Origin of the sequence: Streptomyces capillispiralis (genome assembly GCF_007829875.1) — a bacterium.
GTDB classification, from domain to species: domain Bacteria; phylum Actinomycetota; class Actinomycetes; order Streptomycetales; family Streptomycetaceae; genus Streptomyces; species Streptomyces capillispiralis.
In genome coordinates, this window is the sequence record NZ_VIWV01000001.1 from 5562385 (window position 1) to 5618796 (window position 56412).

A 56412-nucleotide genomic window follows, 5' to 3' on the forward strand; every position below is an offset into this window, starting at 1 on the left:
GGACAATCGCCCACGATCCGGAGACGGGAGGCATCCTGCCGCACATCCACGTCTCCGCCGGGCTGAAGGCACAGTCGGCCGACGGCCGTACCAGTCACCTCCTGAGCGCCAAGGTCCAGTTCCTCAGCGAACTCTTCATCGTCGAAGTGGTCTCACCGGCCATGACCCGGCCTCGAAACCCTGACATGTACGACGTGCCACTGCTCACCTTCGGCGCTCCGGAGTGATGCCCTCGTGGATCGATGAACATCCGGCTGATCCTGCCGGTCAGGAGGAGAGGAGTTCCGCGATCGCGGTCTCCAGTCCTTCCATGTCTTCCAGAGACCGGAGAACGACGTCCGCGCCGGCGCGTTCGAGTTCCGCTGCCGACGTCGTACCGGAGGTGATGCCGATGACGGGGACGCCGCCTCCGTCCCTGCCGGTACGTACGTCCTCCAACGAGTCCCCGATGATCACCGTGTTGGAGCGGTCGAAGAGGACGCCGTACTTGGCCTGGGCTCGCTTCTGCGCGATGCCGACGAGTACCGGGCGGTTTTGGTCATCGGACGCGTAGCCGCCGATCTCGGTGTCCAGGAACGATTCGAGGCCGAAGGCCGCGAGCTTCAACATGGCGTTCGCTTTGAGGTTGCCAGTGACGACGGTCGGTATGAGATCCGCCCGACCCTGAACCGCCCTCAGTGCCGCCACAGCCCCTGGCATCAGCTTTCCGTGCTGTCGGAGGTCTTCTGTGTGGCGGCCAGCCGTTTCGGCAGCAGCTCGACCATGAGGGGCAGCAGCTCCGAGACCCGGTCATCGGGAACACCGTTATCCAGGAGCATCGCGCGGATGGCCAAAGGCATCGTGACTCCGGTGCCTCGGGCCGGCAGGCGTTCGACCGGGTACCCGACGATCTCCGCGAAGGTCTCGCGATAGACCTGCCGATCGATCTGGCCGACGTACAACAGGGTGCGGTCGATGTCCCACAGCACGAGGGACGGTTCGGCTTCTGTCACTCCCGACTCCTTGCCATCCACCAGGGCGGCACCCCCCTGTGGTCGCGAGCGTACGGGGGTTGGGACCGACTCGGCATGCCCGCGTAAGCGCCTGGCTACTGTCCGCTGCCGGATGGTGAAGGCGGCTTTGCGGTACGCGCAGGATTCGCGCGGACAATCTGTCCGTAGGTAGTTCGGAGCCTACCCCTTGACTGGAGGGCCTCGACCCCACTCACCTTGCGCCCTATTGGTGACGAATTGCGCCGCTTCGACTGTGTAGTCGGAGGCCGAGGAGTGAACAGCGAGGTACGTCACGCCCGTTCGGTGGCTCCACGCCGTGGGCGCGCGGCCATCGGCTCTGTTAACAGTTGGCGACCAAGGGCGCAGGCTTGGACATTATCCGTACTCTGATCGAAGTGCTTCATCGCGAAGGGACAGCTCGACCGATGAGTGAAAACCTGACACTGGGAGACCGTCTCCGCGTCGCTCGCAGGACACGGAAGCTGTCCGCCGCCCAACTGGCACAGAAGATCGCCGTCTCCCCGAGCTACGTGCAGAAGCTGGAGTCGGGTGCGCGTAAGGCCTCGCCCTCGCTGGTGCTGGCGCTCGCCAAGGCGCTGCGTTTCGGGCCCGAGGTCCTGACCGGCCAGCCGTACTACGGTGAGCCGGAGGCGGAGGACGGCGTCCACGCCGTCATACCCGAGCTCCGCCGCCTGCTGCTCTGCTACGACAGCCCCGACGACCTGGAGATCGCCCCGCGGGCGCTTCCGGTGCTCGCCTCGGAGGTCGACCAGGTGGCGGCCCTGCGCCGTGATGCCCGGTACGCCCCGATGGGCCCCCTGCTGCCGCCGATCATCACCGAACTGACCCACGTCGCCCTCGGCGGCGACAATGGCGACCGGGCCAAGGCCTTCTGGCACCTCGCGCGCGCGTACCGCGCCGTCAACTCCCTCGCCCACAAGATGGGTCACCACGACCTGTCGAACACGGCGTTGGAGCGCGTCCGTTGGGCGGCGGACCGCTCCGGTGATCCGCTGCTGCAGTTCACGGCCGGCTACCTCGTCGCCGGAGCGATGCTGCGCCAGGGCGCGTACACGCCGGCACGCCGCAAGCTCCTCGGGCTGCGGACCGAACTTGAGCGGCTCCAGCCCGAGCGCTCCTTCTCGGAGGACGCGCTCGCCGTCGACGGCGCGCTGCTGCTGAAGCTGGCCGTTCTCGAAGCCCGGGAGAACAACGCCGATCGCGCCGACGACTACCTGCGGGAGGCGGAGCAGGTCGCCGCCATGGCAGGCAACCGCGACTCCCTGGCGTACGAGATGTCGTTCGGCCCGACGAACATCCGCATCCACGAGGTGCACGCGATGATCGACACGGGCGACACCGAGCAGGCTCTCGCCCGTCTCACCGAATGGTCCTCGGTTCCCGGCGGCGAGTGGGCGCCGCCTAGTACTCCAGTCTGACTTCGCGAGCTTGCAGCGGGTCCGGCTGGGAATGGGTACGGCCACCGCGTGATCATCGGTTGGTGTGTGGACAAACGAAGATCGTGCGGTGGCCGCGGGCCATAGCGTAGACCCTGCCCGCTGGCGGATGATGTTCGACCAGGTCATGGCCCGGATCGCGGGCCGGTTCGGCCGGGTCGAGCCGCGGGCGAGTGCCCGCGCCTATCTGCTCGGGCTGCTGTCGAAGGCGGAGCGGAAGAACTGCTGGCAGCTGGCCGAACAGGCCGGCCTGGCCCGGCCGGGGCCGATGCAGCGGCTGCTGCGTTACGCCCGCTGGGACGCCGATGCCGTCCGTGACGACCTGCGTGCCTATGCCGTCGACCATCTCGGCGCCGACGGCGCGGTGCTGATCGTGGACGAGACGGGCTTTGTGAAGAAGGGACGCTCCTCGGCGGGCGTGCAGCGGCAGTACACCGGCACCGCGGGACGCATCGAGAACTCCCAGGTCGGCGTGTTCCTCGCCCTGGCCACCAGCCGGGGCCGGGCCCTGATCGACCGCCGGCTCTATCTCCCCGAGCACTCCTGGTCCGATGACCCCGAACGCCGCCGTGCGGCCGGGATACCCGAGACGGTGCAATTCGCCACCAAGCCCCGCCTGGCCTCGGAGATGATCGCCGCCGCGCTGGACGCCGGGGTGCAGGCACCGTGGGTGACCGGCGACGAAGCCTACGGCCAGGACCCCCGGCTCCGCGCCGCCCTGGAGGCCCGCGGCACCGGCTATGTGATGGCCGTCGCCTGCTCGACGACAGTGACGATCAACCAGGGCCGCACCCCCGTCCGCGCAGACACCGTCGCCGGCCGCCTGCCCGCCACGGCCTGGCAGCGGCACAGCGCGGGCAACGGCGCGAAGGGCCCGCGCCACTACGACTGGTCCTGGATCCACATCGGCACCGGCGAACACCGGCACCTGCTGATCCGCCGCAACCGCACCACCGGGGAACTCGCCTTCTACCTGTGCTGGTCACCCACCACGGTCGCCCTGGCGGAGCTGGTCCGTGTCGCCGGCGTCCGCTGGAGCGTCGAGGAGTGCTTCCAGGCCGCCAAGGGCCAGGTCGGCCTCGACCACTACCAGGTCAGGCACTGGACCTCGTGGCACCGGCACATCACCCTCGCCATGCTCGCCCTGGCCTTCCTGGCCGCCCTCGCCGCCGACGCGGCACCGAAGCGGCCCACCGATCCCCACCGCCCAGCCCGCAGCAGTGAACAGATCTCTTTGACCGTCCCGGAGATCCGCCACCTGCTCACCGCCGTCTTCGGCCCACCGGCCATGACCGCTGCCAGGCTGCTGCAGTGGTCAACCTGGCGCAGGCGCCACCAGGCAACAGCCCGACACAGCCACTACCGACGTCGATCCGTCGGCAAACGTGCTGGATAGATCACGAAACCGCACTGGAGTACTAGCATGACCGTCGGCGAGCGTTCGAGCCACCACTTCATCGACGTCGCCTCTGCGAAGCTCGCGGAGAACGACCGGGAGGGTGCCTTCGCGGACCTCAAACGCGCACGGAAGGTCGCGCCCAACCACACGCGGTTCCACCCGTCCGTTCGCGAGACGACCGCCGCGCTGCTCAGGATGGACGCCCATCCCTCCAACGAGCTTTCCGCATTCGGTAGTTGGACGGGCATTGGCACAACCTGAGTCTCTGTCAAGGACTTTGGCGAACGGACCCCACGGACAGACTGTCCGCGCAGGGCACCTTGCTGAATGGAATGGTCTCTTCACACGCAGTGGTGAGGAGGCCTTTTCCATGTCCGACGACAATCCCGCAGCCCGCGCGAACCCGCCGCGCTGGATGCCTATCGGCGAGGAGCCCGAGCTGTGCTCGGCGGGCGAGTGGTGGGATGCCGTACGTGCCGTGGAGGACGTCGGCCGCCGCGCGATCGAGATCCTCGGCGAGGGTGACGAACCGGTCGGCCCGGTGATCCTGGACCACGGAGGCCCGGAGCCCCGGATGTACTTCCTGGTTCCCGTGGGCACTGCGGCCCGCTGGGAGGAGCCGGGCACCGTCGCGCTGGGGCAGAAGTGCCACGTCGTCGTACCGTCCGCCGAGAGCACGACGCCTCCGGGGATGCACTGGCACGTCTTCCCGCAAGGCCCGCGATCGCTGACCTCTCCGGAAGCTCTGTGCCGCGCGCTGTGCCAGGCCCGTCGGGAGCGGCGAGGGCCCGCGGAGGAAGCGGCCTCCTGATGGCTTTGAGTATCTCCTTCGTGCTGGTGCTCGGCATCGTCGTGGTCGTGCTGGTCCGCAGCAAGGCCGTGAAGCCCGGGCCCGCGATCGTCTGCGCGCTCTTCGGGTTCTTCCTGGCGAGCACTTCCATGGCCCCGAGCATCAACCGGTTCATGACCAGCATCGCGGACATGATCGGCCAGATTCGCTTCTAGGCAGCCCGACCCGGTGCCCGACTCGGGCACCGTTTCGCCTCCCAGCGGCGGTGCACCCACCAACTTCGTGGCCCCCCAACTCGCCTGAGGCCCCCGATGACATTGACGTTCAACCCAGAGCGCACGACGCCACCTCGCACAGTTCGAACACGCCGGACGAGCGGCCTCGAACTCGCGTTCCGCCACCGTTCCGTTCACGGCGGAGGACTCTGATGCGCCTCGTGTATCACCCCGCCGGCCACGACGACGACCTGGGCGTGGCCCTGGTTGAGTTGCAGGCCGGCCGCTGGAGGACGGCACGGCAACTGCTGCTGGCCACGGCCACGCATTGGGCACTGCGAACGTCACGCACCCAGCTGCTGGCGGTGGCAGCCGCCCGGTCGGATGTTGTGGGCGTGTGGCTCGACGAAGAGCCCGGCAGCTACGACGCGCAGTTGATGGGTGCCCGCGTGGCCGTCGAGCGGGCGCTGCGCGCGCACAGGCAACAGCATCCACAGACGCCGGAGTTCGAGTTTCGGGCTCGGCGTGATGCGCTGCTGGCGGCTCGTCGCGCGCCGCATGATCCCGTGCCCTGGGTGTGCCTCCTGGCTCTGGCGCAGATCGACACCCGGCAGCTGCGCCAGGAACACCGCGTGAACCCCGGCGAGCCGATGCTGCCCAGCGGTCCGTGGGGGCTGTTGTACGAGGTCAACCGGCGTGACCCGTACAACCGGGAGGCCTACCACAGGGTGCTGCAGTTCATGCTCTCCCTGGATGGCCCGCCGGGTGCCTCCCTGGCCGCGGTCGTCGACTTCGGTCGGTCCGTTGCCTCGCAGCGGCCTGTCGGATCGTCTCTGCTGCTTCTGCCCGCGTACGCGCAGATCGAGCAGCGACGGCGATCGCGCGTCGATCCGCTGTGGCGGCGGCAGTGGGCGCAGGAGTCGACGCTCGACTACACGCTGACCGCCTTCCACGACTGGTTCCGCAAAACGCACGGCGAGCAGCGCTCAGTGGCTGACCTGAGCCTTCTTGCCTACGCGTTGTGGGCCGGCCACCAGTATCTGGAAGCCGCCGAGGTGTTCGAGGCGATGGGCCCGTACGCGGCCCGCGAGCCGTGGGCGTCGGTGCATGAAGGGGCCGTAGGGCCAGACCCGGGTGAGGCGCTGCTCCTTCGAGCGCGCGCCGAGTCCCTCTCCTACGCCCGTACCCGTGGGCCGCGCGCCGGGCCGCACCCGTAACCGGAGTCCGCTGCCCACCCGCATTGGCATGAACCTGTCCATCTGTTTCTCTCTGAGCTTGGAGACTGACCTGTGTCTCGCTTGAGTCCGTACCACCGTGCGTCGTCCCGAAAGTCCGATGACGCATACCTGCGGGAGCTCGGCTACGAGCCTGTGCTGACCCGGCGCATGGGGCCGTTCGGAAACTTCGCGATCTCCTTCAGCGTCATCAGCGTCCTGTCCGGCTGTATGACCCTGTACGGCTTCGGCCTGAACACCGGCGGCCCGTCGGTGATGCTGTGGGGATGGCTCGTCGTCGGTGCCATGGTGATGTTCATCGGTGCCGCCCTCGCCGAGGTGACCTCCGCCTATCCGACTTCCGGGGCCCTGTACTACCAGGCGGAGCAGCTCGGCGGCCGGAAGTGGGGCTGGTACACGGGCTGGCTGAACCTGCTGGGCCTGCTCGGGGCGATCGCCGGCATCGACTACGGGGCCGCGCTGTTCACGGGTGCCCTGTTCAACCTGCAGTGGGGATTCGAGCCGACGCCGGGCAAGATCATGGTGATCTTCCTGTGCATCCTTGCCCTGCACCTCGCCCTGAACCCCTTCGGGGTCCGGCTGGTCAGTATCCTCAACAGCATCAGCGTCTGGTGGCACCTCGGCGGCGTCACGGTGATCGTCGGCGCTCTGGCGATCGTCCCCTCCCACCATCAGTCCTCGGACTTCGTGTTCGGTGAGTTCGTCAACAACACCGGCTGGAGCCCCCTCTACGCGGCGGTGCTCGGTCTGCTGCTGGCCCAGTACACGTTCTGCGGATACGACGCCTCCGCGCACCTGTCGGAGGAGACGACCGACGCGCAGGTGTCCGCGTCCCGCGGGATCATCCACGCGATCGGCTGGTCGTGGCTGGCCGGGTTCGTCCTGCTCGCCGGGCTCACGTTCGCGATCCAGGACTACGCGGGCACCGTGGGCACGGCAACGGGGGTGCCGCCGGCGCAGATCTTCCTGGATGCCCTGGGTGTGGCGGGGGCGAAGGCACTGCTCCTGGTGGTGATCATCGCGCAGTTGTGCTGTGGCAATGCCGAGACTGCCGCGGCCAGCCGGATGGTGTTCGCGTTCTCGCGTGACGGGGCGCTGCCGGGCTCGCATCTGTGGCGGCAGGTCGACCGCCGTACCGGCACTCCGCGCATGGCCGTGCTGCTGGCGATCGTGTGCGCCGCACTCCTGGCCCTGCCGAGCCTGTACAGCCCGGTGGCGTACGCGGCGATCACCAGCATCAACGTGGTCGGCATCACCCCGGCGTACGCGATCCCGATCTACCTGCGCATCAAGAACCGGGACCGCTTCCGGCCCGGCCCCTGGAACCTCGGCAGCTGGGGCGTGGCCGTCGGCACGATCGCCGTTGTCTGGGTGGTGTTCGTGACGGTGCTGTTCTGTCTGCCGCAGACGCGCCCCGCCAGCGGCGGCCTGGTGTCCGTGGAGACCTTCAACTACGCGCCGATCGCTCTGCTCGTCGTCCTCACGCTGGCCTGGGCGTGGTGGCGGAAGCAGGGCAGCTCGTACGAAGTGCCGGCCCAGAACTTCGACCGCTCGGCGGCCACGTACGCAGACGAGGTCGTCTGATGACGAGAACCGCGAGCGGCAACGGCACCGTCGCACGCCTGGCTGCCGCATCCGTCCCCGAGCCCGGCGGGCGCTCCGAGAAGGCTTTCTCCCTGTCCGACCTGCGGAACCTCGTCAAGGCGGGTGCCATCGACACGGTGCTGCTCGCCGTCCCCGATCTGCAGGGGAGGCTGAAGGGGAAGCGTTACGACGCAAACCACTTCCTCAAACGCGTCGCGCATCACGGCGCCGAGGTGTGCGCCTACGTCCTCGCCACCGACATCGACATGAGCCCGGCGGACGGCTTCGCCCTGACCTCCTGGGAGACCGGCTACCAGGACCTGTCCGTTCAACCGGCCCTGTCGACTCTGAGCGTGGTGCCGTGGCTGCCACGCACCGTTGTCGTACTCGGCGATGCCGTCCATCACGACGGAACGCCGATCGACATCGCACCCCGACAGATCCTCCACCAGCAGCTGACCCGCCTGTCGCGGCACGGTCTGCACCCCAAGGCGGGGATCGAGACCGAGTTCGTCCTCTACAAGGGCACGTACGAGGACGCGGAACAGGCCAACTATCAGGGCCTGAGGCCGTTGACGACGGAGAACCTGGACTACGCCCTCGACCACGACCCCGTATCCGACCGGTTCCTGCGCCGTCTTCAGCGGGCGCTCGCTGGCGCGGGGATGCCCGTGGAAGCGATCAAGACCGAGGCCGGCCCTGGTCAGGTCGAGGTGACCTTCCCGTACGGTGGCGCGCTCACCGCGTGCGACCGGCACCCCCTCTTCAAGCACGCCGTGCGCACCCTGGGGCTGCGCGCCGGTCTGGCACCCACGTTCATGGCGGCCCCGGAAACCGGCCGGGCCAACGGCCTGCACCTGCACGTCTCGCTGTGGTCGAAGGCCATCAGTCAACTCAACGAGTCCGGCAGCGAGTACGGACTGTCCCAGATCGGTCAGCACGCCATCGCGGGTCTGCTCGCTGGCCTGCCCGAGTTGGGCCCGTTCTACGCCCCCAACGTCAACTCCTACAAGCGGTTCACGCGCGGCTCGTTCGCGCCGACCACGTTCACCTGGGGCCGCGACAACCGCACCTGCGCGGTCCGCGTCGTCGGTCGCGGTGAAGGGCTGCACCTGGAGATCCGCGTGCCGGGCGCGGACGCCAACCCGTACCTGGCGCTGTCGGCGGTACTGGCGGCCATCGACCACGGTCTCGAGCGGAAGCTCACCCTTGGTCCCGAAGCGACCGGCAACGCCTATCGCGCAGGTGGGATCCCGGTGCCGCCCACCCTCGGACCGGCTCTGACCGCCTTCGAGAACAGCGTCTTCGCGCAGAAAGCCTTCGGCGCCGGTGTGGTCGAGCACTATGCCCGTCTCGCCCGCCTGGAACTCGCCCACGACGAACACCTTGTCACCGACACCGAGCGGCAGCGATGGCTGGCTCGCGCCTGACACGCCCCGCCCCACAGAAAGGCCGCACAACCGTGAGTGCCCGCCCGACCCGCCCGCCTGCGGCCCTTCCGCTGACACCCGCACAGCTCCGGATCGCCCAGAAGGTCGCGGAGGGCGAGAACACCCACGCGATCGCCTCCGAGCTGTCCATCACCGTCGGCACGATCAACGTGCAGCTGAAGCACTGCGGACAGAAGCTCGGCGTGCGAGGCCGGGCCGCCGTCGTCCACGCCTGCTTCGTCACCGGGCAACTCCAGCGTCCCGAGACGACCGCCTTCCCGGAGGCTTTCTCGGAAACGGAGATCGAGACATGGCGGATGGTCGCGATCGGTGCGACGTCACAGGAGTTCGCGGACCGGGCCCGCATCAGCCGTGACAGCGCGCTGGCCCGGGTCAGGGCCCTGCGGGAGCGCGTCAAGGCCGAGAACGACCCGCACCTCGTGACGCTCGGCTGGAGCTGTGAGGTGCTCGACGAGTCCCTGACCGAGATGGCCTCCGGGACCGTCCTCCGCGTTCCGACCCTCAGATGACCAGCTCAGGCCGCATTGTCAGTGCCCCCTGGCAAGCTACCCACCCACAACAGGACACTGAGCGCATCCGACCCGTCACCCATCGTGGCGCGGTCGGAGGGCTCGGCGAGCGGAAGGGCGCACCGTGACCGACATGCCCAGCGCACTACACCACCTGGTGGAGTCGGTGACCGACACGTACACGGTGGTCGCCGAGCACCCCCGGCCCGGCGACATCCGACCTTCCGTCTGGGAGATCAACGGGCCTGATGGCAAGAGGTGGTTCGGGAAGGTCCACGCGGGCCCGAAGCTCCACCACCGCGAGGTGACCGCGTATCAGAAGTGGACCGTGGCCATGGGCGCTGGCCGTGTACCCGAGTTGGTCGCCGTGGACCCGCAGACGCGTACTGTCCTGATCACCGCCGTGCCCGGACGTAGCCTCGACACGCTGTGTCTGCCGGCCGAGCAGGAACGGGCGGCCTACGAGCAGGCCGGCGAACTGCTCGCCCGGTTCCACACCGCAGCAGCCGACGAGCCGACGCCGGAAGCAACGGAGGAGGCGTGGGACGAGGCGGTCGCCCAACTGCTGGACCGGACGGCGGCGTACGCACCGGAGCACGACCTCGCGATGGTGCGCACGTTCGCCGAGGAAGCTCCTCCGAGCCTGCCCCAGGTATCCCAGCACGGCGACTACATGCCCAAGAACTGGATGTGGGACGAGACCGAGCAGCGTCTGCGGGTCATCGACTTCGAAAGGGCCGAGTTTCGGTCCGCCGCCTACCGGGATCTGAGTCGGCTGCGCTACCGGATTCTGAGCCACCGCCCCGACCTCAACGCCGCCTTCCACCACGGATACGGCCGCCCCCTCACCACGGAGGAACTCGTCGCATGCCGGGCGTACGGGGCACTGGACGCCCTGGACTCGCTGAACTGGGGGATCAAGCACCGCGACGTCGGTCTGGTCGACGAGGCGCACATCATGCTGGAGAACCTGCGTCTGGAGACCCGCAAGCAGGTGTGGGTCGGGTGGCGTACGTGAACGTCTTCGCTCGAACCTCCGCGGCTCCGCGCCTGTTCGGCGTTCGTTGCGATGACTTCGAACTGACCGTCACCAACACCCTCACCGTCCTCACGGCATGCCGTCCCTCCGCACACGAAGGTCGGTGATCTGTATGGACGAAACAGGCTGGGGCGAGACGTTGACCGCCGACGTGCTGGAAGACCGGTACGGGCTGGTCGCCGACATCGTCGAACCGGTGCACATGGGCACGGACACCATCAACCGGCGAGTCCTGACGGACGACGGGCTGCGGCTGTACGTCAAGCAGTACCCGTCGATGGCCGACCTGGACGAGGCGCGCAACGCGTGGGACATGTCGGAATACTGTCGGGCCGCGAAGCTCCCCGTTCCGCGGGTGTGGCCCGACGCCAACGACAATCTGGTCACCATCGCGGGAGGCAGTGCGTGGGCCGTGGTCGACGAGGCTCCCGGTCGGGTGAACCCCTCGGCGATGACGGTACCCCTCGCCGAGCACATCGGCGTCGTCATGGGACGCATGCACCGTGCGCTCGCCGCGTACCCGCTGCCGAAGCGCGTGCAGCAGACCCGCTGGCGGACCGAGCCCGTCGAGGACGCCGCAGCGAAATGCGACGCCGTGCTGGCCAGAGCCACGAGCCAAGGCCACGACCGTCTCGACCAACTGCGCCTCGACCTCGACCAGCGGCGTGAGGACCTGCGGACCCACATCCACCAGTTGCGGGAACATCTGCCCGAGACCCTGGCGGAACAGGCACTGCATGCGGATCTCAGCCGCACCAACCTGATCACCCTCGCCGACGCAGTCACCGGCGTCATCGACTTCCGCTGCGCCAGCGCGATGCCGGCCTGGGAGTTGGGGCGGGCGGCGTTCGACCCGCGCACCGTCGCCACCAGCACCGATTGGGCCGCTTGCGCCCTGGCGATGGCCAGGGCCTACCACTCGGAGCACCCCAGCCTCCCGATGCAGGAGGTGCGGGCATGCGCCCGGATCGCGCTGCTGTACATGCTGTTCAGCTTCTACGGCGCCACCACCGCCGAGTACGACCTGCCGGGGGAGGCGGAGGCGGATCTGAAGCGGCACTGGCACGAGCGTCAGATCGCCATCCGCCGCCTGCTCAGTGACCTTGAGGACCTCGAAGACGAGCTCAACGGCCTTGAGGCGAGCGGAGGCACGTCGTGACCATCCAGCACCTTCCGACCGCGCTGAACGAAACGGCGGACGAGCAACAGCCTCAACCACGAACGGCACACAGGGGGACGTCTTGGCGTATCAAACCGTGATCGGTCCGCACCTGGTACTCATCCGCGAACAGCGTGATCCGCTGGGACTCCGTACGCCCTCCCCGGCCGGGCACCGCGTGTCGGCGGAGGGCTGGAGCCGATGACAACCATCCCGAAGCCCACCGCGACAACCGCGCCGACCGGCGAGGCGGAGGTCTCGGATGAGGAACTGAAGTTCGTCATCCCCGGGGACCGCCGTATCGAGGCCGCCAACGCGATCACGACCCGTGCGATGGCCCGACGACTGCCCCAACTGATCCGCCGGTCCCTCGCACTGGGCTGGCAGGTCGACCGCGCCGCGGTCATCGCCCTGCTGGGCGTGCAACTCCTCTCGGGGGTGCTGGAAGCGTTCGGGCTGATGGCAACCACCGGGGTGATCAAGCCGCTGATCGCCTCGCAGCACATCAGCGGCGACCAGCTCCGCTCCGCCGTACCGTCCCTCGCCGTCCTGTCGGGGGCCATCGGTCTGCGCGCCCTGCTGGGCATCGCCTCCACCGCGCTGTCGGCCCGGCTGGCCCCGCGTATCGCCCGGGAGGCCGAACTCGAGCTCCTCGACGCGGCGACCAAGGCGGAACTCGCCGCGTACGACAACCCCGGATACAACGACCGCTGGGACGCGGCCGACCGCGGAGTGGAGGTCTCCAGGGACCTCCTCACCGAAGCCCAGTACATCCTCGGCGCCTCGGCATCGCTGATCGCCTCGGCGTTTGTCCTGACCGCCGTGCACCCGATCCTTCTGCCTCTGCTCCTCCTGGCGGCCTTGCCGAAGGGCGTGGCCAGCGTGCGGGCGGCGCGCATCAGCTACATCGCCTCGCTCGCCACGACGAAGGACCGGCGGCTGCTGGGCATGCTGCGCTGGTACGTGGTCGACAAGCAGACCGCCGACCAGGTCCGCTCCGGCACCATGGCGCCGTTCCTGCTCGACAAGTACCGCACGGCCGGGGCGCGGATCGACAGGACCACCGACCAGGCCACCTGGCGCTCGGCCAGGATCTCCCTGCTGGGCGGGGTCGCGGGAGGACTCGCCCACGCGGTGGTGTGGGTGGCCCTGGCGCTACTGGTGTTCACCGGGCAGATCTCGGTCGCCGCCGTCGGCACCGCGTTCCTCGCACTGGGCCGCGTCAGCGCGGGACTGGACGGGATCGTCGGCTACGGGGCCCAACTCTTCCGCACCGGAATGTACTTGGACGACTGGGCGGACTTCATCGACGAAGCCGGCGGGCATCGCATCGACCGCGGCTCTCAGGCGCCGGCCGCCCCCACCGTCGTACGCGCCGAGAACATCACCTTCCAGTACCCCAGCGCCGACCGGCCCGCCCTCGACGACGTCTCCTTGGAGGTCCGGCGCGGCGAAGTCGTCGCGCTGGTGGGCGAGAACGGCTCCGGCAAGACCACCCTCAGCAAGATCCTGTCGGCTCTGTACCTGCCCGATCAGGGAGCCGTTTCCTGGGACGGAACCGACACCCGGGAGCTGGACGCGCATGCCACCTGGGAGCGTGTCGCCGTCGTACCGCAGGCCTACGCGTGCTGGCCTCTGTCGGCGCGAGAGAACATCACCCTCGGCCAGGCCACCGAGCAAGGGGACGCCGCAGTGCTCGCCGCGGCGCGTGCCGCAGGCGCAGACGAGGTCATCGACGGGTTGCGGAGCGGGCTGAACACCCTGCTGGCCAAGGAGTGGTGGGGTGGGCAGGAACTGTCCGGCGGACAGTGGCAGAGGATCGCGCTCGCCCGCGCCTTCCATCGGCCGGCCGGACTGCTCGTCCTGGACGAACCGACCGCGGCCCTCGACCCAAGGGCCGAGCACCGCATCTTCACCGGGCTGCGCCAGCTCGCCGCCGACCGCGCCGTCGTCCTGGTCACGCACAGGCTCACCAACGTGACCATCGCCGACCGCATCGTCGTTCTGGACAAAGGCCGCGTCATCCAGCACGGCACCCCCGAGGAGCTGCTGGCCCAGCAGGACGGCTTGTTCCGTGAATTGTGGGATCTGCAGAACGAGCGCACCGGCCGCGTACCCGCACCGACCAATTCAAACGAGCACGTCGAGCCAAATCAGTCTGCCCTGTTCTGAGCAGGCGGTGCGGATAGGAGATCCGCGAGATCGGGTTGGCCGACGGCGGGCGCATACGTCTTCGAGTGCACAGTGCCGCGGCGCCGTTGGCGGCCCGGACTAGAAAACAGTTGCAGTGAACTGTTCACTGCGATTTGCTAGGGGCATGGCGCAGTCCATCTCTCCCCAGGCACTGGTACGCCAGCGACTGTTCAGGGACATGAGCGTGGAGGAGCTCGCTGAGGCCGTCGGTGTCACGTCACGTGCCGTGCGCCACTGGGAGACGGGAGCACGGGCCGTTGGCGATCGGGCCTTCGGACGGCTGCTGGAGGTGTTGCACTGTGATGCTCGGGATTTGACGGGCAACGAGCCAGGCACCGAGACCCTCGCGGACCTGCGCCGCGTCGCGGGCATCAGCACGGAAGAGGCCGCCTCCGTTCTGCGGCGTAAGCGGGGCGCACAGGGTCTGCATCTCAGCGCCGAGAAGATCCGGGACCTGGAACGCGGCCGTCACGTACGCGGCTGGATGTGGCGCTCGCCCGAAACCCTGGGGCAGGTGGTGCGCATGCTTGCCCAGGTCTACGGGGTTCCTGTCCGGGTGGTGATGGACGCCTGGCACCGCAGCCGCCCGGAGGACCCCCTCCCGGTACTTCCCGAGAGACAGCCGCGACGGCCGTCCGAGGAGTCGATGACTGCCTGGCAGGCTCTCAACGCCCGGCAGCGCACCTACCTGACCTGCATCTTCCAGCAGGACCAGGAGGCCGAGGCGGAGCAGCGGCAGAACCGCTACGCGGGAGCGCGGCGCCAGCCAGCAGTCGAGTGGCGGCGCATGACACTCGCCCTCTCCGCCCCGTCCGACGTCGTCGGCTACACCCGCATTCAGGAGCGGCTGCGCGAGGCCGGGGTGCATGATCCGGGAGCCGGGTCTTCTGTGGCCGCTCTGGAACGACGGGGCCTGATCCGTGTGTACCGGGACCGGGTACACCTCGACGGACTGGGGGACGTGCCCCGCACCAGGGTCGAAATGACCCGGCGTGGCAGGGCGGTGACCCGCACAGCGCTGGGTGTCTCCCGCGAAGCCGGACCGCCGGCGCCGCTTCTGTCGCCGTGGTTGTGGAAGATCATGGTCCGTGTCGCACGCGCTGGGGCACAGGGAGTGGACGGCAGTCTTGCCGGACGTGGACCGCACTACCTCGCGGTGGGGCAGAGCCCCGACGGGCGCACCCCGAGCAGGGGCTTCATCGTCCTACGACACCCTGACGGCGTGACCCACGGCCCGTACCGGTGGCTTCTCACCGACTCCGGCCGGCGCCATATCACCGACCACCTCGACGCCTACCGTGCTCTGTATCCCGGCATCGACACCCAGGGGTTCGAAGGCATATTCGATTAGGGCCTTCAGGGGAGGGCCACTGTCAGTGCCCTGTCGTAGGGTTCCGGCTCGTGATGCAAGCTGACGACACAACAGGCATTCAGCAGACGCATGCCCTGCTGGAAATCGTCAAGGCGTTCGCCGTGTGTGAGCACGCGATCGCCAGCGAGGAACTGGACGGCCCGAAGCGTCTGGACCGGCTCATCGAGGCCCACGGGATCCTGATGGCGGCGTGCGGCCCCGGGCATCTGATCCGCTTCGAGGAACTGCTGGGGAGGCTCACCGGTGACCGGGCAGGCTCCCTGGAGGGTTTGCTGCCGGACTGGATCGACACCCGGGCTCTCGCCGGCGTGCGGCTGATGGACAGTGAGGGAGTCGCCACCGAGGACGGGTTCGACTTCCGGCACGAAGCCCAGCGCGTCATGCGGGCCGCTCAGAAGGTCGGCAAGTTCAGCGGGCAGGTGACGAAACCCAAGCTGGATGACGAGTACAGCCAGGAAGCCGTCTTCAGCGCGATCAAAGGCCCCTTCTACGAGAGGCACCGCACCACGCTGGTGGAGAACCCGACGGTCCCAAAGGGAAGCCTCCCCGACCTCAAGCTGCCGTCCCGGGCGAACGACTTCTACAAGCCGATCTCCCAATATGCGCAGTACAACGGTTGGTGGTGGCCTTGTCCCGCCTGCAAGTGGCCGATGAAGGTGGCAGCCACCCGTTCCGGTGCACGCATCCAGGGCAGGGTGCGGTGTCTGTACCCCTGGCACGAGGAGACCGGCGCGTCCTACGAGTTCGTCGTGACCGCTCGGAAGAAGTCGGCACCCACCCTGAGCCCGACGTTTGGGTGCAGAGTCCCGTCCGGACGTTTCGCGGCACTGTGGACCGGGGCCGTTCCGCAGCTGCCGGAGGCTCAGCCAGTCGAGGAGTACGTGGCGTTGGTGCGGCCCGTCTGGCGCTACACCGTTGTCCCCGGCCTCCCTGAACTGGCTCTTCACCGGGCTGTCGCAGCGGACCTTGAGGGCACGGCCTGGACGTCACACCTGTGGCCCAACGGAGACCAGTGCGATCACTGGATCACTCACCCGGACAGCGAGAAACCGGCGTTCCCCGCCGACTTCAAGGACTACACGTGGGTGAACCACCTGGTCAGCAAACTCCACATGGACGGTGGCGACCGAGGAGGAGCGGAGTTCCTGGTCGTACCTGACCACCGCCAGGAGCAGGTGGCCCAGCTTGACATGGTGTGCCGCATGCACGGGATGAAGGCGGCGATGATCGCCACCGACTACGTCGAGATGGTCATCACGGGAGTCAAGGAGGGCCGGGCGTGAGCGGGGAGATGACGGGCCGGGAAGCCGGCCTGGCGGGGGCACTCGCACTGGCGGCGCACTACTTTCCGCGCAAAGACGACGAGGGCCTGGTGCTGGCCGGTTTCGAAGAGGCTTCCTTCTTCGCCCACCGCAAGCCGCGGGCGTGGTCGGAGTGGGCGAGGCTGCCGGTGGCCGAGAGGAACGTCATCCGTCAGGTGATGGTCCTGATGTCGCCGGAGTGGACGGACCCGAAGAAGCTCAAGGTGGCGGCCCTCGCGTTGCTCGGAGCCTTCGCTCTCGATGCCGACATGGCCGACAGGACAGGCGGTTCGCTGCGACTGCCGACCAGGGAACCCGAAACGGCCGACGCCGTCATTCCCCGGGTGGGAGGGAACTGCCTCGACTACGCGCGGCGTGTTGTCGGCCCCTTCTTCACCTTCGGCAAGCGCCCCAAGGCGCAGGCGTTCGCCGGCCCCGGCACGCACAGGACGAGAACCGCCTACCTGGGCAAGGAGCACGGCACGACCAGCCGTGACATCCACATCCAGGAGACCCCCGGCTTCCTTGAAGCGCCCGGTCACGAGGCTCTACCACAGGTGAGGACCCGTCCGCAGCGCGACCGTGTGGCACCGACGGTGAAGGAACTCCTGAAGGTCGCCAAGATCCTCAGCGGCCAGGACAAGAGCGTCGCCTACCTCCACAAGACCCTGAAGCGCTTCTTCAAGGGCATGAAGACCACCGACGGTGAGCTGACAGAACTCGACCTGACCTCGGGGGACCTCCAGGTCCTCAACGCCCCGACGGGAAGCGGCAAGACGGTCCTGGTGCGGGTCATGGCGTCCTGGGCGGCGCTCAACGACGTCCGGATCGCCCTCGCGGTCACCGACGTCCGGGCAACCCTCGACATGGCCTGGGACATCAACAACGACCTGGCCTACCTGCACAGGGAGAGACATCTCCCCGAGCCCGCACACTGTACTCCGCTGATGTCGCCGACGAGCATGCACCGCCGAGCCATGGACTACGCCGCCCTCAGCCCCTCCACCCAGATCGACCAGTGGGATCGTCGTGCCAGGACCGACATCGGGCTCCTGTCGGCCGGCTGCGCGCAGCGGGCCCTCATGGATCCCCCGAACCTGTACCCGTACGGCGAGGAGAACTGCACGTCGCTGACCTCCGCCGCCACCGGATCCACCCGGCACACCTGCTCCTTCGCCCCTGTCTGCGGCAAGTTCCAGCAGTTCTACCAGGCTGCCGACGCGGCCGTGGTCGTCACCAACCACGCGAACCTGCTGGAAGGCCGGACCCGCATCGGTGTCGTGCTGGACGGGCAGGAGTTCCGCGGCAAGGCACGCGGTACGAGGGGCATGAGCGTACTGGAGATGACGCTGCGGGCCTGCGACGTGATGCTGATCGACGAGATCGACGCCTTCCAGACGGCCGCCGTCAGCCGCTGCACCTCGGAGATCACCCTGGCGTCCCGGAAGCGGACGACCGCTCTTCGGGAGATCGACCAGGACGCCAAGAACCTTCCCCTCGTCCACGAGATGGACCTGGTCTCTCCGGTCAGCCACGCCCGCCTGATGGCCGAGATGCTGCTGCTGTGGCTCTGCTCCGGCAGCGGGTTGAAGCTGAACCCGGGCAACGAGACGGACAATCCCGACGGAGCCAGCCGTGACAACACCGGCTGGCGCCTGGCCCGCTCCCGGGACCGTGAAATCCTCCAGCTCCTCTTCCCCGACCAGACGGCCGGCGAGGACATCCCCCCTGAGCTCTTCGCCGTTCTCGAAGAGGTCATGCCCGCCCACTGGCATGAGTCCGAGTTGTACGAGGAGACCGAACTCCCCGAGGGAGCCGACTGGGAGGCCGTCCAGACAGCCCTGACAGTGCTTACCGCCCAGCGGGGCCAAGACCATCTCACCGACACGCGCGAGGAGATGCGCAAGCTCCTGGCAGTCGTCGTGCCGGATGCGTACAAGCGGTCAGCGGTGGTGAACCTACTGGTCACCCGTACTGTGCTCCGGGAACTCGACGCTGCGCTGGACAGTCTGCGCGAGCGGGCACAGACCCTGCGTTACCTGGACCTCGGGTCAGTCCGCAAGATCCTCGAAACCATGCGCAGCAGTACGGTCGCCACCCTCTATCCCCTGGCGATGCTGGGCCGGTCCATCCACGGCTACCAGGTGAAGGGAATGGACAACAAGGAGAAGGAGGCGGAACTCCTCTCCCGTTCCTTCGGTGGCGACCCGCACACCTTCGTCTCCGAACTCGGTGGCCTCACCGCTCTGCTGACCGCCGGAGTGCAGCGACCGGTCATGGGCCTGTCCGCGACCGCCTACCTTCCTCAGGCCGTACAGGAGCACATCCACGCCCCCGTGCGCTGGTGGCTGCCCGATACCCGCCCTGAGTCCATCGTCACCGTTCCCACGCCGGTTCGAGGCCGCAACGGCGACGCCATAAGGATCGGAGGACTCCCGCCCGAACTCAAACCCAACGCTCTGCGCGACCTCGGCAGGGGCCTGTACGAGCAGCAACTCGCCAAGCGCCTCGCCCGCCTGGAGAAACAGGAACCAGAACGAGCCCGCGTCATCCTCGCTGTCAACTCCTACGAGCAGGCCGCCTACCTCGCCTCGGGAGTGGCACAGGCAGACGGCCTGAATCACCGGGTCTGCCTGCTGGTGAAGAAACCGGAGAAGCAGAACTACGAGGAGCATCTCCCCGCCCACGTGGACAGGATGGTCCGGGAGGAGCTGAAGGAGTTCCCCGACCGCGGTGAGATCCTGATCGCCCCGCTCGCAGTCATCGGGCGAGGCCTGAACATCGTGGTCGGTACCCGCTCGGCGGTCCGCGACATCTACCTGTGCGTGCGTCCCGTCCTCAGCATCGAGGACACCGACTGGATGCACGCGAGCGTCAACGCTGCCGGAGTCAACTCTCTTCCCGCTGACGGTAGTGACGAGCCTCTTCCAGTCCTGCGAAAGGCCAGCGAAGCCTCGTGGAAGCAGCTCTCCAAGATCCTTCGCTCGCCGGCCCGGTTCTCCAACATGGACCACGACCTCCGCAAGGAACTCGTGGCAGGCATGCTCGTGCTGCTCATCCAACTTGCCGGCCGAGCTCGCCGAGGCGAGACCGACATGACCCTCCACATCGTGGACCACTCCATTCACGACAAGAAGTTCAGTTCGGACCTGGCCACGATCATCAAACAGATCTACGCCGACTGGAATCCGGAGCAGCGCGAGATCATGAACGAGCTCTACGGTCAAGCGCTTCAGGCATTCCTGACCTACGCGGGTCTCGACCGCGACATGATTTGAACCGTCCACTGCCAGTCTCCGCCTTTTCGAGACGGAGTTGCGACCACTTCCCTCTGCCCGGGGAGAGGAACCAGAAAGACGAGGTAACGCCCAATGGGGCGAAGCAACAACCAGCGGGATCTCACCGCACGCACCACCTCGATCAGGTGCACCAGGGAACTCCTGCACGGCATGACCGCCATGGTCTGGAACTTCGGGGACTATCACTCGCCTACACGCAAGGCGTGGAGGGATCTGAGGGGTACGGCGGCGCAGAACAGCAAATGGATCAAGAACGAACAGGAATCGGACCCGTTCCTCGTTCCGTACTCCATCGCCGTCACCGTTCTCCAGCAGATCACTGACGGTTATGTCTACCTGGACAAGCACCTGGCGTTCATGGTGACGCTCAACCCCGTGAGGCCCGAGATCCTCAGGGACGTCTTCGCCTACCTGGAAGGAATCGTCCGCAAGGTTCCTGTGGACGAGATCCCTTTGAGGGACGTCCCCGACCTGGCCAAGCGCATCGCGGACACAGTTCCCCAACGCCTGAGCCTCGCCGACAACATCCTGCCCAAGGACGACGGTAAGCCCGCCAGCCCCGACAGCTGGGCTTACGAGGCGGTGAGGTGGCACATCGCCAAGAAGCTGGCTTCCGTGTCGTTCGAGGACCGGGAGATGGAGCCGGTCCTCGAGGAGTACGAGGGCAAGAACGGTGAGACCAAGTACAGGACCGTCGACTGGCAGCCCTCAGGAAACGTCGCGTCGTTGGACTACCGGCCTGTCAGCAACGGTGACCTGATCGCGTGGGACAACCCTATCGGTCCGGTCTTCGCGGGTCTCGCCCATCCGGTGGACCTCGGTGATGCGGTCAAGGCCCGGCCTGAGAACCCCACCCGGGCGCAGGTCCAGTACGCGCTCTCCCGCCTGTCGATCAAGATGGCCACGTACACGGCCGAGCCCAACCCCATCCTGAACCTGAACGCGCACATCCGCCGTGTCAACAACACCGTGATCCACTCCAGCACCGTCCTGGTGGACCAGGGGAAGGACCGGCCGCTGCTCTCCCTGTCCCTGGACGGGCGTGGCCTGCGTCAGACGAACAGGCACGCGTTGGAGATCCTCGCGAAGATGGACGCCGACAGGACCTCGCTCAACGCCATCGAGGAACGCGTCGCTGACGAGCGAAGCCTGCTCAACGTCCGGGACGAGAACGGCAAGAGGATCGACATCCTGACGCCACCGCCCGGGGCGATCCGGCCCACGATGCCGAAGACGGACTCCTTCGCCGTCGGCACGGGTGCCGGCACCCACCACCTGGCGCTACTCCAGGAGCACATCGGTCGTGCTCTTGGTGACAAGGTGTCCGCCCTTGAGCTGAAGTCGAAGGGGAACATCTTCGGCAAGCGAGCCCATGAGTCGGCAACCTCCGCCGAGGGCAAGGACAAGACGCGGAAGAAGGAGAATGGCGAGTACGTCGACCTGGTCGGCAAGCCCTCGCCGGAGAGCATCCGTCGCTCAATCGAGACGGCCGGGTACAGGACCCTGCGCATCCTGTGCCTGTGGTACCGGGACGAGACCCGGATGCGGATGATCCACGGCCTGGCCCACCCCTACGGCCTCGACCCGGACGAACTCGACCCCATCGACGGTGAATCCGTCCCCCTCGCGCCTGGCATCGAGGCCGTCTTCTGCAACGCCGAGGAGCTTCTGGCACACGGTCCCGCTACCCAGCGTGCCTCGGACACAGAAAAGATCACCAGCCGGTTCGCGGAGACCGGCGTTCTTCTTGCCGCCTGGTGCGAGACCGAGATCCCTGTGCGAGGCGAAGAGCACGAGGGAATGAAGCCCGCCGATGTGAAGAAGGCCCTTGAGGAAAGCGACGCCAAGCACCAGGTCGTGCGCGAACTGGCCAAGGCCACGGTGCCGTCCCAGTTCCTCATCGGCAGGGTGTACGACCCCTTCACCAAGACCTTCAGCATCGTCAAGAAGCCCAAGAAGGCCTTTGAGGACCACCGCGTCTACATGGGCCTGTTGGATCTCTACCGGTCGTGCGGAGTGGTGGACGACCGCTTCGAACGAGCCCTCTACCCGAACGACGACCCCTACCCGCTGCCCCGCATGGCGTTCGTCGGTATCCACATCCGCAAGCAGGCCACCGATCGCAAGTTCAAGGGGGAGCCAAAGAGGATCATCTGCGCCAGCGCGATCATCCCCTCCCGGAAACCCGGCGGCCCCTGGCGCATGCTCGGCTGGAGCAACATCCACCCGGAGTGGGAGCACTACGCCTTGGCGCAGAGCAACTTCCACGCCGCCAACTACCCCCTTCACACGGAGGACGGGGACAGCGATTTCCAGCGCTGGGCACAGGCTGGCGAAGACGTCCAAGAGGCTCTCAAGGACCTTCACGACGAACTAGACGGACTCCCGTATGCCCTGATGATCGACGGCCACGCATGCCGCCGCGTATGGCCTGGCCTCCAGAACAAGAAGCAGGGCCTCAGCAAGGACACCGACGACCCCCGCCTGTGGCTTCCCGGAACCGGGCTTCCTCTTTCCTGGAACCCCGTCAGCATCCTTCGGATGAACTGCAGGCAGGCAGAGATGCCGCGACTGGTCTCCGTCACCGAGAAACAGAAGAACGGCAAGACCGTCACCCTCAAGACCTCAAGCGACCTGTATTACCCGGAAGACCGGCCCGAAGGCCACCCCTGGTTCCTGTTCACCGTGCCCCGCAACTACGGCAAGAAGCGCCACGGACAGTGGAAGACCCGCTGGCGTGCCGACCCGGGCAAGGCGTCGAAGAACGCCGATGAGCGCAGGGAGAACGAACTGAACTCGCCGTGGTACAGCATGACCACGCGCGAGATCACCCCCATGTACACGCGGAAAGGCTACGACCGGGAAATCCTGGCCGTCGCCGCGGCCCGGCTCAGCCACCAGGCCATCTCCTGGTCAGACCGGACCCGATACCCCGCTCCGCTCCACGCGGCGCTCCAGATGGACCTCGGCCACCCCCAGTACCGACGCTCGGCGCCGAAGGACCCCGAGAGCGTCGAGATCCTGAACGCAGCCAACGGCATCGACGCGTAGGCGCCGGGCATTGACACACGGCAGCCCGTGTCCCGCATCGGGACACGGGCGTCCTCGTAATGGGGCGCGAAAGAAGCGCGGACCTGCGGGCGAGGAGATGGGGCTGTGGTTGGCGTGTGTGGGAGAGCTAGGCGGCAGTTCTTGCCTTACCCGGTTGGGAGGAGCTCACCTGCCCCATCGCCCGGTCGATCGTGATCTCGATGACCACGCGCTCCGGATCCGGAGTCGGCGTCCGTCCGTACCGCTCCCCGTAGCGCGCCACAGCGTCCTCCACGGCGACTGGGTGGGTGCGAACTTCGGCTGTGCCCTCCAGCGTCGCCCAGCGCCCTCCGTCTACTTGGCAGACGGCTACGCGTGCCTGGCCGGGAAGTGCCGCCTGAACGTTGGCGACTTTCCTGCTCGATTTGCGGGTGATAACCCGAGCGATACCGGCGTCGGCGTCCACGGTGACCCCAACCGGCACGACATGCGGGCGGCCGTCCGGACGGAGTGTCGTCAGAGTGCACAGATGGTACTCACGCCAGAACTCCAGGTAGCCGTCGCCTTGGTTGTGTATCTCGCTGCGCATGGCCGGAAGCGTAACGGCGAATCACGCGTCGACTGGCTGAAAGTGGGCATGGCCACAGCTGCTGTCCGTCGCGAGAGTGGGAGATTTCTGCGCCATATGAGGCTAGTTGAGCGATTTGGGAACGGCGGATATATCTCGGATTGATAACGAAGCTGGCGCTCCCGGGTGCGCTTGGCGTGGACGCGTCGCTTACGTGAATTGCCAGCTCAAAAGCATGATCTACAGTCACGTGCATTAATTTGGTGCGATTTGTTGGGTCGCTGTTGGTGTGGCTTCAGGGGTCGCTTTCGGCCAGGTCCTCGTGTGGGCTTCGCGTAGCCTCCGATGCAGTTCCCAAAGCCCGCCGCAAGTGCTTTGCGATCTGTCATCGATCGTTCACGCCAGCGACGTTGGTAGCAGGTGGGTCTGGGGTGTGCGCACCCGTGTGGTCCACGGGTCGGGGCGTTCGCGGCACGACGAACTGCTCTCGATGCTCGTGATCACTTCGGTTGCGTCGGTGTGGCGGGGACTGGACATCGTCGAAACGGGCGCGGCCGTCGCTCGGCTCAGTCTCGGAGCCATCCACGGCTGGGACGGAGGGATCACCGATGTGGCCTGGAAGAAGTGACCGCGACGCAGCTCAGCCCAAGGCTCCTGCGCAGGACGGAGTGAGCCGTCGGCGGTTGGGAAGGTGGCGTACCGCTCCGAAGCGAACGGTGGAGCGAGACCTGCACCGCCGACTACGACGCGAGCTCCAGAGCCTCGGCATCCAACCGCCGCTGGACGTGAAGGAGCTGTGCCGGGCGCTCGGCGAGAGGCGTGGGCGCCCGATTGTCCTGAGGCCCTTCCCGCTGGAGAAGCCCGGACCGTCGGGACTGTGGGTCGACACGCCGCAGATGGACGTGGTCCTCTACCAGCAGGAAACAACTCCCCTGCATCAGGACCACATCATCCTGCACGAGGCGTTCCACTTCATCGTGGCCGAGGACGAGCCGGCTGAGGAGGAGCAGGAAGCTCCGGACGACTTCGTCGAAGGCTGGGCCACGATGATCCCGGTGCTTGATCCCGGCCTGATCCGGCGTGTGGCCCGCCGGTGCTCGTACGACGACGGGGAAGAGTGCGCCGTCGAGCTCGCGGCCACGATCATCCTGGAGTGGTCGTCGGTGCTCGACCACGTCACCCCGCTCTCCGAGGATCCCTCGGTCCGACGGGTTCAGGCGGCGCTGGGCGACCGGCGAGGGTGGCTCTGACCCATGACCGAAGTGATCCTCCTGGGCCTCGCGGTCGCGGTCGTCTGGAAGCTGTACCAGTGGTCCCGAGCGCCTCATGACGCGCCGCTTCGTTCCGTCACGTTGTGCCTGCTGAGCGCCGCGCTGTCGTATCCGCTGGCCATGCCTGGCGGCGCCTCGGGCGTCGATACCGTGGCCGGGCACGGCACCGCGAAGCTGATGCAGAACGTGCTGCTCCTGCTGACCGTCTACTTCCTGATGTGCTTCTACCTGTACTCGGCCGATGGGCAGGCCGGTCGGCTCCGTGCCAGGCGGGAAGCACTCCTCGTCGCGGCCGTGGCATTGGCGATCACGGTCGCCGCGCTGTCGGTCCCGCACGACGTGTTCGCCGGTTCCTTCAGCACGGCGGACATGACGATTCCCCAGATCGCCTTCTTCTACGGCGGCGCCGGCCTGTACCTCATGTACGCCCTCGGTGCCGCCGGCCGCTGGACCCGACGCTATGCCCGAATGTCACGGCGCCCGCACGCCACGGGCCTGTGGATGGCCGCCATCGGCCTCAGCGCGATGGCGGTGGCCTGTGCGGTCCGAGCGGTCTTCGTCGCCATTCGGTGGAGTGGCGGAACCGTGCCGCAGCCCCTCATGGCAGGTGTCGCGTTCCTGCTCGTGGTGTCCATCCTGCTCTTCTTCGTGGGCGTCACCTACCCGGGGGCCCGCGCGAGGGTTACGTCGGCGCGGCTCTGGCTGCGGCGTCGCCGTGACCACCGTCGGCTGGCTCCGCTGTGGCAGCTGCTCGCCGAGGCGTACCCCGAGAACGTGCTGCGGCCCGCTTCGTCCGGGCTGTGGGACCGGTGGCGGGCGCGCGGTGTGCACCGTCGCTACCACCGACGGATAGTGGAGTGCCGTGACGGACTGGTCGATGTCAGCCCGCACCTGGTCGACGCGTCGGAGGACATCGAAGTGCTCGCTCTCCCTCCGGCCGTGTTGGCGGACCGCCTTCGGCGCGCTGTGGACACGATGGGGAAGGGCTCGCTCGTCCCCCGTCCGGCGGTACGGCTGGCCGTGCCCGAGGAGGACAACCGAGAAGCGGACGTTCGTCAGCTGATAGCCGTGTCGGACGCGCTGCGCCTGTCTGCCTGACCGCACCGAAGATCAAGGAGAGACCAGATGCTGATCACCGCAGGACGGGTTCTTGTCAGCTCCGGGAAGTACCTGGACGACGGCGCCATCCTCGTCGAGGGAGACTCGATCACGGCGGTGGGACCACGCGCGCAGCTCGCGGGGCGGGTCGGCACGGACGTGGAGCGGCTCGCGTTCCCCACGGGAACGATCGTGCCCGGCCTCATCGACGCTCACGTCCACCTCGCCTTCGACGGAGGCGCGGACCCCGTGGCCGTGCTCCAGGCGTCCAGCGACGAGACCCTGCTGAGTGACATGCGGCTTCGCGCGGAGCAGCTCCTGGGCAGCGGTGTGACGACGGTCCGTGACCTGGGTGACCGTGACGGCCTTGCCCTGCGCTTGGACGAGGAGATCGCCCGTGGCGGCAGGCCGGGCCCGCGCATCGTGTCCGCGGGTACGCCCGCGACGCCTCCCGGCGGGCACTGCCACTTCCTCGGAGGTGAGGTTTCCGGTGTGGCTGAGGTCCGTGACCTCGTGCGGTACAACATCTCGGCGGGCGCCGGGGTGATCAAGGCGATGGTTACCGGAGGCGGTCTGACCAAGGACGGGCCGAAGAGCTGGCAGAGCCAGTTCACCCTGGAGGAACTCCAGGCCCTGGTGGACGAGGCCCATCAGACCGGAGTGCCGGTGGCAGCCCACGCTCACGGTACGGACGGCATCGTCGCCGCCGTGGCAGCAGGCGTCGACACGATCGAGCACTGCACGTGGATGACGAACGACGGCTTCGACCTTCGCCAGGACGTCCTGAAGCAGATCATCGACCGGGGCATCGCCGTCTGCCCTGCCGTCAGCCCTCACTGGCAGATGCTCCCCCGCATCTTCGGCGAGGAACGGGCGGCTGCCATGTTCGACCTCGTACGGCAGATGGCGGAGGCCGGCGCAAAGCTCATCGCCGGAACCGACGCCGGGGTCCAGCGCACGGGGTTCGACGGACTGGTGCCCGCCCTGTCGTTCTACGCGCACCTGGGCCTGCCGAACAGCAAGATCCTCGATATGGCGACCGCCGACGCGGCTGGCGCGCTGGGGCTGGGCGACACGACGGGGCGAATCGCTCCCGGGTTCCGGGCGGACCTGCTGGTGGTCGACGGAGATCCCCTTGAGGACCTCACCGCGTTGCAGGCGGTCCGGACGGTGGTGGCAGCAGGGCAGCGGCACGAGCCGCGCGAGACGACCGCACAGCCGTAGGTGACAGCACGTCCGGGGCTCTTCGGAGTCCCGGACAGGGTGCTACTCGTTCGCCTCCGGTTCTCTCTGCTCCAGCTCCGTGACCAGGTCGTTGACGAATTCCATGACGTTCGCCGGCAATCCCTGGGAGCCCGTCCCCCGACCCCTGACCCGGCCCACGGCCCCGCTCCTTGACGCTGACAGGAGCCGGAGGCCCTCGTAGACCTGACGGGCCACGGCATCGTCCGGCTGGAAGTACATCGGGGACACACCGAAGAAGGCGGCCAGGCCCTCAAGAACGACGGGCGAAGCCGTTTCCGCGACACCGGTCCGGAGATCCCGGACGCCCTCCCCGGTGATGACCTTCGACCCGGCATGAGCATTGACGGCGTCGGCGATCTCCGGGTCCGTCGGCGGCCCCTGCTGCCCGGGGTACGAGCGCTCCAGGATCAGAGTGATCTTCTCGCCCAGTGTGCCGGGTGGCCCCGAGGAGACCGGGACGGTGCCGCCATCCTCGGCGGACTGGCCGGCTTGTGTCTCCTGGGTCTTGGCGATCGACCGGTCCTCTGCCCGCCGCAGCTCCTCCTCGCTCACCCGGTACGCCGCCGCCAGGGCCGGGACGTACTTGTCTTTGAGCCGCCGCTCCCCGCGTTCGGCTCCCGCCACCGGACCGGCGCTCTTGGTTCCGATCAGAGTTGCCGTTTCGTACTGGTAGTAGCCGGCATCGCACCGCAGGTCCGTCAGATCAGGCAGTCCGGTACGCGGAAACAGGCCGTCCAGCCCTCGGTTGAGGACGCGGGCCAGCGCGGGCAGCTTCTCCGCATCGGGGACAGCATCCCCGGATTCCCAGCCGGCGACTGTCGAGTCGGCCACGCCGAGGGCCGCGGCCACCTCGGCCTGCGAGATCTCGGCAGCTCGCCGCACCGTGCGCACGCGGTGTCGGTCGAAGTGACGAGCAGACATCTCACCCTCGTTTTTCGTCAAACCGAAGGAACATCGGTGCGTTGACTTTTTCGTTGAGTCGGAATAGCTTCAGCCTAGCGAAAGACGGGGGGCTTTGCACGCTTACTCGATCTTCGCCTTCGGCCCCCTCTGTGACGCCTCCGATAGGGCTGGATCTTGGTGCGACCTGCGCATATGTTCGTCGTCGCTCGCCGGGCAGCCCGCCTGGGGAGCGACGGCAAGAAGGAGGCACGTATACGAGACGGGCAGATCGACCGGGCCGGGTAAGCCCGGAAAACTGCACCGGCGCCCGGGAGCTACCAACTCCTGGACGCCGGCCGGCACCCCGAAGGCGCCGATTCACATCTCGCGGGCAGCGGGGCTTTTGCACGAGAACCGCCGCACCGCACTCCTACGAACAACGGAGTATCACATGCTCGCCATGCCGAGCGAAACCCCGGCATGCCCGGACACGGCCCACCGGCACCGCCTCGCGGCCCTGCTCGCCGACATGATCCCCGGGGCGGCCACCATCCGCGTCAGTCTCACCGATCCCGCGCAGACGTGGCCCCACCCGCACACCGTCGCCAAGGACGCGGGCGGGGCAACGGTCGAGCTGAGCCGGACGACCGCCAGGGTCGCGGCACGCTGGATCATGCGGGTCTGGCCGGACGTGGACTGGCCCCGCCCTCACACCCTCGACCTCACCACCGCGACCCTCACCCGCAGCGATCTCGTCGGTCGAGGCCGCTGACATGGCACGGATCCGGACCATCAAGCCGGAGGCGTTCTTCTCCGAGTCGCTCGCCGAGGTGAGCGTCGAGGCGGAGCGGACGTTCTTCGGACTTCTCACCCAGGCCGACGACCACGGCCGCCATCGCGACAACGCCGCGATCATCGCGGGGCTGCTCTGGCCCCTGCGGGCCGAGCACACGTCGGTCCACGTCGAGGACGACCTCCAGCAGCTCGCCAACGCGGGACTGCTCTGCCGGTACACCGGCTGCGACGGCCGCCGCTACCTCCATGTCGTGACCTGGTCCGAGCACCAGAAGATCGACAAGGTCAGCCAGTCCCGGCTGCCCTCCTGCCCGCAGCACCACGCGGCAGCCCGGTGCGGTCCCTGCAAGGGGACCTGCACTCGGCACCCCGAAGCGTCGCCCACCCCTACCGGAGGACTCGCCGAGACTTCGCCGAACGCTCCCCGAACCCTCGATCCGCCCGCGCAGCCCGCCCCGACGCCTCCCATCCCCCCGAGCGGGGCCCCGGCCGCACGGCAGGAACCCTTGGTCGGCCTCGACGGCACCCCTGATCACAGTGACGAGAAAGCCGCAGGTCGGGAGGCATTCGCCGAGGGCTCACCGAAGCCTCCCCGAAGCCTCCGAGAGGGCTCGGTGCCTGGATCTAGGATCTTGGATCCTGGATCTTCATTCCCTACGGGGCGCACAGCGCCCGCCACCACCGTCTCGGTCAACGACCTGATCGGCGAGTACGTCGCCGCGTGCGACGAACGACCGCCCAGCGACGTGATCGGACACCTCGGCCGCATCGCCAAGAAGCTCCTCGGCGAGGGCATCGCGTCGGAGCACGTCCGCGCCGGACTGAAGCGCTTCGCGGAGATCCAGGGCCACCCCAGCCGCCTGCCGAGCCTGGTCAACGACGCCATGAACGCACGAGCGTCCGGTTTGGCGCGGCCGGGAATTCGGCCTACCGTGCCCGCTCACCAGGCGTGGACCAACCCGGTCGACGCTGCCGCCGCCTACGCCGAGGAGCTGTGATGCGCACCCGTACCCGCGACCCGCAGACTCTCGGCGGCGCAGGAACCCTGGACCGGATGGCACGGATCCTGGCCGCCCGCAACATCGACCCGGCAGCCGTCGCCGCCTTGGTCGACGAGCCCGAATCCTTCTCCCCGCTGGATGCCCTGTTGACCGCGATGCCCCCGCGCTACCAGGGTGCGGTCGCTGACCACCCGCAGGTCCTGGCCTGGGCCAAGGACGTCGCCCAGCAGGCTGTCGCCCCCAGTCTGGGAGCCCGGCGGCAGGTCACAACCGGCCCAAGCCTGCTGATGGCCGGCGTGGTCGGCGCGGGCAAGACCCACCAGGCGTACGGGGCGGTCCGACAGCTGGTGCAGACCGGAGTGGGCGTGCGGTGGCGCGCGACCACGGCCGCCGACCTGTACGCCGACCTGCGCCCTCGCCCCGGGGTGGACAGCGAGCGGGAGCTGGCGGCCGTCAGCCGATGTCCTCTGCTGATCATCGACGACCTCGGCGCGGCCAAGGCGTCCGAGTGGGTCGAGGAAGTGACCTACCGGCTGATCAACCGCCGGTACAACCACATGCTCCCGACGCTCATCACCACCAACCTGGCGATCAAGGACCTCCGGGCCTACCTCGGCGACCGCGTCACCTCCCGACTCGCGCAGATGACCACCCGGGTCGAGTTCGAGCCGGTCGACCGCAGACGCCACCGACCCGCCGCCTGACCCACCGCCGGCCGTACCGCCGGGCCGCGCCTGCAGCGCGCCGCCCCATGCACCTCCCGACCCAGCGCACCCCTCCGCCGACGCCCCTGCGCGCGGAGGGCGATCGGAGCAACCCGCATGACCACCACGACGATCAGCCCTGCCCGCCACCGGTCGCTCGGTGACCACACCTGGCAGGACCAGGCCGTCTGCCAGAGCACCGAGTACAACCCGGTGGACCCCGGCATGTTCTTCCCCGAGCCCGACGAGACCGCCAAGATCGCTGCGGCGAAGTCGCTGTGCGGCCAGTGCCCGGTCCGCCGTACCTGCCTGGACGCCGCCCTGGAAGGCGGCGACACCCACGGCATACGGGGCGGGATGACCGAGGAGGAGCGCGAGCCGCTGCACGAGAACATCGCCGGCCGCCTCGACTACAGCCGGGTCAACGCCACCGTCGCCGGGCGTGACGTCCACCTCACCAAGGCCGAGCGCCGCGCGGTCGTCCGTGCCGCCTACCGCCACGGCCTCACCGAACAGCGCCTGGCCTGGCTCCTGAAGATCAGCGAGGAGCACGCCCAGAAGCTGTACCGCGAAACCCGCCGAGCCCTGCGCAACCGAGACCTGGAGCAGACCACGCAGAACACCCCACCCCCTGAGACCGACAGCAAGCAGCTGGGCCGCGACGACTTCGGAACGGCGGCGTGAGCATCGCGAGCGCGCCGAGCACGGCGCATGTCACCGGGTGGGACCGCGCGGTCGTCATCGCCCTCGGTGGTGCGGGATGCGCCCTGTCGTACGACGCCCTGCAGCAGATGGCCGTTGCCATTCACGTCCGGGGGCTGCTGACCTACCTCTTCCCCTTGGTGATCGACGGGTTCATCGCGTACGGCATCCGCGCTCTGCTGGTCCTGCGCGACGCGCCGCTGCGCGCCCGGCTTTACGTCTGGACGCTCTTCGGCACGGCCACTGCTGCCAGCATCTGGGCCAACGCGTTGCACGCGGTCAGGCTCAACGAAGAGAACACCTCGGCCACCGGGCTGCGGCTCGGAGACACGGTGGTCGCGGTGCTGTCCACCATCGCCCCGCTGGCCTTGGCCGGAGCGGTGCACCTGTACATCCTCATCGCCCGGGGGCCGGTCAAGGCCACCGACCGAAGTGACCGCGATGGCCTCGGTCAGGCCGGTCACCCCGGTCAGCGCGTGCGTATCCCGGTCACTCGGACTGAACGGGCTGGTCAGCAGCAACCGCAGCCCGGTCAGGTGGGCGCCGGACAGTCGGCCACCGCCCTGACCGACCGGCCCCGCCCGTCCCTGGACAAGCAGGCCCCGGCTGCCCGGACACTGGCTGGGGGCAGTGCCCCAGCGGACAGTGGCAGCCCGGACAGCAGCCATCGTGACAGGGAGACCAAGGCCGCTGACCTGGGCGGACAGCCGGACACCACCTCGGCGGTCAGTGACCGACAGACCGTCACCGAGCCGGTCACCGGTCACCCGGACAACCTCCCGCCGGTCAGTGACCGTGCCCCTCGGACAACCGGTGGTCGGCGGCCTGACCCGGACACCGAGGAGCTGCTGGAGATCGCCCGGTCAGCGGTCAGGGCCGAGGACAAACTGACCCGCAAGGTGGTCGCCCAGGCGATCCGCGGTCAGCAGATCCCGCTCTCCAGCGACACGCTGACCGCCCTGATGGTCCAGCTGCGTCAGCAGCACGGCCAGTCGGTCACCACCTCCCGGAACTGACCGCACACCCCATGGGGCGGTGACCGAGCCGGAAACCTCGGCCGGTCACCCGCCCCGGACGGCCCGCCCCACGACGTCCTCCCGTGAACCGGAGAGCACCGCCATGCGCACGAAGCCCGCGACACCCGCCGAGGTGGAGACCTGGCTGACCGTCCTGCACCAGCGCGGCCACATCCACCGCGCCGAGTCCGGTCCCGACAACACCTGGACCGTGCAACGGTGCCGACACAGCCGCCCCTGGACTCTGAACCACCCGGTCCTGGCCATGGACTGGATCGAGGACATCGTCCGCGACATCCGTCAGCAGGACGCGGAGGCGGGCCGGTGACCGCCAACGACCCGGCGGCCACCACGTCCGGACCGCAGCGTGACCCCAACTCGGCTCCAGGCGGAGCAAGTTGTCGCATACGACGGTCCTACGGCCCGTCGTACGCACTTGCCCCCGCCCAGGGGAGCGGGGGAAGTCCGGCTGCTCCCCCAGCGAGGGCGCACGGGGACCGGCCGGACTCCCGGCACCAGGGGGCGCCGGTCGTGGGAGGAGAAGCAGACGACCGCGCCCCGCGCGAGCAGCAGAGCCCGAGCCAACCTGCGTTCCCCGACCGCAAGCCGCGCCGACGCACCCGCAACCCGAGCCAGCGCACCCACAAGACGACCACCCGCCTGTCCGACACCGAGAAGACCGAGATCACCGCCGCCGCAAAGCAGCGCGCCGTCACCGTCGCCCGTTTCCTCGCCTCCGCCGGCCTCGCCGTCGCCCGCGGATCGACCATCGTGCACACCAACGATCAGCTCGACGCCGCCATCGACGAGCTGGCCGCCCTGCGCACCGCCATCTCTCGTGTCGGCAACAACATCAACCAGATCGCCTTCGTCTACAACGCCGGAGGACAGCCCCTCCCCGGCGAACTCGACCGCGCCCTGATGACCGTGAACCGCGTCCTGACCCGCGTGGACAACGCGGCCGACACCCTGGTGAAGAAGCGCCTCTGATGGTCCCCAAGATCCGACGCGGCTCGCGCACCCACGGCCTGCTCGTCTACCTGTACGGCCCCGGCAAACGCGACGAGCACACAGATCCCCACCTCGTCGGCAGTTGGGACGGCTTCGCCCCCGACCCCGGCCGTGACACCAGCGCCGACCCCGACCCCAAGGTCACCCTCGCCCGGCTCGCTGCCGCCCTGGACCTGCGGGTCAAGCAGGCCGGCGACAAGGCGCCGGCCCAGCACGTCTGGCACTGCTCGGTCCGTACCGACCCCGGCGACCGGACCCTGACCGACGACGAGTGGAACACCGTCGCCCGCCGCCTGGTTCACGCCGTCAACCTCGCTCCCGAAGGCGATCCTGACGGCTGCCGCTGGGTCGCGGTGCGCCACGCTGACGACCACATCCACATCCTGGCCACCATGGTCCGAGGCGACCTGCGCCGTCCGAGGATGAACTACGACTTCAAGAAGGCCCAGGCCGAATGCCGTCGCATCGAACAGGAGATGGGCCTGCGTCGGCTCAAGCCCGGCGACGGCACCGGGGCCAAGACGCCCACCAGCGCCGAGCGCTTCAAAGCGGAGCGGGTCGGTCGACCCGAGACACCACGCGAAACGCTTCGCGAAGCCGTCCGCCAAGCCGTCGCCGGAGCTGCCAGCGAAGCCGAGTTCTTCACCCGCCTTCGTGAGGCGGGCCTGCGCGTCAAGCTCCGGCACGCCCCCTCCGGCGACGTCCTCGGCTACACGGTAGCGCTGCCCGGAGACCGTAACCGCGACCGCGAGCCGGTCTGGTTCGCGGGCTCGACCCTGGCCCCCGACCTTTCCTATCCGAAGATCCAGCGCCGCCTTGCCGACGGAACCGCCGACACGCGCCCGCTGCCGGGAGCCGACAGCGGCCGCTCGGAATGGTCGCCGCCCGCACGGGGGCGACGCACCGCCACCGGGATCGCCGAGCGCGCCGCAGTCCTCCTAGACAGCGACGACGACGAAGCCGCAGCCCAACTCGTCGGAGTCGGCGAACTCCTGGACGCGGTCGCCCAGACCTCTCCGGCCGCCACCCGCGCCGAACTCGGCGCCGCCGCTCGCTCCTTCGAACGCGCCACCCGTAGCCACGTCCGAGCCGAACGCGCCGACACTCGGGCGATCCGCTCGGCGGCCCGAGGCATCATCCAGGCCGGCGCCGCGCTCGGCCGGGGCGAGGACGGCGGCACCACCGCCATGCTGGTGTCCACCTTGGTCCTGGTCGCCTTGGCCGCTGCCCGCTGGCACTCCGCCCGCGGTCACGCCCAGCAGGCCGAAGCCTCCCGGCAGGCCGCCGAGCACCTTCGCGCCGCCTACAGCCAAGCCGCTGCCGCACCCATGCAGGCCCTGCGAGACCAGGGCCGAGCCTTGCCCGAAGCCCAGCGCCGCACCTACGAGACCACCATCCGCGCCGCCCTGCCCGAGAACCGCACCCGACCCGGCACGAGCACGGAGAACGACGCCTTGGCCGCCACCCTGGCTCAGGCCGAGCAGGCAGGCCACGACCCGAAGGCCCTCCTGCAGGAGGCCATCGCCATGCGCGAACTCGACACGGCCGACAACGTGAACGACGTCCTGGTCTGGCGACTGCGCCGCCTCGCTCAGCTCCCGGCCCACCCGGGCGAAGCCACTCGACGCCCGCAGGCCAGCACCGGCCGCGCCACGCCTCCCGCCAACCGGACCGGCGTCCGGGCCGCGCCCCCGGCCTCGCCTAGGCCCGCCGCCCCGGACCCGCGCAGCCGCCCGCCGCGCCGCTGACCAGCAGTCCGGCAGGCCGCCACCGGCCTGCCGGACTGCACGAAACACCTGGACAACAGGCTCCACCCGCTGTTACGGATGAAGAGAAGGACCTTGACCGGGAGATGACGCTCGTGCTCAGAACGACCGACAACCACGTAGAGCCGACCCCCGTCCTGCCCGCCGCCCCCGCCGGAAGTGATCCGCTGCTGCAACTCCAGTACGAAACGCAGCCGCCCAGCGGACCCGGAGCGACGCGATGCCTCAGCCACCCGCCGGAGCTGTCCCTGCGCGGCATCCCCGTGCTGTGCTCGGCCTGTCGGGCCCGGCGCGACTGGCTGCTCATCAACCATGGCCGCAATGTCTGGGTCCGCTGCCGCTGCGGCAACCAGTGGCTCGAGCCCGAGATCAGCCGCGCCGACTTCGACGCCATGATCGCCATCCCGGACGGGACGACTTACCCCAGCGTCGAACAGGGCCTGATCGCACTCGGCTTCGACGGCGCCTTCGCTGGCATCTACCTGGAGTAACGGAGCTGCGAGCGGTCAGGTTCGAAGGCACCGATTCCCCATGGCACCCGCCGCTCCTGGACGAACAAGGTGAACAGCTTCCCGTAGCGCGTGGCGGGATGTTTGTGAGCCGAGGCAAGATTGCACAGACTGCGTGGGTCAACTGACCCCGTGTGAGCTACTCGACTGCGCCACAATTGAATGAGCCGGAGCCGCAGAGGCGGCACCGTGGGCATAGTAAGAGTTCAGGGCAGGAGGCATGAGGCTCGCGATGCCATCCAATTCGCCGGCGGTGCGACGAGGCGCAGCCCCGATGCGGGATTCCGCACACGGTGGTTCGCAGATCGTCTTCAACTATCTGCCTGTTCAGTACCGACCTGGCCGTTTCAGGGCTGGCGTCGTGCCCTACGAGGCTGCTGAGCAGCTCCGCAGGCTCCGCGACGATCTCGCTGGGACCCACGTCGTGATTCGTAGCGGGGACACGATCGTCTGCGTGCCCGTTGTCCCCGACGCCCCTACTATCGGCTCCGAGCAGGAGTTCAACACCGAGGCTGACTTGGTGGTGGTCACTTCCTTGCTACAAGCGGCCCTGAGGCGGGTCCTCACCGAAGGCTGGAACTTCCGGCTGCGAAAGTTCGCTCCGCTGGTCTTCGTGTCGCGCATTCCGGGACGTGACTTGCTGGAGGCAGCTGCATCGGGCACGAACGTGGAAGGGCTGCACGTCTACCCCGAATACCGATTGGACGTACGACGTCGAGGGCCAGCGGGAACACCCGGGATCCTCGTTGGCATCAAGGCTCGCTATGAGATTGATCTGCCCGTCAGCGAGCTGTTGCGACGGGGCGTGCGGGTTGAGGGCCGGTACGTACTGGCTGTCGACCACGACGTGCCAGTGCAGCCGAATATGGACTTGAGCGCACGGCGACGACTGATCGGCATGGTCGAGGCCGTGGTGGGAGACCGGCTGCGGCTGACCGATTCATCGGGGCAGTCCGAGATCCCCGCCTCTGAGGCTTGGTTGGAGCCGAGACGAGATGTTTTCCACGACATGCTCGCCATTGCAGCGGGAAGCGGATATCGGCGGATCGAGAGCCGGCTGAACGAGGCTGCATTCAAGCTGTCCGGCGCGGAGGGGCGTTACGAGCGCACGAAGGAGATCGCGGACGGTCTGGGGCGGCATAGCCCACTGACGATCGCTGTGGACGTGCAGGCTGCCATTGGCGAGCCAGCAGGGAGCACCAGCAGGATCTCCACACGGCGACTTGATTCTCCGACTTTCGTATTCGACCTCAGTGGGGACAAGACTCACCGGTATCCGAGACAGGGCTTGGAGCGGTACGGCCCCTTCGATTCCGAAATGTTTACCCCGAAGACGCCCTCGGTAGCCGTGGTCACACCACAACAATTCAAGGGCAGTGCTGAGGAGTTCATGCATGCCTTCCTGCACGGCGTGCCTGGTAAGGAAGCATTCTCCCAAGGCTTCATCCGTAAGTATCGGTTGACCGACTGCAAGGTCACTTTCACCGTCTTCGACGGCGGCGCTCAAGACGCCGTTGCCTACCGGCAGGCTTGCTTGACTGCCCTTGAGGCAATCAAGCCCGACCTGGCGATCGTGCTTGTCAGTCAGGAACAAGAGCACCTGTACGGCGATGCCAGCCCATACATGGTCAGCAAGTCGACGTTCATGAGCCAGGGCGTGCCGGTCCAGGAGGTCCAGGTCGAGACCATCCGGGACGCTGAACGAGCCTCCACACTCAGCACCATCGCCTTGGCCTGCTACGCGAAACTAGGTGGCACGCCGTTCGTGATCGGGGCCTCGCATCGAGCCATGGCCCACGAACTCGTGATAGGCATCGGCCGATCCGATGTTCAGACGAGTCGGCTAGGCGGTTCGCAGAGGTTCGTTGGTATTACTACCGTCTTCAGCTCCGACGGCAACTACATGCTGTCCAACGCCTCGAAGCAGGCGCCCTATGAGCAATACCCGCAGGAGCTGCTGCGGACGCTGCGGACGTGTATCCAGGACGTTATGGCGCGCCACGCTTGGCAGCCAGACGACACCATTCGGCTGATCTTCCACGTGTTCAAGCCGCTCAAGGACAGGGAGACGAGGGCGGTCAAGGAGCTGGTAGAAGAGCTGACCAAGGACTACGCAGGTGTCGACTTCGCTTTCCTGCACGTCGGCAACGACCACGACTGGATGATGTTCGACCTCCGTAGCGCTGGCACCAGACGTCGGGGCCAGGTGACTGGCCGTGCCGTACCTGCCCGCGGCCACGCCGTCCAGGTCAGCCGAAGCGAAATGCTGATCTCGGTCACTGAGCCCGCCGACATGAAACTGCCGCTGCAAGGTGCGCCGCGCCCGCTGAAGATTAAGCTGCATAAAGAATCGACGTTCACTGACCTGGACTATTTGGCTGGGCAGGTCTTCCGGTTCACCGCACTTTCGTGGCGCCGCTTCTACCCTGCAAGCCAGCCCGTAACCATCTTGTACTCCGAGTTGATCGCCGGGCTGCTCGGCCAACTAAGAGACGTCACTAACTGGAACCCAGACATGATCTCTGCAATGCCGTTGCGCTGGAGCCGGTGGTTTCTGTGAACGGCCCGGCGGAAGAGGACGGGGCACTCACTATTCAGATCGGGACGCAACTGTCGGCCCTCGAACGGCGCGTCACCGAAGCCAACACGCCCGGAAATCTGGACGGTTTGCTGGCTTACCACGTCCTGAATGGCGCAATCCCGGGGTTTGCCTGGAACGTCGACCCGGCGGCTGGGTCTTGGATGCAGGAGAACGAGGAACGCCTTGACCCTCCTGCGCTCGCCGTCCTCGGATACGGAATCACACACTTCCCTGCATTGGCGAACCCGGCAGTGGTTCGCAGGCTGCGCGAGGGTTTGCACCGACTCAGACAGCGCAATCCCTTCCCAGGGGATCGGCTCTCCTTCCTGTATGAACCTCGCCTCCTCCTCGGAATCTGCCTAGCAGTGATGACCGCGAGGGACGACGTGCCGGAGTTTGAAAGCTGGCTCCAAGACGCCCTCACGAGCCCCCAGTACCAGCCCGCCGACCGCTTCCAAGGGCTGATCCAGCAGCACGCCCTCGCGCTATTGGCCGACCGGCCCGCCCGAATCACCGATGTCGCCACCATGAATGAGCCCGTCGAGTTGGCCACGGCACGATGGATGATCGCCACCAGCACGGGCACCCTCATCGACCCCGATACAGATGCCAGAGTGCTTCAACAGCGGATCATATGGGCGTTGCTTCACTCTGACACTGAAAGACTGGCAGTTCCCCGTGCCGCTCTTCTCTACCGGGCCGTGAGCGACGTCTTGTACTCCAGCATCGACCAGCTGATTCTCAGCCGCTCACACCTCAGCCGCGTGCTGCGCCGATTCGAGGCCGCCATGCTCCGTTGGCGGTGGGATAGAGACGAACTCCGTCACCCCATCCGGTGGGAAATCTCCTCCGAGCGTGAAGTACAGGACATCCTATGGATCATCCTGCGCTCAGTGTTCGACGACGTCAAAGACGAAGAGACCCTGCCCAAGGTGGGCCACAGCAGCTACCGCGCGGACTTCGGCCTCCCGCAGCTGGGCATCTTGATCGAAGCGAAGTACGCGTACAAGGGCGCCGACTTCAAAGAAATTGAACGACAGGTCATGGTCGATGCGGTCGGATACCTCAACAAAACCGACCTGTATAAGGAGATCGTGGTCTTCATCTACGATCATTCAAGTTCAGTGGAGCGCCACGATCTCACTCGACAAGCCTTGATGGGCGTGTCCGGAATCACCGACGTGGTCATCGTGTCGCGGCCCGGCATGCTGCCAGCCGAGATTCCGCGCTCGGCCAGAACATCTCGGAAGCGGGCGTCCGCCAGCCCGTCATAGGCAGGTCTACGCTGTTGTGTCACGGAGGCGGCCCCACCTTTCCCTGGGCGAGACACGAAACCCTGGGGCTCGGACCGCAACTGGCGTCCGCTGTGGCGTCCCTCGGTGACGACAGACCAGCGGCGAACACTTGTTGCGTAGCATGCTGTCGGCCCCCGGACGCACCTGGCGAGGCCGACGGACGCGGTGAAAGGGCAGCAGTGCAGCGGATCGGCCTCTACTACCCGTACGTGCACTTCCGCAAGGAGCAGTGGATCAAGGCCGCCGCTCTCTACTGGCCGGGCCTGGCCCGAGTCGTCCCACGCGGATTTCCTGTCAGCGACCCGGACCTGGTCAAGGCCCTGCGCGACGGGCTGGACAACTTCCTCACCGACGTGGACCCCAGGGAAGCGGCAGCCACTGTCGCCCCCGCCTTCCTGAAGGCCGTCGAGGACCACGGCACCGAACTGAGGCAGCGCTTTCTGGCCACTGCCGACACCCGGCCCTTCCATACGCAACAGGGGAACCAGCCCGAGCCCTTGATGATGGGACAGCGCATCATCAACGCCGAGCCGACCTCGCCTGACGACCTGCGAACGCTTCCGCGCGACGAGCGCCCCCTCGCCGGCCTCTACCCGCACGAGGTAGACCCAGGGCTTGCCGACGCCCTACGCGGTGCCGGTCTCGCCGTGCCGGCCGTGCGGTCGCGCATCGCCAGATCCGCGGACGTGACGTGGCTGGCCATGGACCCGGTCCTGGCCTGGATCTACAAGTGTGTGCTCACCGAGGAGCTGGCCCGCCGTACGCGGTACGCGCCGATCACCGACCAGGTCGCGGCCCACAGCGCCACGGACGGCTGGGACAGCGACCGGATCGCTGCCGCCATGTTGGGCGAGCGGCCCCGACCGGCAAGCTCCGACGAGACAACACGACTCGGGCTGATGGCCGTGCAGTGCGTCCTCCCGGACGGCCTGCGCTCGGTGCCGGTGGCGAAGATCATCCAACTGCGGAACGACTACCGGGCAGAATTCAGTGCCTTCACCCAAGCAGTCGACAAGGCTGCGGCAGACCTGCGAGAGCAGGTGGGCGGCATCGAAGACCGCGCAGCCTTCGAACTCCACCTTCGGATGACATTCGACGAGAGCATCGCCCAGCCACTTGAGGACCTGCGCAAGGCCATGAGCGGCCTCAACCTCAAAACCTTCTACAGCGCGCTGAACTACAAATTCGAAGTGCCCGCCCTCGCCGCGGCGGCGAGCGGCTGGGCAGGCAACGTGCCGATCGCCGGAGGAAGTCTCGCGATCGCCGCCGCGACCCTGCGCCAGGCCACGGCGGAGGCACGCGACGCTCAGCTCGCTGGTTCTCCGGTCAGCTACCTGCTCAGGGTGGAACGGAACCTGAAGCCGACCACGCTGGTGCGGCGAGTCGCGCGAGCGCTTGGCCGAGCTGCGGGCTCCGGAATCTAGCTCGCACTTCGCGGGTCACTCTTTTGCACAGTTTCCGAGCTTGATCACGGTCCTCAGGTGATCGTGCTTCGGCAGGTTCTGCAACTCGGAGCGCTGCGCTGATCGGTGGCTGACCCGTTGTGATCAGTTGATCTTCGCATGGGTGACCTGCGGAGAACGGGCTAGCGCCGGGCTGGGCACCGGCGCCCGCTCGACCTTCCAACGGCATCGAGCACCGGGGCACCTGTCCACCAGTGGCACTACCCGCAGTAAGCCCTCACTCAGCAGTCGTAGCTCTTGAGCGTCTTCGAGGCACCGGTGGCCGACTTCAGGTAGTCGTTCTCCGACTTCAGGCTCTCGTTCTCCGCCGTCGACTCCGCCAACTGCACGACCAGTCCGGCAGCCATGGACTGGAGCCCCTTGTACTTCCAGGCGAGGACCCCGAGGGCGGTGGCGGTGGCGGCCAGAACGCCGGCGCCGACCGTAACCACGACCCCGGCTTTGCCGACCTTACCTCCGGCCGGCCCAGCATCCTCCTTGCCGATGCAGACGTGGCCCGTCTGCTGCGAGTGCTGTTGAGCCTCACTGAGATGGTCGCTCTGAAACGAGCACGATCCGCATTGGTAATGGGTCATCAGTCGTTCCTCCCCCCCCCAGGGAGATGAGCTTGCCACAGGTCACGTGCCTCCGGCGCTCACTTGGTCATCCTCGTACGCCCACCGACGCTGAGGGAACGACGCGCACGTACACGGGCGTGCGCGCCCGCGGGTTATGGGCTATGCCGTCAACGCTCCCAGGAGGGCCATGGTCGCCACGGGTAGCTCGTTCAGGTCTCTGGCCAGCGGGGATGCGTCGGTTCCAGGCCGAGGAGGTCGAGGAGATGGAGCTGGACGCCGCCGCTGATGACGATGATGGGCGGGTCGGTGGCGCCGACGACGCGCAACCGCAGGCCGGAGAGATGGTTGGGGATCATCCGGCCGGGGGGCCGGACCTGCTGGTTTCCGGGAAGAGCCCGGGTATCTTCTGGCCGCTCCCGAGGGCCCGGCGGACCTGGCGCTCGATCAGGCAGAACACGAACAGGGCCAGGCAGATCACCGTCACCAGTGCGGGGACCCTCTTGTTGTCCTGCACGGAGACCGGAGTGAACGGATCTAGCCGCGCTCATCCGCGGTTGCCGTGCTTGGGCAGCTCGCCCCGGAAGTCGCAGCCGGGGCACTCGTCCTCGCCTTGGACATGGCCTTCGTACCAGCCGTGGACGGCTGCGTGGAGGATCGCCTCCTCCACCGAGGCTTCGCCGCTGCGGACCGACGCGATGGCGTTGCCGACAATCAGCCGGAGCACGGCGCTGTCGGGCGAGGGGAACGGCGGGGACCGCATCGGCGAGTCGGTCGTCATGGCCGCAGCCTATGGGTGGGACCGACTGCCGGTCAGCCGGATGCGGTGCCGTCGGGTCGGGCGGTGCGTGCAGGTCGCTGCGGAACCCTCAGCCGACCGGCTGCCAGCCCTGCAAGGTGGCGGGCCTCCAGCGCGGCCGGTCCGGCATCCTGGTGTCGTCGGGCTCCGGCAGAGTGCCCCGGCTCTTGCGGCTGCGGGCGGCCCGGACGCTGATGCCCAGGTGGGCGGACCTCCGGATACCCCCGGAGCTGCTGGTCGTCGGCCATCGTGTCCTCCTCGTTCGTCGGTGATGAGTGTGGGCGTGCGTACGGCAAGGCCGCCCCTGCCGGTTCGGCGAGGGGCGGCCTTCTGCGGTTGGCGGTCAGACTTCGGCGAGACGGTTGGAGAGGTCCAAGGCGACGGTGGCGACCGCGAGGGCGGCGCACAGGCCGGTCACCTCGTGGATGGTGGGGCGGACCAGGCGCGGCCAGTCGTCGGGGGCGGCGGGCCAGGAGGCGAGGAGGGCCTCGGTGGTGGCCAGGCCGAGGTGGGCGGTGACGTCCCAGCCCGCGCGGGAGGCGGGCTCCCAGTGCAGGCGGAGACGGCCGAGCGGGAGTTCAGGGGTGCCCGCCGGGAGCCAGGAGACGTCGAGCGGTCCCTCCGGGAGGGCGGAGACGCGCTGGACCAGTGCGCCGCGCACTCCCGGCGGCATGGGCCGCACGGCGAGGGTGCGCAGCGGGTAGGCGGTGGAAGGGTGGGGTCGCGGTGAGATCGGGGCCTCCTGGACAGGTCCGTACGGCGGGTCAGGCCCAGGCGAGGGCGTTGCGGACCGATGCCGGGAGGTAGCCCTCTTGGCCGTCCTCGGCGATGAACGCCATGCCGTCGCCCACCACGACGTCGGTGCCGAGGTAGTGGGCAAAGGGCCAGTCGGGGTTGACGGCCAGGCGGATCGGCAGGTCGGGGTCGAGGTTCTGAAGTTGGCAGAGCAGGTGGCCGACGGTCAGGTGCTGGGGCAACGGGGAGCCTCCGGGATCGAGGGTGAAGCGGTGGTGATGGAGCGTCAGGGGTGTCGAGGCAGAGTTGGTCGCGCAAGACCGGCTGCTGGGTGGTTCAGCGGCTTGCGATGAGCGCGGCGAGGAGACCGGCCACGGCCTCGGAGGGGGTGCCGGGGCCGAACTCCTGGATCCAAGGGGCGGCGTCGGAGGGGCGGACCCGGACCTGCCAGACGATGCCGCGCTTCCAGGCGGCGGTGTCCTCGGGGAGCCAGCCGACGTAGACGCGGCCGTCCGGGCTGGTGCAGTGCACGTTGGCCTCCGGGGTGTCGACGATCGCCCAGCCGAGCCCGCCGAGCAGTTCGAGTACCGGGCTCGCGCAGTGGTCGCTGGAGAGCCAGGCACGTTCCTCCACGGCGGGGCGGACGACGGTTGGCAGGAGGGTGATCGAGGCGTTCACGAGTGGGCGTCCCTTCGTTGACCTGCGGGTTTTCCCGACGTCCGTACGTTGACATGCGGTGTGCCGAAGTACGTAGTCGTTTCCGGGAAGGTGAGGTCTGCCGTGGGCGAACTGGCCGGCGAGGTGGGAGGAGGCCAGCGGGCTGGGGAATGGATCGACGCGACCGGTTGTCGTAACCCGGTTGCGGCGCAGGGCCGTACAGAGCAGAAGGGACAGGCCGTGGCGGAGTCGAGCAGACACTGGGACGGTGCCGGGCTGGAGCGCAAGATCCGTGGCGCCGGGCGGCCGTGGACGGTGGGCGACATAGCGATGGTGACCGACGGGCAGTGGGCCGTGGGCATCCAGGCCCGGAGGCAGCGTGGCGGGGAAGCCGTGGTGGAGCGTCGGATCGCGGACGGGCAGCGCGTCGAGCTGACGTTGGTGGAGCTGGCCCGCGCGATGGACTCCCGGTTCGGTGCGGCCCATCGCGACGAAGGCTCCCGCTGACCGGTTACCGTCCGGGCCCGGTCGTGGCCACCGTGGGGCGGACAGCGGCCGACGGGGCGGGCTGGTCCGGTGGTTGGCCCAGGGCACGCGGCGCGTGCGCGGAGCGGGCGACAGCGGCCTGGGCCAGGCTGAGCGACGGTGCCCGGTCCGCGGTCACGGCGGCTTCGCGGGCCTCGATCACGTGGCTGATCGCCTGCAGGGCTATGCGGCTCTCGGCCTGCGCGACACGTAGGTCCACCGCCGAGCTGGTGATCCGCTCCAGGTCGTAGAAGGCCGGCACATGACCGGGCCTGGTGAGGGCATGCAGACGGTCCTGGTGGACGGCGACCGCGTTGTTCGAGACGACGAGGCTCGAACGGATATGCATCGCCGAGCGTAGGAGCGGATCCTCGACGGGGCGGCGCACCGCGAGGGTTTCCAGTGCGTCGATGGGGCGGCCCCAGGCTTTCTCGATCATCGCGTCGGCCTGGTCGAGGGCAGTGGCGTCGGACAAGGGTGGCTCCGGAGGGTGAGAAAGGGAACGGTGGTCAGCGGCTCTGCCCCGGGCGTGGGACCTGCGGAGCCGACGGCGGGCGCGGTGCCGGGATGAACGGCCGCGCGCCGGCAGGCGAGGGGGCCACGGTGGAGCGGGCGTTGGCAGCGTGGACGCGGCGCACGTCCAGTGGCGTCGGTACCGGGGGCCTCACCGGGGTCGCGGTGGCCTGCGGGGGAAGGCGGCGTAGGTCGTCGCCGTAACGGATGACCGGTGCCGGATCAGTGAGGGCGGTGTTCATCGCGGCGACCAGGCCCTCTGGGGTGAAGGACGAGGCGGTGGCGTACCACTGGTTGCTGGGCGGTCCGGCCAGCATGAGCCAGCGCTCTTGATGGCCTGTCATCTCGGCGGCGTGGTTGAGGCGGTTGCGGCGTAGGTGGACCTTGGCCAAGCCGTCCGGGGATTCGAAGGAGATGTCGGTCGCGCCGTAGCGGTGGCTCCAGCCTGCTGCCGCAAGAGGTGTGCCGACGTCCAAGGCCGCCAGCTCACTGTTGCCGTAGTAGAGGTAGGCGTCGGGGCCCTCAACGTAGGCGGCGGCGAGCGCGGTGGTGAAGTCCTGGACGATCTCGGTGGGGGTGCTGTCCTGGAAGGTGACGAGCCAGCGGGGCATCGCGAAAGGATCGGAGTACGCCGTGATCTTCCACAGCGCGTCGTCGCCTTCGGGCAGGTAGCCCAGGCGGACCGTCTGGTCGGGTGCGTTGATGTACGCGTTACCCATCTCGTCGTGATTCAGTTTCCAGCCCGCGTCGAGGAGGGGCTGGAGGGCGGGATCGCCGGTGAAGGTCGATCCCGCCAGGTATCGCGGGGTGACGTGGTACTCGCGCCACTGCTCGTTCGGGTCGTACGGCACGGCTCCTCCAAGGGCGTGGTCAGCGGCGGCGGGAGGAGCCAGGAGCGGGCACGCCGGCGGTGGCCGAGGCAACGGGCGGAGTCACTCCGGCCGGTTGTGGCTGCGGGGCGTGGCTGAACAGGGAGTTCGGCGCGGCGGTGCTGCGACGCAGGGCGGCTGCGGTCCGGATGCCGTCCGACCTCGGCGGGATGCCCGTGTGGGTGCGCGTTGCCGCCGCGACCCGGACAGGGGCGGGAAGCGGTGCGGCGACGGGGTTGCTCCAGTGCTCGACGGCTGCGTAGACCGGGCCCAGCGCCCGTCCGGCGGCAGTCAGAACGTACGGATCGCCGTGGCGCGGTCCGGTGCGGGTGACCAGGCCGTCGAGCTGAAGCCGGATCAGGCGCTGTCGGGTGAAGCTGTTGTCCAGTCCTGTCTGTTCGGCGATGTGGACGAACCGCATGGGCCCGCCCGTGTCGAGGGCCTGGATCACGGCGGTCGAGTGGCGAAGGTGCAGCCGGCGCACGGCGTCCTCGACGCGCTCGGCACCGGCCACCTTGCCGAGCGGCAGGTGCGCGTGGGACCAGTCGGACAGCGCCCGGTGTACCGGGGAGAGTGCGTTGCCGAACCCACTGAGCTGGTACGGGGCACCGTGGCGATGACTGGCTCGGGTTACCAGCCCGTCATCGTGCATCTGGGCCAGCCGCTTGCCGACGAACTGTTCGCTGACGAAGGGGAGGTGAGCGGCGACGTCACGCACACGCATGGGGCCGCCCTGCTGGGCCAGGGTCTGTGCCGACCAGGTGGTCCACTTCGGCGCTATCAGGGACAGTGCCTCCTCGACGCGCCGGGCGTCGACGAAGCCGATCTGGGAGGTTGCGGGTTGTGCGGGGGCGGACATGGCGGTAACTCCGTTATGACGATGGGTGAATCGAACGGCGGGGTGCGGATCAGTGGAGGTCGCGCTCGGCACGGAGACGCTGGAGCACCGTGCCGAGGCGGCGGTTGCTGACGTGGATGCCGCGAGCGCGCAGGCCCTGGCGCAGAGCTTCGCGGTTGAGCCGGGGCAGACGGGCGGCGACCTGGCGGGCTACGGCTATGAGGTCCTCATCGCCCGGCGCGGGGCTGGATCGCCGGGCGGCCGAAGGCCGGCGGGCGGCAGGCTGGTCCAGGAGGAGGCGGACGTCCAGCAAGTCCCAGACTGCCTCGGCTTCCGACTGCTCCCGGCGTTCGAGGTCCACGACTTCGGCCGCGTACCGCAGCACGATGTCGTCGAGAGCGTGTTCGCCGGAGCGGCAGCGCTGCCAGGCAGCGTCGAGATTGCGGCGGGCAGCACGGGCATGGGCGTTCGTCGAGGCCAGGCCGTCGAGCCGCCGTAGCACGATCGGCAGAACAGGATCTCCCGAACCGCCATGCGCGCTGTGGCGCTGGAGGTCCTCCAACGGGCGGCCGTACCGGTGCTCGACCAGGTGGCGGGTGTAGATCACGGTGGACATGGACGTCTTCCTTCTGGGGATTTCAGCGGGAGCGAGAGGGCTTGGCAGTCGTGCCGGCGGGGGAACGCGGGTCGCGGGGTGGATGGTCGTGGCTCAGCGCCAAGGGGTCCTCGACGCAGAACTCCTCGGCGACCAGGTGCGCGCCGGGCCGCTTTGCCATGTCGTGGGGGTTCATTCGGCAGCGTCCATCCGGGCGAGCAGGGAGCGCACCAGAGTGGGCAGGCTGTCGGGGCCCTCGCCGGTTCGGACATGATCGGTTGCCTCGCCGAGGACGTACGCGGCGTTTTCGAGCAGGCCGCTGGAGATCTCCATGCAGGCGTCGGTGATCCGGGAGGCGGCGAGCAGGGACCGCGAGAGCACCTCGACGTAGTCCCCGGGGCTGAGGTCGGCAGCCTTGGCGGCTGTGCGAATGGCGGCCAACTCCAGCGCGCTGAACGCGAAGTCGAACTCGTCGTCCTGGTCCGTTGGCGAGGGCGCGACGAAGGCCGGGTCCGGCGGCTCGGCCGGGATGCCGACGCGCGTGCAGATCTGGTCCACGGCGGCGGTCAGCTCGGCGAGGGACTCGGTGAGCCAGCCGAGCGCGGAAGCGTAGGACGCCAGGGTGAACAGACCGGCGGGGGTGGAAGGCAGCGGCTCCTCGATGACGAACTCTTCGAGCCGGTCGTTCAGTTCGCGGACCACCCGGGGACCGGCGGACAGCGCGCCGAGGACGGGATGCAGGTAGGAGCGGCCGACGGAGGTGGGGTACTCGGTCGTGAGGACCTCCGAGACGCTCCGCGCGGCGTCGGTGAGCAGCCCGGCCAGTTCGGTGCGGTCGAGGGACGCACGGTCGGCGGTCATCGCATGGAGGCCTTTCGGGAGGCGGCCGGGGCGGCGGGGCTGGCTGCCGCCGGTGCGGTGGCCGGGAGGGACGCGGTCGGGTCGATCGCGTGGGGGGACCGGGACCGGGCCGCCTGGACCCGGGCCTCGGCCGCCGCGTCGGTGTCCTCGTGCCGGTTGAGGCCGGTGCGGTTGGTGCGGAGCTGGGCCGTGCGGTAGACCGCGTAGTCCTCCCGGGCACCGGCCGCGACGAGGTAGATCTCGCGCTTGTGGGTCGAGGTGGGCGGGGCCGGGCGGAACTGGATGACCATCCGGTAGGAGACGGCCGGGTCGACGTACACCTTGTGGAAGCCGGCGAGGCGGCCGGTCAGCGGCAGGCAGTCGTCGCTGCCGTGGACCAGGTTCTGCAGTTCCAGCAGTGCCAGGTCGCGGATCTCGTCGGGGAGTTGGCGCAGGTCCGCGATGGCGTCCGGGTGGGCGGCGAAGGCGAAGCGGGCGCGGCTCACATCGGCCTCCGGGGGGTCGGGCGCTGGGCCGTTCCTGCCGACGGCGCGTTGCCCGTGTCGAGGCCGGCTTTCGGGATCGCGGAGGCACCCGACGACCGGGTGAGGGCGGCGCGGGTCAGCCGGGCGGCGGCCTCACCGCGGTAGTCCGGAGGTTGCGGCAGCGGACTGCCGCGGTGCTCCAGCCAGTGGCGGGCGGCGGCCTCGTCGGTGAAGGCGCCCTCGCGCATCGTGTACGTGTGGGCGTCGGGGTTTCCCTCTTCGAGGAAGACGCGAATCGGTGCCTGAGCGGCGCTGGAGTCACGGGTCAACGTCCAGGTCTCGGACGGGGCGTAGTCCGAGGTCCAGCTGTCGAGGACCTTGTAACGAGAGCCTGACTCCCGGATCTGCCGCTCGACCCAGAGGGTGAGATCGTCGGCGGGCTTCAGGGAGTCCCCCTTGGCCTGGGCGATCCGCTCGGGCGGGCAGCCATGCTCGATCAGCCAGTTCTGGGCGAACGGCAGGCTGGCGTGGTTCGCGGTCTCGAAGGTGAACGTGCGCTCGCGCAGGTCCCGCGTGATCTTGATGGCAACGAGCGCCGGATCACCGGGGACGCCCCAGGTCATCGACCTGTCGTGGGCGACGATGTAGCTGTGCGTCCCCTCCGGGGTGGTGTGGTGCTCGGTCAGCACGGTCAGGTCTCCGGCCCAGATGCTGCTCTCGGCGAGTTCGGAGGCGGCGTCGGCAGGCTCGAAGCCGGCGAGGCGGAAGTCGGGTTCGGCGATCACCGGGTGGCTCCCGTCAGCTCGGGCGCCGGGGTGGCCAGCACGCGGTGGTTGGGCCGGGTCGGGCTCGTCGTGCATGCGGCGAAGGGGCCGTCGGGGGCACGGAGATGAACCAGGGCCTGGTCGAGGTGGTCGCGGTGCCACGTCGAGGGACCGGTGAGGCCGGCCTCGGCGTCGGTGAGCTGCTGCCACGCGAGCCAGAGCGCGTGCAGCCGGGCAACGGCCTCGGGGTGCTCGTGCCACTGGTCGCACCACGGTCGGGTAGTGCTGATCTCCCGTCCGTAGACGGGCAGGAACAGGTGGTTCACCCAGTCGCTGAGAGCGGCCAGCTCGACGGCGTACGCCTCGCCGCCCAAGGCGAGGATGAACACCGAGGCCGGGGCGGCGGCCTTGTCCGCGCCGGCGGCGCCTGTGGTGGAGGTGTCTGCGGTGGGCTGAGGGGTGGAGACGGGCTCGGAGCCGAGGCGGTCCAGGATGACGCCGTGCTGGCGTACCTCCGCCATGGTCTTGGCGAGGGTGCTGGCGAGATCGTCGAGGTCGCCGTCGGGAACGCGGAACGGCTCGGGCGCGGGGGTGGCCTTGCTGGGGTCGGACATGGCGGATCCAAGGGAGTGAGCGAGCAGGGCGGGGGCGAAGTGCGGCGCGCTCTTCTGGAGGTCACGGCGGTGCTCCCTTCGCAGGTCGGCATGGGCAGGAGGATGCGGAGATTCCGCGATTTGGCGCGGCCGGGGAAACCGGGTAATGGGGCGCTACGGCGCGGTGCAGCGGGGGCAGCCTGGGAAGGGCGGTGCCAGCAACTGCACGGCTCGGGCGGCCTGTTGGGGGACCACACCGTTGCCGAGTGCGGTGAGCTGAGCCGGTCGGCCGAGTCCCGGAGTGGCGGTCACCCAGCCGGGGGCCAGGCCCTGCATCCACTCCACGAAGTCGGCGCGCAGGCGTCCTGCGACGTCGGTGGGTGGCGGCGCGGGGCGGGTGAGGTTCTCCCATCGGGCGATGGCGGAGGCGTACGCTCCCCATCGCCCGTCGATCCCTCCGCTTCCGGGGCCGCCTCCGCCCACAGCGGCAGGACCACCGCCGACAGGGGCGGACGCCAGCCCTTGCCCGGACGGCGGCCCGGGGTGCCGGTGTCGCTCGCCCTCGGGGTGGGCAGCAGCGACGCTGCCGCGCTCGGTAGCGTCATGTCCCCGTTGCCGTGCCGCTGGTTCGGCGAGCCCTTGATCCCGTCCGACGCCTTCGGCGTGGGCAGCAGCCACTCCACCTCGTCGGCCAGGTTCGGGCCGTGGCCGCCGCTCTTCCTCTTCGACGGATGCTGGGAGCCGCCGTTCTTGCCGATGTTGCTCGTCGGGGTCTTGAGCAGCGTGCTCGGCGGGCCAGGCGGTGAGGAAGGTCCGCTCGCGACGATGGGGGGCTCCGACGTCGGAGGCACGAAGCACGAGCCACCGCGCGTCGTACCGGAGATCGGCCAGGGATCCGAGAACGGCACCAAGTGCCCGCACAGGAGGCTGGGTTGGGTCGTCTCCCAGACACCACGGGCAGAATTCCACGTCGCCAGGGGAACCGGCGGGCGAGGTGAGGAGACCTCGGACATTCTCGATCACCACCAAGCAGGGGCGGAGGGCTTCGACCGCACGGGCGACGTGCAGCCACAGCCCCGAGCGGGTGTGGGGGTTGAGTCCGGCCCGGCGGCCGGCCACGGAGACGTCTTTGACAGGGGAAGCCGGCCGTCAGGACGCACACCCGAGGAACATCGGCCCAGTTGACGGCGGCGATGTCCTGCAGATTGGGCACGCCGGGCCAGTGCCGGGCCAGGATGCGTGCGGCGTCGGGGTTGATCTCGGCGTGCCAGGCCAGGGTGCCGCCGAGGGCAGTCTGGACTCCGAGGTCGAGACCGCCGTAACCCGAGCAGAGCGAGCCGATCAACGGCGGTCGCGCGGTGGTGGTCTCCATGTCACCGGCCACGTGCGATTCGGTCCGAGGGGGCCGCCACCGCCGTGGTGACGTCGGGAGGTGGCGACCCCGGAGCGGGCGCGGTGGTCACGGACCGGCTGCGGGCAGCATGGAGCCGCGCGGACGGGGGAGAGACCGTTGCCGATGCGGCGTGCAGGGAGTTGGCCCCGTCGTGCAGGGCCGCGTCAGCGGTGCCGAGTGCTTCCTCCATCACCCGTACTGCTGCCTCCCGGGCATCCCTGGCGTCGGGCTGGTCGCGCAGACTTTCGGTCTGGTTCAGGAAGGCGAGCTGGTGGGCCACCGCTCCCAGGGCGGAAGCCGCTTCGCTCGCGGGCTCGACGGCGGCGGCGAAGTTGGTGATCACGCGAGCGGTGTGGGGCGCCTGGTCCTGGTCGGCGGCACGGAAGAGGACCTCGTCGCCCAGATCGGTGACCAGCTTTCCTAGTTCGGAGATCTGGCGTGCGACGGCGACGACATCGGGTGAGCGGTGGGTGTCTCCCGGCACCGGCAGCTTGCCGCGCTGGGCGTCGAAGGCGGAGGCCGTGGCGCGCAGGGCCAGGGCGTCGGAGAGTGGGGTGTTGTCCACGGGGCGTTCCAAGGTGGGGACGGTCGGATGGGCTGGGTTGGTGGGGGAGGACGGCTCAGCCGTGGGTGCGCGAGGGCGGTCGTGCGGCTGATGGCGTGGAGGCAGGGCCTGGGCATTCCGAGGGCCGTGCGGCCGGTCGCGCCGTGCTGCGGGCGAGCGCGGCGTGGACCTGCGCCGTCGGGGGCCCGTCGGTCGCCGGCGTGGGGGACGGCGCCGGAGCGTGGTGGCCGTTCGCGGTCTGCCAGCGGGCGCGCACGTTGTCGAGCGGCCCGAGAGCGTGCAGGGCGTGGCTGATGAGCCGTCCGGGGGCCAGGGTCTCGTTCTCGGCCAGGGCGCGGATGGCGCGGGCGGAGGTGGCGGCCGTACGGGCGACGGAGGAGCGCATGATCTGTTCGCCGAGCCACTCGGCGCTGCCGGCTCCGGCGCCGTCGCATATGGCGGAGAGCTGTTCGGTGGTCAGCGTGCCGTCGGCGAGCAGACCGCGCCGCTGGGCTTCCCACAGCACCGTTATCCGGTCGATGGGTTCGCCGCGGTGGTGCAGCGCTCCCAGGCAGCGGTAGAGCTGGCCGTGGGCGGGGTCGGCGAAGTCGTCGGGTCGCAGCCAGCCGACGACTTCGTCCATCGCCTTCGGCTGCTCGACCAGGACCGCCAGCAGGAACTGCTCGTCCTCGGCGACCTGACTCGCTCGTACCGGCGGCGGCGCGACTGGAGCTGTGGGGGGCGGTGTCGCCGGGGCGACCGGGCGCGGTTCGGACCCCCAGCGGCGCGCGAGGTCTTCGAGCACTCCGGCCAGGACGTCCGCATGGTGCAGCGCTCCTTCCACCTCACCTTGGAGGGCGTCGGCGCGGGCTGCCTGGTGGAGGCGGATCGCGTGCGCGGTCACGCTGCGGTGGATCGCTCCCTCCAGCACCATCCGGCCGTACACCGGGGCGTGCTCGGGTCGCGGGCAGGCCGAAATCAGGATGTGGGGATACACGGCGGTCAGCCCTCGGACATGGTTGCCGGCCTCGGCGACGGCGTCCGTCACCCAGGACAGCGGCACGCGTTCTCCGGTCGCCACGGCGGGATGGCTCTCGGTCCGGAGCTTGCGCAAGGCGGCGAACAGCGCTTGGTGGATGGGCCGGTAGAAGTGATCGGGCGCGAGCCAGTCCAGGTGCGTGAGCTGGCCGGGGTCGAGCAGCACCGAGCCGAGCACCGCCTGCTCGGCACTCAGCAGCGGGTTCATCGCTGCCGCCCGGGGCGGGGAGACGGCGGGTCGTCCTGCTGCGAGTGGAGATCGGCGACGGCTTGGTCGGCGGCGGTCATCGCGTCGGCGAAGCGGTCCAGCTCGCCGGTGAACGTCGGATCGGTGGCGAGGATCGATCCGGAACCAGTGACCAGCCACCACTGGCCACCGCGTCGGACGACCGGTGACCGGGCGAGGCGTTCGGAACGCGCCAGAGGAGGGGACGGAGTGCGCGAGGACACGAGGGGACTCCTGAGCAGGTAGAGGGGAGGGGCAGGCTGTGAGGTCGAACGTCGGCCCGGACGGGGGTGCCGGAGCGGCAGGACCAGGGCGGGCAGCCGTCCGGATCGCCGTTCTCCAGTTCGGCGTCCGCGAGCGCGTCGAAGATGTCGCCCTGACCCGGTCGATCGGGGCCTGGTCCAGAGGCCGACGGCTGCGATGCGGATACGCCTGGCCGGGCAGCGGCGTGCCCTCCTTCAGCGGCGACGGCCGCGGTCGAGAGCCGTCTGCGCGGACGCCGGGAGGGGCGGCGTGGTGGGCGGTGGAGTGTGCGGTGTGGGGCGGTGGGGTGTCGTGGTGCGTGCGATGGCGGCTCGGACTCGTGGGGAGGTGTCGTCGGTGTGCTGGAGGGCGTTGGCGGTGTCGGTGAAGCGGCGCCAGGCGTAGTCGGAGCGGTCCGCGGTCCAGGCCGGCGCCCGGGCGACGAGGGCTTCGGAGAGGGCGGCGACGTCGTTCTCGGGTGCGGTGCCGCTTGCGAGGAGGGGACCGGCGGGGGACCACAGGTCGATGCGCCATTCGTCGCCGAGCCGGACGGCGCTGACGAAGCCGTCGTCGGGTGCCGGCTGGTAGGTCCACATGTGGGCGTGGACCGTCCAGCCGGGTCCGGCGAAGGCGGGTGGGGCGGGCTCGGGCAGCGGTTCGGGTGTGCCGACCTCGAACAGGTCGAGCAGCGGTCCGTCGTTGAGAGCCGCGTCCATGAGCCGCAGCGCGTCGTCCGTGGAGACGTCCTGGCATCCCTTGAGCGCGACGAGGACGGTGCGCAGGGTGCTGAGGTGTTCCCGGGCGTCGCCGGGGTCGAGCCGGTCCTCGGCGGGCCCGTCCTGGAGTAGCCAGTGCCGCACCGACGCCGCCTGGGACCGCAGCGATTCGATGTCCCTGGCAGAGAGCCGTTCCGGCAGGCGTTCGACGCGGTGGACCAACTGCCAGTAAGGCTTGAGATGTTCACTGACGACGTGGCGGGCGATGCGGTCGATCTGGGGGCGGAAGCCGGCCACGGCCCCGGCGCGGACCCGGTCGTCGTGGTGGCGTAGATCGGTGAGCAGGCGCATGTAGGCGTCGCGGGTGTCGATCCGGTCGCGGACGGCGGACTCGTAGGCCCGGTTGAGGAGTTCCAGATCCGACAGTTCCTGCGCTCCGGACTCGGGGTGGTGGGCTGCTTCGCGCCGGAGGGCGGCGACGCGCTCGGCGGCGGGGACGTCCCAGACCCCGCTCATGCCGCACGCCCGAAGCCGGAGTTGTTCGCCTTCGCGAGTGCGCGGTCGGTGATGGTGGCCGTGGCGGCGGCGGAGGCAGGCGCGATGGTCTTCGCCGACGGCTCCTTGTACCAGGGCTTGAGGTCGAGCAGCGCGATGCGTAGGCCGGTGGCCAGGAGGAGTGCCTTGCCCTTGGGCAGCGCACGGATCGCGTCGGGGGCGAGGATCCGCTCGGTGCGCATGGACACGGACGTCGACTTGCCGCTGTCGGAGTGGGAGACGGAGACGGTCCGTACCTCGTGCTCCCCGATCGCGCGGCTCAGCTTGTCGGCGAAGTCGATGTCGTCGATGCCGGAGCCGACGATCTTGACCGTGGCGGCGCTCCAGAGTGCGTCCATGCCAGCCTCGCCCCAGCATCGCTGGCCCTGCCGGTAGGACTGCAGGATCGTCATCGGGATCACGCCCCGTGAGCCCAAGTGGCTGTACAGGTCGGGGAGATCGGAGATCTTGCACACGTTGGCGGCCTCGTCGAGGACGCACAAGGCGGGCGGGTCGAGCCGCCCGCCGGAGCGCTCGGCGACGACCACGGCCGCGCGCATCACCGCGTCGGCCGCCGCCGCGATGATCGCCGATGCCGAGCCGCCGCCGTCCTTGCTGAGCAGGTACAACGTGTCGCGGGAGGTGGCGAACGCGGAGGGCTTGAACTCCGGAAGGCGCTTGTCGGGTGTGACCCAGGCGGCGATGTCCGGGTCGAGCAGACAGCTCGCGTACTGCCGCGCGGTCTCGTAGATGCCGTCCCGCGTTTCCGTGGCCCCGCTGACGGTGCCCTGGAGCTGGGCGGCGACCGCCTCGTGGCCGGCATCGGTGAGCAGGTCCACCGGAGTGCGGTCGGCGGGGGAGGCGAGCCAGGCCAGGACATCGGTGATCGGGCGCCGGTGGCTCGCGGCGGCCAGGAACAGCGCGCCCAGCGTGTTGCTCGCGGCGGTGGACCAGAAGTCGGCACCGCTGGACTCGTCGACGCTGGCGGCGACGAAGTGCCCGGCCAAACGTTTCGCCCCGGCCAGGTCGCGGGCGTCGGCCAGGATGTCCCACCACATCTCGCGCGGATGGTGGGCGATCTGCTGCGGGTCGAGCGTCCAGATCGTGCCGACCTCGGCGCGGGCGTCCACTGTCGCGGTGAAGGCGTCGTTCGCCGCCTTGTTCGAGGTCAGCAGTACCGGGCCGGGAGCGGCGAGGATCGCCGGGATCGCCAGCCCGGACGTCTTGCCGGAGCGCGGGGCCATGATCGCGACGATCACGTCCTCCCAGGAGGCGCGGACCTCGGCCCGGCCCGGGGAGTGCGTGCCGACGAGGATCCCGCGGTCCGCGGGATCGACCTCCTTCGGTTTGAGGCCGGAGAGGCTCGGCCGCAGGCTCTTCGCCTTGGCGGCGATCTCCCTGTCCAGCAGCGGGGCGAGATCCCGCCTGCGGGCGAGGCCATTTTTCGCACCGCCGCGCAGCCGCAGCCACACAACCAGGCCGGTGACGGTGAGGCAGACGGAGAGCAGCCCGGGGACGAGCCGCGCGCCAACCAGCAGAGCGGTGGGGCCCAGGTGCGGCCACAGCACGTCGGGGTGCAGCAGCGCGTTGGTGGCCTCGAACGGAGCCCAGGTGCCGGTGCCGACGAGAGAGTTGGTGAGGTTGCCGGTCAGCCAGGCGAGGGAGCCGAAGGCGATGCCGACGCCGAGGACGCCGAACAGGAGGTAGAGGAGCGCGTCGGAGCCGGTGGTGGTCGAGGGCGCGCTGGTACGCGGTGCGGGCATGGCGGGTCCAAGGAGGGAGAGCGGACAAGGCGAGGCGGGGCGCGCGGCGCTTTTCTGGTGGTCATCGGGGCAGCTCCTGCTCAGGGATGGGGCGACAGCCGAGTCAGGCCGAGGTCATCGGGATCGCGGCGACCGGGGTGGCGGGGCGCTGGCAGGTGGTTCGGACGTCGCGCCGACGGAGGGCGCGGTCCACTGAGTGCCGGTGTGTGGGGAGGAGGCGCGGGCGGATCGGCGTCGGTCCGCTTCCGGGTTCTGG

Annotated in this window: 61 protein-coding genes and 1 pseudogene (2 of these 62 cut by a window edge); 34 read left to right on the forward strand and 28 right to left on the reverse strand. The window is 68.8% G+C overall.

The window, feature by feature from the left end:
• Positions 1–227, forward strand: the 3' end of a protein-coding gene (locus FHX78_RS24245) for a PPC domain-containing DNA-binding protein (RefSeq protein ID WP_145869525.1). Its footprint begins 241 nt before the window's first position; the window shows 227 of its 468 coding nt (coding positions 242–468); the start codon falls outside the window, past its left edge; its stop codon occupies positions 225–227.
• Between the two features lie 40 nt (positions 228–267).
• Here FHX78_RS24245 and FHX78_RS37585 read toward each other — a convergent pair whose 3' ends face one another.
• The gene (locus tag FHX78_RS37585; RefSeq protein WP_229924056.1) at positions 268–699 is read right to left on the reverse strand and encodes an HAD hydrolase-like protein; all 432 of its coding nucleotides are present in this window, start codon (positions 697–699) and stop codon (positions 268–270) included.
• Positions 699–992 (reverse strand): hypothetical protein, encoded by a 294-nt coding sequence (locus tag FHX78_RS37590; RefSeq protein ID WP_229924057.1) that lies wholly within the window; start codon positions 990–992, stop codon positions 699–701. Before FHX78_RS37590 ends, FHX78_RS37585 begins: the two co-directional genes overlap by 1 nt.
• 425 nt (positions 993–1417) lie before the next feature.
• Between FHX78_RS37590 and FHX78_RS24255 the strand changes: the two genes are divergently transcribed.
• From FHX78_RS24255 to FHX78_RS24330, 16 genes are all read left to right on the forward strand, one after another.
• A complete protein-coding gene (locus FHX78_RS24255; protein WP_229924058.1) occupies positions 1418–2431 on the forward strand; it encodes a helix-turn-helix domain-containing protein in 1014 nt (337 codons plus the stop codon).
• Between the two features lie 127 nt (positions 2432–2558).
• Positions 2559–3845: an IS701 family transposase gene (locus FHX78_RS24260; protein WP_425282235.1), complete on the forward strand. Its 1287-nt coding sequence runs from the start codon at positions 2559–2561 to the stop codon at positions 3843–3845.
• A 27-nt stretch (positions 3846–3872) separates the two neighbouring features.
• On the forward strand, positions 3873–4109 hold the full coding sequence (locus FHX78_RS24265; RefSeq protein ID WP_229924184.1) for a hypothetical protein: 237 nt from the start codon (positions 3873–3875) through the stop codon (positions 4107–4109).
• 109 nt (positions 4110–4218) lie between these two features.
• A complete protein-coding gene (locus FHX78_RS24270; RefSeq protein ID WP_145869526.1) occupies positions 4219–4659 on the forward strand; it encodes a hypothetical protein in 441 nt (146 codons plus the stop codon).
• Positions 4659–4853, forward strand: a complete 195-nt coding sequence (locus FHX78_RS24275; protein WP_145869527.1) for a hypothetical protein — start codon at positions 4659–4661, stop codon at positions 4851–4853. The genes FHX78_RS24270 and FHX78_RS24275 overlap by 1 nt, the downstream gene beginning before the upstream one ends.
• Before the next feature lie 212 nt (positions 4854–5065).
• Positions 5066–6070 (forward strand): hypothetical protein, encoded by a 1005-nt coding sequence (locus FHX78_RS24280; protein WP_145869528.1) that lies wholly within the window; start codon positions 5066–5068, stop codon positions 6068–6070.
• A 72-nt stretch (positions 6071–6142) separates the two neighbouring features.
• Complete coding sequence (locus tag FHX78_RS24285; protein ID WP_167531839.1) at positions 6143–7672, forward strand: amino acid permease; 1530 nt, start codon at positions 6143–6145, stop codon at positions 7670–7672.
• Positions 7672–9102, forward strand: coding sequence for a glutamine synthetase family protein (locus FHX78_RS24290; protein ID WP_229924185.1), 1431 nt, complete (start codon positions 7672–7674; stop codon positions 9100–9102). The genes FHX78_RS24285 and FHX78_RS24290 overlap by 1 nt, the downstream gene beginning before the upstream one ends.
• 32 nt (positions 9103–9134) lie before the next feature.
• A complete protein-coding gene (locus FHX78_RS24295) occupies positions 9135–9632 on the forward strand; it encodes a LuxR C-terminal-related transcriptional regulator (protein WP_167531840.1) in 498 nt (165 codons plus the stop codon).
• 133 nt (positions 9633–9765) lie between these two features.
• Complete coding sequence (locus FHX78_RS24300) at positions 9766–10650, forward strand: phosphotransferase enzyme family protein (protein WP_145869530.1); 885 nt, start codon at positions 9766–9768, stop codon at positions 10648–10650.
• 133 nt (positions 10651–10783) lie between these two features.
• A complete protein-coding gene (locus FHX78_RS24305) occupies positions 10784–11830 on the forward strand; it encodes a phosphotransferase enzyme family protein (protein WP_145869531.1) in 1047 nt (348 codons plus the stop codon).
• Positions 11831–12031: 201 nt separating this feature from the next.
• The gene (locus tag FHX78_RS24310) at positions 12032–14002 is read left to right on the forward strand and encodes an ABC transporter ATP-binding protein (protein WP_145869532.1); all 1971 of its coding nucleotides are present in this window, start codon (positions 12032–12034) and stop codon (positions 14000–14002) included.
• A 145-nt stretch (positions 14003–14147) separates the two neighbouring features.
• Positions 14148–15374, forward strand: coding sequence for an XRE family transcriptional regulator (locus tag FHX78_RS24315; RefSeq protein WP_145869533.1), 1227 nt, complete (start codon positions 14148–14150; stop codon positions 15372–15374).
• A gap of 53 nt (positions 15375–15427) precedes the next feature.
• Positions 15428–16678: a restriction endonuclease-related protein gene (locus FHX78_RS24320; RefSeq protein ID WP_145872136.1), complete on the forward strand. Its 1251-nt coding sequence runs from the start codon at positions 15428–15430 to the stop codon at positions 16676–16678.
• The gene (locus FHX78_RS24325) at positions 16675–19974 is read left to right on the forward strand and encodes a hypothetical protein (protein WP_145869534.1); all 3300 of its coding nucleotides are present in this window, start codon (positions 16675–16677) and stop codon (positions 19972–19974) included. The genes FHX78_RS24320 and FHX78_RS24325 overlap by 4 nt, the downstream gene beginning before the upstream one ends.
• 171 nt (positions 19975–20145) lie before the next feature.
• Complete coding sequence (locus tag FHX78_RS24330; protein ID WP_229924186.1) at positions 20146–23046, forward strand: RNaseH domain-containing protein; 2901 nt, start codon at positions 20146–20148, stop codon at positions 23044–23046.
• A gap of 127 nt (positions 23047–23173) precedes the next feature.
• On the opposite strand, the gene FHX78_RS24335 is transcribed toward FHX78_RS24330, so the two are convergent.
• The gene (locus tag FHX78_RS24335; RefSeq protein WP_145869536.1) at positions 23174–23614 is read right to left on the reverse strand and encodes a pyridoxamine 5'-phosphate oxidase family protein; all 441 of its coding nucleotides are present in this window, start codon (positions 23612–23614) and stop codon (positions 23174–23176) included.
• Positions 23615–24026: 412 nt separating this feature from the next.
• Between FHX78_RS24335 and FHX78_RS24340 the strand changes: the two genes are divergently transcribed.
• From FHX78_RS24340 to FHX78_RS24355, 4 genes are all read left to right on the forward strand, one after another.
• Positions 24027–24221, forward strand: a complete 195-nt coding sequence (locus tag FHX78_RS24340; protein ID WP_145869537.1) for a hypothetical protein — start codon at positions 24027–24029, stop codon at positions 24219–24221.
• Positions 24222–24309: 88 nt separating this feature from the next.
• On the forward strand, positions 24310–24843 hold the full coding sequence (locus tag FHX78_RS24345) for a hypothetical protein (RefSeq protein ID WP_145869538.1): 534 nt from the start codon (positions 24310–24312) through the stop codon (positions 24841–24843).
• A 3-nt stretch (positions 24844–24846) separates the two neighbouring features.
• A complete protein-coding gene (locus FHX78_RS24350) occupies positions 24847–25962 on the forward strand; it encodes an MAB_1171c family putative transporter (RefSeq protein WP_145869539.1) in 1116 nt (371 codons plus the stop codon).
• A 27-nt stretch (positions 25963–25989) separates the two neighbouring features.
• A complete protein-coding gene (locus tag FHX78_RS24355; RefSeq protein WP_145869540.1) occupies positions 25990–27186 on the forward strand; it encodes an amidohydrolase family protein in 1197 nt (398 codons plus the stop codon).
• A 42-nt stretch (positions 27187–27228) separates the two neighbouring features.
• On the opposite strand, the gene FHX78_RS24360 is transcribed toward FHX78_RS24355, so the two are convergent.
• Positions 27229–28098, reverse strand: a complete 870-nt coding sequence (locus FHX78_RS24360) for a helix-turn-helix transcriptional regulator (RefSeq protein WP_229924187.1) — start codon at positions 28096–28098, stop codon at positions 27229–27231.
• A gap of 442 nt (positions 28099–28540) precedes the next feature.
• Between FHX78_RS24360 and FHX78_RS24365 the strand changes: the two genes are divergently transcribed.
• The 12 genes from FHX78_RS24365 to FHX78_RS24420 all read left to right on the forward strand — a co-directional run bounded on the left by FHX78_RS24365 (position 28541) and on the right by FHX78_RS24420 (position 40893).
• Positions 28541–28861, forward strand: a complete 321-nt coding sequence (locus FHX78_RS24365; protein ID WP_145869541.1) for a transcriptional regulator — start codon at positions 28541–28543, stop codon at positions 28859–28861.
• A gap of 1 nt (position 28862) precedes the next feature.
• Positions 28863–29882 (forward strand): hypothetical protein, encoded by a 1020-nt coding sequence (locus FHX78_RS24370; RefSeq protein WP_145869542.1) that lies wholly within the window; start codon positions 28863–28865, stop codon positions 29880–29882.
• A complete protein-coding gene (locus tag FHX78_RS24375) occupies positions 29882–30589 on the forward strand; it encodes an ATP-binding protein (protein WP_145869543.1) in 708 nt (235 codons plus the stop codon). The genes FHX78_RS24370 and FHX78_RS24375 overlap by 1 nt, the downstream gene beginning before the upstream one ends.
• A 117-nt stretch (positions 30590–30706) precedes the next feature.
• Positions 30707–31273: a WhiB family transcriptional regulator gene (locus tag FHX78_RS24380; protein WP_145869544.1), complete on the forward strand. Its 567-nt coding sequence runs from the start codon at positions 30707–30709 to the stop codon at positions 31271–31273.
• On the forward strand, positions 31270–32307 hold the full coding sequence (locus tag FHX78_RS24385) for a DUF2637 domain-containing protein (RefSeq protein WP_145869545.1): 1038 nt from the start codon (positions 31270–31272) through the stop codon (positions 32305–32307). The genes FHX78_RS24380 and FHX78_RS24385 overlap by 4 nt, the downstream gene beginning before the upstream one ends.
• 103 nt (positions 32308–32410) lie before the next feature.
• A complete protein-coding gene (locus tag FHX78_RS24390; RefSeq protein WP_145869546.1) occupies positions 32411–32635 on the forward strand; it encodes a hypothetical protein in 225 nt (74 codons plus the stop codon).
• A 203-nt stretch (positions 32636–32838) separates the two neighbouring features.
• On the forward strand, positions 32839–33297 hold the full coding sequence (locus tag FHX78_RS24395; RefSeq protein ID WP_229924188.1) for a plasmid mobilization protein: 459 nt from the start codon (positions 32839–32841) through the stop codon (positions 33295–33297).
• Positions 33297–35066, forward strand: a complete 1770-nt coding sequence (locus FHX78_RS24400) for a relaxase/mobilization nuclease domain-containing protein (RefSeq protein WP_145869548.1) — start codon at positions 33297–33299, stop codon at positions 35064–35066. The genes FHX78_RS24395 and FHX78_RS24400 overlap by 1 nt, the downstream gene beginning before the upstream one ends.
• Before the next feature lie 104 nt (positions 35067–35170).
• The gene (locus tag FHX78_RS24405; protein ID WP_145869549.1) at positions 35171–35575 is read left to right on the forward strand and encodes a hypothetical protein; all 405 of its coding nucleotides are present in this window, start codon (positions 35171–35173) and stop codon (positions 35573–35575) included.
• A 238-nt stretch (positions 35576–35813) separates the two neighbouring features.
• Positions 35814–38153 (forward strand): argonaute/piwi family protein, encoded by a 2340-nt coding sequence (locus FHX78_RS24410; protein ID WP_167531841.1) that lies wholly within the window; start codon positions 35814–35816, stop codon positions 38151–38153.
• A complete protein-coding gene (locus FHX78_RS24415; RefSeq protein ID WP_145869550.1) occupies positions 38141–39448 on the forward strand; it encodes a PD-(D/E)XK nuclease domain-containing protein in 1308 nt (435 codons plus the stop codon). Before FHX78_RS24410 ends, FHX78_RS24415 begins: the two co-directional genes overlap by 13 nt.
• 200 nt (positions 39449–39648) lie before the next feature.
• On the forward strand, positions 39649–40893 hold the full coding sequence (locus tag FHX78_RS24420; protein ID WP_145869551.1) for a DUF6236 family protein: 1245 nt from the start codon (positions 39649–39651) through the stop codon (positions 40891–40893).
• A 260-nt stretch (positions 40894–41153) separates the two neighbouring features.
• On the opposite strand, the gene FHX78_RS24425 is transcribed toward FHX78_RS24420, so the two are convergent.
• The 7 genes from FHX78_RS24425 to FHX78_RS24450 all read right to left on the reverse strand — a co-directional run bounded on the left by FHX78_RS24425 (position 41154) and on the right by FHX78_RS24450 (position 43698).
• The gene (locus tag FHX78_RS24425; RefSeq protein ID WP_145869552.1) at positions 41154–41363 is read right to left on the reverse strand and encodes a hypothetical protein; all 210 of its coding nucleotides are present in this window, start codon (positions 41361–41363) and stop codon (positions 41154–41156) included.
• Between the two features lie 335 nt (positions 41364–41698).
• Entirely contained in the window at positions 41699–41845 is a 147-nt protein-coding gene (locus FHX78_RS36890; protein WP_167531842.1) for a hypothetical protein, read from the reverse strand.
• The gene (locus FHX78_RS36895) at positions 41842–42003 is read right to left on the reverse strand and encodes a hypothetical protein (RefSeq protein WP_167531843.1); all 162 of its coding nucleotides are present in this window, start codon (positions 42001–42003) and stop codon (positions 41842–41844) included. The genes FHX78_RS36890 and FHX78_RS36895 overlap by 4 nt, the downstream gene beginning before the upstream one ends.
• A gap of 30 nt (positions 42004–42033) precedes the next feature.
• Positions 42034–42267 carry a hypothetical protein gene (locus FHX78_RS24430; RefSeq protein WP_145869553.1) on the reverse strand — a complete coding sequence of 78 codons (234 nt, stop codon included), beginning with the start codon at positions 42265–42267 and terminating at the stop codon, positions 42034–42036.
• A 361-nt stretch (positions 42268–42628) separates the two neighbouring features.
• Positions 42629–42958: an esterase gene (locus tag FHX78_RS24440; protein WP_145869554.1), complete on the reverse strand. Its 330-nt coding sequence runs from the start codon at positions 42956–42958 to the stop codon at positions 42629–42631.
• 91 nt (positions 42959–43049) lie between these two features.
• Complete coding sequence (locus FHX78_RS24445) at positions 43050–43262, reverse strand: hypothetical protein (protein ID WP_145869555.1); 213 nt, start codon at positions 43260–43262, stop codon at positions 43050–43052.
• A 94-nt stretch (positions 43263–43356) separates the two neighbouring features.
• The gene (locus tag FHX78_RS24450) at positions 43357–43698 is read right to left on the reverse strand and encodes an SPDY domain-containing protein (protein ID WP_145869556.1); all 342 of its coding nucleotides are present in this window, start codon (positions 43696–43698) and stop codon (positions 43357–43359) included.
• 102 nt (positions 43699–43800) lie between these two features.
• Between FHX78_RS24450 and FHX78_RS24455 the strand changes: the two genes are divergently transcribed.
• Complete coding sequence (locus FHX78_RS24455) at positions 43801–44184, forward strand: hypothetical protein (RefSeq protein ID WP_229924189.1); 384 nt, start codon at positions 43801–43803, stop codon at positions 44182–44184.
• 4 nt (positions 44185–44188) lie between these two features.
• Here the strand turns inward: FHX78_RS24455 and FHX78_RS24460 are convergent, their stop codons facing one another.
• The 17 genes and pseudogenes from FHX78_RS24460 to FHX78_RS24530 all read right to left on the reverse strand — a co-directional run.
• Positions 44189–44677, reverse strand: coding sequence for a hypothetical protein (locus FHX78_RS24460; protein ID WP_145869557.1), 489 nt, complete (start codon positions 44675–44677; stop codon positions 44189–44191).
• 34 nt (positions 44678–44711) lie between these two features.
• The gene (locus tag FHX78_RS24465) at positions 44712–45566 is read right to left on the reverse strand and encodes an SPDY domain-containing protein (protein ID WP_145869558.1); all 855 of its coding nucleotides are present in this window, start codon (positions 45564–45566) and stop codon (positions 44712–44714) included.
• 19 nt (positions 45567–45585) lie between these two features.
• The gene (locus tag FHX78_RS24470; RefSeq protein ID WP_145869559.1) at positions 45586–46443 is read right to left on the reverse strand and encodes a winged helix-turn-helix transcriptional regulator; all 858 of its coding nucleotides are present in this window, start codon (positions 46441–46443) and stop codon (positions 45586–45588) included.
• A gap of 49 nt (positions 46444–46492) precedes the next feature.
• On the reverse strand, positions 46493–47038 hold the full coding sequence (locus FHX78_RS24475; protein ID WP_145869560.1) for a hypothetical protein: 546 nt from the start codon (positions 47036–47038) through the stop codon (positions 46493–46495).
• A 22-nt stretch (positions 47039–47060) separates the two neighbouring features.
• On the reverse strand, positions 47061–47198 hold the full coding sequence (locus FHX78_RS36900; protein WP_167531844.1) for a hypothetical protein: 138 nt from the start codon (positions 47196–47198) through the stop codon (positions 47061–47063).
• 11 nt (positions 47199–47209) lie between these two features.
• Entirely contained in the window at positions 47210–47878 is a 669-nt protein-coding gene (locus FHX78_RS24480) for a hypothetical protein (RefSeq protein WP_145869561.1), read from the reverse strand.
• Entirely contained in the window at positions 47875–48363 is a 489-nt protein-coding gene (locus FHX78_RS24485) for a hypothetical protein (RefSeq protein ID WP_145869562.1), read from the reverse strand. Before FHX78_RS24485 ends, FHX78_RS24480 begins: the two co-directional genes overlap by 4 nt.
• Entirely contained in the window at positions 48360–49127 is a 768-nt protein-coding gene (locus FHX78_RS24490) for a glycosyl hydrolase (protein WP_145869563.1), read from the reverse strand. The genes FHX78_RS24485 and FHX78_RS24490 overlap by 4 nt, the downstream gene beginning before the upstream one ends.
• Positions 49124–49720 carry a DUF4913 domain-containing protein gene (locus FHX78_RS24495; RefSeq protein WP_145869564.1) on the reverse strand — a complete coding sequence of 199 codons (597 nt, stop codon included), beginning with the start codon at positions 49718–49720 and terminating at the stop codon, positions 49124–49126. The genes FHX78_RS24490 and FHX78_RS24495 overlap by 4 nt, the downstream gene beginning before the upstream one ends.
• A 153-nt stretch (positions 49721–49873) precedes the next feature.
• A complete protein-coding gene (locus tag FHX78_RS24500) occupies positions 49874–50818 on the reverse strand; it encodes a DNA cytosine methyltransferase (protein WP_229924190.1) in 945 nt (314 codons plus the stop codon).
• Between the two features lie 70 nt (positions 50819–50888).
• A pseudogene (locus tag FHX78_RS37595) lies at positions 50889–51071 on the reverse strand (DNA cytosine methyltransferase); the annotation flags it as partial.
• Between the two features lies 1 nt (position 51072).
• The gene (locus FHX78_RS24505; protein ID WP_145869565.1) at positions 51073–51657 is read right to left on the reverse strand and encodes a hypothetical protein; all 585 of its coding nucleotides are present in this window, start codon (positions 51655–51657) and stop codon (positions 51073–51075) included.
• A 55-nt stretch (positions 51658–51712) separates the two neighbouring features.
• On the reverse strand, positions 51713–52882 hold the full coding sequence (locus FHX78_RS24510) for a DnaB-like helicase N-terminal domain-containing protein (RefSeq protein ID WP_145869566.1): 1170 nt from the start codon (positions 52880–52882) through the stop codon (positions 51713–51715).
• The gene (locus FHX78_RS24515) at positions 52879–53124 is read right to left on the reverse strand and encodes a hypothetical protein (RefSeq protein WP_229924191.1); all 246 of its coding nucleotides are present in this window, start codon (positions 53122–53124) and stop codon (positions 52879–52881) included. Before FHX78_RS24515 ends, FHX78_RS24510 begins: the two co-directional genes overlap by 4 nt.
• Before the next feature lie 234 nt (positions 53125–53358).
• A complete protein-coding gene (locus FHX78_RS24520) occupies positions 53359–54375 on the reverse strand; it encodes a hypothetical protein (RefSeq protein ID WP_145869567.1) in 1017 nt (338 codons plus the stop codon).
• Complete coding sequence (locus tag FHX78_RS24525; protein ID WP_167531845.1) at positions 54372–56156, reverse strand: type IV secretory system conjugative DNA transfer family protein; 1785 nt, start codon at positions 56154–56156, stop codon at positions 54372–54374. The genes FHX78_RS24520 and FHX78_RS24525 overlap by 4 nt, the downstream gene beginning before the upstream one ends.
• Positions 56157–56270: 114 nt before the next feature.
• Positions 56271–56412: the 3' portion of a hypothetical protein gene (locus tag FHX78_RS24530; protein ID WP_145869568.1), read on the reverse strand. The gene runs 536 nt beyond the window's last position; 142 of the gene's 678 nt are visible here — the last part of the coding sequence; its start codon lies off the right edge, out of view; the stop codon is at positions 56271–56273.

Bases quoted from the DNA above. Each gene is read 5' to 3' on its own strand.
- FHX78_RS24375 (WP_145869543.1), top strand. From the start codon at position 29,882: ATGCGCACCCGTACCCGCGACCCGCAGACTCTCGGCGGCGCAGGAACC.
- FHX78_RS24275 (WP_145869527.1), top strand. From the start codon at position 4,659: ATGGCTTTGAGTATCTCCTTCGTGCTGGTGCTCGGCATCGTCGTGGTC.
- FHX78_RS36890 (WP_167531842.1), bottom strand. From the start codon at position 41,845: ATGATCCCCAACCATCTCTCCGGCCTGCGGTTGCGCGTCGTCGGCGCC.
- FHX78_RS24335 (WP_145869536.1), bottom strand. From the start codon at position 23,614: ATGCGCAGCGAGATACACAACCAAGGCGACGGCTACCTGGAGTTCTGG.
- FHX78_RS24520 (WP_145869567.1), bottom strand. From the start codon at position 54,375: ATGAGCGGGGTCTGGGACGTCCCCGCCGCCGAGCGCGTCGCCGCCCTC.
- FHX78_RS24370 (WP_145869542.1), top strand. From the start codon at position 28,863: ATGGCACGGATCCGGACCATCAAGCCGGAGGCGTTCTTCTCCGAGTCG.
- FHX78_RS24330 (WP_229924186.1), top strand. From the start codon at position 20,146: ATGACCGCCATGGTCTGGAACTTCGGGGACTATCACTCGCCTACACGC.
- FHX78_RS24365 (WP_145869541.1), top strand. From the start codon at position 28,541: ATGCTCGCCATGCCGAGCGAAACCCCGGCATGCCCGGACACGGCCCAC.
- FHX78_RS24390 (WP_145869546.1), top strand. From the start codon at position 32,411: ATGCGCACGAAGCCCGCGACACCCGCCGAGGTGGAGACCTGGCTGACC.
- FHX78_RS24405 (WP_145869549.1), top strand. From the start codon at position 35,171: ATGACGCTCGTGCTCAGAACGACCGACAACCACGTAGAGCCGACCCCC.
- FHX78_RS24255 (WP_229924058.1), top strand. From the start codon at position 1,418: ATGAGTGAAAACCTGACACTGGGAGACCGTCTCCGCGTCGCTCGCAGG.
- FHX78_RS24290 (WP_229924185.1), top strand. From the start codon at position 7,672: ATGACGAGAACCGCGAGCGGCAACGGCACCGTCGCACGCCTGGCTGCC.
- FHX78_RS24350 (WP_145869539.1), top strand. From the start codon at position 24,847: ATGACCGAAGTGATCCTCCTGGGCCTCGCGGTCGCGGTCGTCTGGAAG.
- FHX78_RS24525 (WP_167531845.1), bottom strand. From the start codon at position 56,156: ATGCCCGCACCGCGTACCAGCGCGCCCTCGACCACCACCGGCTCCGAC.
- FHX78_RS24480 (WP_145869561.1), bottom strand. From the start codon at position 47,878: ATGACCGCCGACCGTGCGTCCCTCGACCGCACCGAACTGGCCGGGCTG.
- FHX78_RS24380 (WP_145869544.1), top strand. From the start codon at position 30,707: ATGACCACCACGACGATCAGCCCTGCCCGCCACCGGTCGCTCGGTGAC.
- FHX78_RS24475 (WP_145869560.1), bottom strand. From the start codon at position 47,038: ATGTCCACCGTGATCTACACCCGCCACCTGGTCGAGCACCGGTACGGC.
- FHX78_RS24305 (WP_145869531.1), top strand. From the start codon at position 10,784: ATGGACGAAACAGGCTGGGGCGAGACGTTGACCGCCGACGTGCTGGAA.
- FHX78_RS24440 (WP_145869554.1), bottom strand. From the start codon at position 42,958: ATGCCGCCGGGAGTGCGCGGCGCACTGGTCCAGCGCGTCTCCGCCCTC.
- FHX78_RS24260 (WP_425282235.1), top strand. From the start codon at position 2,559: ATGATGTTCGACCAGGTCATGGCCCGGATCGCGGGCCGGTTCGGCCGG.
- FHX78_RS24495 (WP_145869564.1), bottom strand. From the start codon at position 49,720: ATGTCCGACCCCAGCAAGGCCACCCCCGCGCCCGAGCCGTTCCGCGTT.
- FHX78_RS24510 (WP_145869566.1), bottom strand. From the start codon at position 52,882: ATGAACCCGCTGCTGAGTGCCGAGCAGGCGGTGCTCGGCTCGGTGCTG.
- FHX78_RS24470 (WP_145869559.1), bottom strand. From the start codon at position 46,443: ATGTCCGCCCCCGCACAACCCGCAACCTCCCAGATCGGCTTCGTCGAC.
- FHX78_RS24300 (WP_145869530.1), top strand. From the start codon at position 9,766: ATGCCCAGCGCACTACACCACCTGGTGGAGTCGGTGACCGACACGTAC.
- FHX78_RS24400 (WP_145869548.1), top strand. From the start codon at position 33,297: ATGGTCCCCAAGATCCGACGCGGCTCGCGCACCCACGGCCTGCTCGTC.
- FHX78_RS24355 (WP_145869540.1), top strand. From the start codon at position 25,990: ATGCTGATCACCGCAGGACGGGTTCTTGTCAGCTCCGGGAAGTACCTG.
- FHX78_RS36900 (WP_167531844.1), bottom strand. From the start codon at position 47,198: ATGGCAAAGCGGCCCGGCGCGCACCTGGTCGCCGAGGAGTTCTGCGTC.
- FHX78_RS37585 (WP_229924056.1), bottom strand. From the start codon at position 699: ATGCCAGGGGCTGTGGCGGCACTGAGGGCGGTTCAGGGTCGGGCGGAT.
- FHX78_RS24270 (WP_145869526.1), top strand. From the start codon at position 4,219: ATGTCCGACGACAATCCCGCAGCCCGCGCGAACCCGCCGCGCTGGATG.
- FHX78_RS24310 (WP_145869532.1), top strand. From the start codon at position 12,032: ATGACAACCATCCCGAAGCCCACCGCGACAACCGCGCCGACCGGCGAG.
- FHX78_RS24410 (WP_167531841.1), top strand. From the start codon at position 35,814: ATGAGGCTCGCGATGCCATCCAATTCGCCGGCGGTGCGACGAGGCGCA.
- FHX78_RS24430 (WP_145869553.1), bottom strand. From the start codon at position 42,267: ATGACGACCGACTCGCCGATGCGGTCCCCGCCGTTCCCCTCGCCCGAC.
- FHX78_RS24265 (WP_229924184.1), top strand. From the start codon at position 3,873: ATGACCGTCGGCGAGCGTTCGAGCCACCACTTCATCGACGTCGCCTCT.
- FHX78_RS24280 (WP_145869528.1), top strand. From the start codon at position 5,066: ATGCGCCTCGTGTATCACCCCGCCGGCCACGACGACGACCTGGGCGTG.
- FHX78_RS24320 (WP_145872136.1), top strand. From the start codon at position 15,428: ATGCAAGCTGACGACACAACAGGCATTCAGCAGACGCATGCCCTGCTG.
- FHX78_RS24315 (WP_145869533.1), top strand. From the start codon at position 14,148: ATGGCGCAGTCCATCTCTCCCCAGGCACTGGTACGCCAGCGACTGTTC.